40 protein-coding genes and 2 pseudogenes (1 of these 42 only partly in view) are annotated in these 57,671 nt (G+C 72.8%); 18 read left to right on the top strand and 24 right to left on the bottom strand.

Annotation, left to right across the window (positions count from 1 at the left end):
• Both ACGFYY_RS22575 and ACGFYY_RS22570 read left to right on the top strand, forming a co-directional pair.
• Window positions 1-533 carry the 3' end of a sensor histidine kinase gene (locus ACGFYY_RS22575; protein WP_393711747.1) on the top strand. 670 nt of this gene lie to the left of the window's left edge, so only the last 533 of its 1,203 coding nucleotides appear in the window; its start codon lies off the left edge, out of view; its stop codon occupies window positions 531-533.
• Window positions 534-550: 17 nt separating this feature from the next.
• Window positions 551-1,225 carry a response regulator transcription factor gene (locus ACGFYY_RS22570; RefSeq protein WP_365271150.1) on the top strand — a complete coding sequence of 225 codons (675 nt, stop codon included), beginning with the start codon at window positions 551-553 and terminating at the stop codon, window positions 1,223-1,225.
• 63 nt (window positions 1,226-1,288) lie between these two features.
• Here ACGFYY_RS22570 and ACGFYY_RS22565 read toward each other — a convergent pair whose 3' ends face one another.
• Together ACGFYY_RS22565 and ACGFYY_RS22560 are read right to left on the bottom strand one after the other, a co-directional pair.
• On the bottom strand, window positions 1,289-2,722 hold the full coding sequence (locus ACGFYY_RS22565; RefSeq protein WP_393711744.1) for a PH domain-containing protein: 1,434 nt from the start codon (window positions 2,720-2,722) through the stop codon (window positions 1,289-1,291).
• Window positions 2,719-3,210: a PH domain-containing protein gene (locus ACGFYY_RS22560; RefSeq protein ID WP_365271153.1), complete on the bottom strand. Its 492-nt coding sequence runs from the start codon at window positions 3,208-3,210 to the stop codon at window positions 2,719-2,721. Before ACGFYY_RS22560 ends, ACGFYY_RS22565 begins: the two co-directional genes overlap by 4 nt.
• A gap of 31 nt (window positions 3,211-3,241) precedes the next feature.
• Between ACGFYY_RS22560 and ACGFYY_RS22555 the strand changes: the two genes are divergently transcribed.
• From ACGFYY_RS22555 to ACGFYY_RS22530, 6 genes and pseudogenes are all read left to right on the top strand, one after another.
• Window positions 3,242-4,384, top strand: a complete 1,143-nt coding sequence (locus ACGFYY_RS22555; protein WP_030727013.1) for an NADH-quinone oxidoreductase subunit D — start codon at window positions 3,242-3,244, stop codon at window positions 4,382-4,384.
• Between the two features lie 48 nt (window positions 4,385-4,432).
• Window positions 4,433-5,284, top strand: a complete 852-nt coding sequence (locus ACGFYY_RS22550) for an arylamine N-acetyltransferase (protein WP_393711741.1) — start codon at window positions 4,433-4,435, stop codon at window positions 5,282-5,284.
• Between the two features lie 29 nt (window positions 5,285-5,313).
• The gene (locus tag ACGFYY_RS22545) at window positions 5,314-5,529 is read left to right on the top strand and encodes a hypothetical protein (RefSeq protein ID WP_030727007.1); all 216 of its coding nucleotides are present in this window, start codon (window positions 5,314-5,316) and stop codon (window positions 5,527-5,529) included.
• Window positions 5,530-5,627: 98 nt separating this feature from the next.
• Entirely contained in the window at window positions 5,628-5,945 is a 318-nt protein-coding gene (locus ACGFYY_RS22540; RefSeq protein ID WP_393711738.1) for a hypothetical protein, read from the top strand.
• An 87-nt stretch (window positions 5,946-6,032) separates the two neighbouring features.
• A complete protein-coding gene (locus ACGFYY_RS22535) occupies window positions 6,033-7,298 on the top strand; it encodes an alpha/beta hydrolase family protein (RefSeq protein WP_393711736.1) in 1,266 nt (421 codons plus the stop codon).
• A gap of 25 nt (window positions 7,299-7,323) precedes the next feature.
• A pseudogene (locus tag ACGFYY_RS22530) lies at window positions 7,324-7,422 on the top strand (TetR/AcrR family transcriptional regulator); the annotation flags it as partial.
• A gap of 61 nt (window positions 7,423-7,483) precedes the next feature.
• Here ACGFYY_RS22530 and ACGFYY_RS22525 read toward each other — a convergent pair.
• From ACGFYY_RS22525 to ACGFYY_RS22510, 4 genes are all read right to left on the bottom strand, one after another.
• Window positions 7,484-8,482 carry a hypothetical protein gene (locus tag ACGFYY_RS22525; RefSeq protein ID WP_393711734.1) on the bottom strand — a complete coding sequence of 333 codons (999 nt, stop codon included), beginning with the start codon at window positions 8,480-8,482 and terminating at the stop codon, window positions 7,484-7,486.
• 98 nt (window positions 8,483-8,580) lie between these two features.
• Window positions 8,581-9,570, bottom strand: a complete 990-nt coding sequence (locus ACGFYY_RS22520) for an ABC transporter substrate-binding protein (protein ID WP_365271188.1) — start codon at window positions 9,568-9,570, stop codon at window positions 8,581-8,583.
• A 32-nt stretch (window positions 9,571-9,602) separates the two neighbouring features.
• A complete protein-coding gene (locus tag ACGFYY_RS22515) occupies window positions 9,603-10,277 on the bottom strand; it encodes an ABC transporter permease (RefSeq protein ID WP_393711732.1) in 675 nt (224 codons plus the stop codon).
• Window positions 10,278-10,281: 4 nt separating this feature from the next.
• Window positions 10,282-11,055, bottom strand: a complete 774-nt coding sequence (locus ACGFYY_RS22510) for an ABC transporter permease (protein WP_393711730.1) — start codon at window positions 11,053-11,055, stop codon at window positions 10,282-10,284.
• 149 nt (window positions 11,056-11,204) lie between these two features.
• On the opposite strand from ACGFYY_RS22510, the gene ACGFYY_RS22505 reads away from it, so the two are divergent.
• Window positions 11,205-12,167 carry an ABC transporter ATP-binding protein gene (locus ACGFYY_RS22505; protein ID WP_393711728.1) on the top strand — a complete coding sequence of 321 codons (963 nt, stop codon included), beginning with the start codon at window positions 11,205-11,207 and terminating at the stop codon, window positions 12,165-12,167.
• Window positions 12,168-12,260: 93 nt separating this feature from the next.
• Here the strand turns inward: ACGFYY_RS22505 and ACGFYY_RS22500 are convergent, their stop codons facing one another.
• Window positions 12,261-13,370, bottom strand: a complete 1,110-nt coding sequence (locus ACGFYY_RS22500) for an alpha/beta hydrolase-fold protein (RefSeq protein ID WP_365271199.1) — start codon at window positions 13,368-13,370, stop codon at window positions 12,261-12,263.
• Between the two features lie 152 nt (window positions 13,371-13,522).
• Here ACGFYY_RS22500 and ACGFYY_RS22495 point away from each other — a divergent pair, with 152 nt between their 5' ends.
• The 6 genes from ACGFYY_RS22495 (at window position 13,523) to ACGFYY_RS22470 (ending at window position 18,426) form a co-directional block, all read left to right on the top strand.
• Window positions 13,523-15,370 (top strand): phosphatidylglycerol lysyltransferase domain-containing protein, encoded by a 1,848-nt coding sequence (locus ACGFYY_RS22495; protein ID WP_393711725.1) that lies wholly within the window; start codon window positions 13,523-13,525, stop codon window positions 15,368-15,370.
• 85 nt (window positions 15,371-15,455) lie between these two features.
• Window positions 15,456-16,328 (top strand): dihydropteroate synthase, encoded by an 873-nt coding sequence (gene folP, locus ACGFYY_RS22490; protein ID WP_393711723.1) that lies wholly within the window; start codon window positions 15,456-15,458, stop codon window positions 16,326-16,328.
• 25 nt (window positions 16,329-16,353) lie between these two features.
• Window positions 16,354-16,797, top strand: coding sequence for a nuclear transport factor 2 family protein (locus ACGFYY_RS22485; RefSeq protein WP_030756175.1), 444 nt, complete (start codon window positions 16,354-16,356; stop codon window positions 16,795-16,797).
• A gap of 129 nt (window positions 16,798-16,926) precedes the next feature.
• Entirely contained in the window at window positions 16,927-17,286 is a 360-nt protein-coding gene (folB, locus tag ACGFYY_RS22480) for a dihydroneopterin aldolase (protein ID WP_030010912.1), read from the top strand.
• The gene (gene folK, locus ACGFYY_RS22475) at window positions 17,283-17,891 is read left to right on the top strand and encodes a 2-amino-4-hydroxy-6-hydroxymethyldihydropteridine diphosphokinase (protein WP_365271208.1); all 609 of its coding nucleotides are present in this window, start codon (window positions 17,283-17,285) and stop codon (window positions 17,889-17,891) included. The genes folB and folK overlap by 4 nt, the downstream gene beginning before the upstream one ends.
• A 46-nt stretch (window positions 17,892-17,937) precedes the next feature.
• Window positions 17,938-18,426, top strand: a complete 489-nt coding sequence (locus ACGFYY_RS22470) for a DUF3180 domain-containing protein (RefSeq protein ID WP_365271211.1) — start codon at window positions 17,938-17,940, stop codon at window positions 18,424-18,426.
• Between the two features lie 21 nt (window positions 18,427-18,447).
• Here ACGFYY_RS22470 and ACGFYY_RS22465 read toward each other — a convergent pair whose 3' ends face one another.
• From ACGFYY_RS22465 to dacB, 7 genes are all read right to left on the bottom strand, one after another.
• Window positions 18,448-18,825: a hypothetical protein gene (locus ACGFYY_RS22465; RefSeq protein ID WP_393711720.1), complete on the bottom strand. Its 378-nt coding sequence runs from the start codon at window positions 18,823-18,825 to the stop codon at window positions 18,448-18,450.
• 4 nt (window positions 18,826-18,829) lie between these two features.
• Window positions 18,830-19,438: a GTP cyclohydrolase I FolE gene (gene folE, locus ACGFYY_RS22460; protein WP_030756162.1), complete on the bottom strand. Its 609-nt coding sequence runs from the start codon at window positions 19,436-19,438 to the stop codon at window positions 18,830-18,832.
• A gap of 105 nt (window positions 19,439-19,543) precedes the next feature.
• Window positions 19,544-21,568 carry an ATP-dependent zinc metalloprotease FtsH gene (ftsH, locus tag ACGFYY_RS22455; RefSeq protein WP_365271219.1) on the bottom strand — a complete coding sequence of 675 codons (2,025 nt, stop codon included), beginning with the start codon at window positions 21,566-21,568 and terminating at the stop codon, window positions 19,544-19,546.
• Between the two features lie 215 nt (window positions 21,569-21,783).
• Entirely contained in the window at window positions 21,784-22,344 is a 561-nt protein-coding gene (gene hpt, locus ACGFYY_RS22450) for a hypoxanthine phosphoribosyltransferase (RefSeq protein WP_030010907.1), read from the bottom strand.
• 65 nt (window positions 22,345-22,409) lie between these two features.
• On the bottom strand, window positions 22,410-23,456 hold the full coding sequence (gene tilS / locus ACGFYY_RS22445) for a tRNA lysidine(34) synthetase TilS (protein WP_365271224.1): 1,047 nt from the start codon (window positions 23,454-23,456) through the stop codon (window positions 22,410-22,412).
• A gap of 224 nt (window positions 23,457-23,680) precedes the next feature.
• Window positions 23,681-24,820 (bottom strand): zinc-dependent metalloprotease, encoded by a 1,140-nt coding sequence (locus ACGFYY_RS22440; protein WP_393711715.1) that lies wholly within the window; start codon window positions 24,818-24,820, stop codon window positions 23,681-23,683.
• A gap of 38 nt (window positions 24,821-24,858) precedes the next feature.
• Window positions 24,859-26,337 carry a D-alanyl-D-alanine carboxypeptidase/D-alanyl-D-alanine-endopeptidase gene (gene dacB / locus ACGFYY_RS22435; protein ID WP_393711713.1) on the bottom strand — a complete coding sequence of 493 codons (1,479 nt, stop codon included), beginning with the start codon at window positions 26,335-26,337 and terminating at the stop codon, window positions 24,859-24,861.
• A gap of 133 nt (window positions 26,338-26,470) precedes the next feature.
• On the opposite strand from dacB, the gene ACGFYY_RS22430 reads away from it, so the two are divergent.
• Both ACGFYY_RS22430 and ACGFYY_RS22425 read left to right on the top strand, forming a co-directional pair.
• Window positions 26,471-26,965 (top strand): inorganic diphosphatase, encoded by a 495-nt coding sequence (locus ACGFYY_RS22430; RefSeq protein ID WP_030756147.1) that lies wholly within the window; start codon window positions 26,471-26,473, stop codon window positions 26,963-26,965.
• Between the two features lie 231 nt (window positions 26,966-27,196).
• Entirely contained in the window at window positions 27,197-28,837 is a 1,641-nt protein-coding gene (locus ACGFYY_RS22425) for a threonine/serine exporter ThrE family protein (RefSeq protein ID WP_393711711.1), read from the top strand.
• Window positions 28,838-28,986: 149 nt separating this feature from the next.
• Here ACGFYY_RS22425 and ACGFYY_RS22420 read toward each other — a convergent pair.
• The 10 genes and pseudogenes from ACGFYY_RS22420 to ACGFYY_RS22375 form a co-directional block, all read right to left on the bottom strand.
• Window positions 28,987-29,658, bottom strand: a pseudogene (locus ACGFYY_RS22420) (DedA family protein); the annotation flags it as partial.
• A 121-nt stretch (window positions 29,659-29,779) separates the two neighbouring features.
• Window positions 29,780-30,538 (bottom strand): MerR family transcriptional regulator, encoded by a 759-nt coding sequence (locus ACGFYY_RS22415; RefSeq protein WP_393711709.1) that lies wholly within the window; start codon window positions 30,536-30,538, stop codon window positions 29,780-29,782.
• A gap of 76 nt (window positions 30,539-30,614) precedes the next feature.
• Window positions 30,615-31,397: an ABC transporter permease gene (locus ACGFYY_RS22410; RefSeq protein WP_365271238.1), complete on the bottom strand. Its 783-nt coding sequence runs from the start codon at window positions 31,395-31,397 to the stop codon at window positions 30,615-30,617.
• Entirely contained in the window at window positions 31,394-32,320 is a 927-nt protein-coding gene (locus tag ACGFYY_RS22405; RefSeq protein ID WP_365271241.1) for an ATP-binding cassette domain-containing protein, read from the bottom strand. The genes ACGFYY_RS22410 and ACGFYY_RS22405 overlap by 4 nt, the downstream gene beginning before the upstream one ends.
• A gap of 79 nt (window positions 32,321-32,399) precedes the next feature.
• Window positions 32,400-33,029, bottom strand: coding sequence for a PadR family transcriptional regulator (locus tag ACGFYY_RS22400; RefSeq protein WP_393711705.1), 630 nt, complete (start codon window positions 33,027-33,029; stop codon window positions 32,400-32,402).
• Window positions 33,030-33,052: 23 nt separating this feature from the next.
• A complete protein-coding gene (locus ACGFYY_RS22395; protein WP_365271246.1) occupies window positions 33,053-33,565 on the bottom strand; it encodes a DinB family protein in 513 nt (170 codons plus the stop codon).
• An 81-nt stretch (window positions 33,566-33,646) separates the two neighbouring features.
• On the bottom strand, window positions 33,647-40,801 hold the full coding sequence (locus tag ACGFYY_RS22390) for an amino acid adenylation domain-containing protein (RefSeq protein WP_393711702.1): 7,155 nt from the start codon (window positions 40,799-40,801) through the stop codon (window positions 33,647-33,649).
• A gap of 20 nt (window positions 40,802-40,821) precedes the next feature.
• Window positions 40,822-55,113: an amino acid adenylation domain-containing protein gene (locus ACGFYY_RS22385; protein ID WP_393711700.1), complete on the bottom strand. Its 14,292-nt coding sequence runs from the start codon at window positions 55,111-55,113 to the stop codon at window positions 40,822-40,824.
• Window positions 55,114-55,217: 104 nt separating this feature from the next.
• Window positions 55,218-56,543, bottom strand: coding sequence for an enterobactin transporter EntS (gene entS, locus ACGFYY_RS22380; protein WP_393711698.1), 1,326 nt, complete (start codon window positions 56,541-56,543; stop codon window positions 55,218-55,220).
• 39 nt (window positions 56,544-56,582) lie between these two features.
• Window positions 56,583-56,822 (bottom strand): phosphopantetheine-binding protein, encoded by a 240-nt coding sequence (locus ACGFYY_RS22375; RefSeq protein WP_109783686.1) that lies wholly within the window; start codon window positions 56,820-56,822, stop codon window positions 56,583-56,585.
• A 219-nt stretch (window positions 56,823-57,041) separates the two neighbouring features.
• Here ACGFYY_RS22375 and ACGFYY_RS22370 point away from each other — a divergent pair, with 219 nt between their 5' ends.
• Window positions 57,042-57,542: a GNAT family N-acetyltransferase gene (locus ACGFYY_RS22370; protein WP_393711695.1), complete on the top strand. Its 501-nt coding sequence runs from the start codon at window positions 57,042-57,044 to the stop codon at window positions 57,540-57,542.
• Window positions 57,543-57,671: the final 129 nt, after the last annotated feature.

Here is a 57,671-nt window from a genome sequence, read left to right as displayed (position 1 = left end):
CCGAACAGGCCAAGGAAGCCCTCCTGACCATCTCCGGCACCGGCCGCCAGGCGCTGGCCGAGATGCGGCGGCTGCTGGGCGTCCTGCGCACGGGCGAACCCCAGGAGTCCGAGGACTACGTGCCGCAGCCGGATGTCGAGCAGATCGAGGTCCTGGTCGAGCAGGTGCGGGCGGCGGGGCTCGCGGTGGACTTCGAGGTGGAGGGAGCGCCGCGCCGGCTGCCCAGCGGGGTCGAGCTGACGGCGTACCGCATCGTGCAGGAGGCGCTGACCAACACCCGCAAGCACGGCGGCCCCGACGCCAAGGCCAGCGTCCGGCTGGTCTACTTCGACGACGGGCTCGGCCTGCTGGTCGAGGACGACGGTCGGGGCGCCGCCCACGAGCTGTACGAGGACGGCGGCGCGGACGGCGCCGGGCACGGGCTGATCGGCATGCGCGAGCGGATCGGTATGGTCGGCGGAACCCTGGACGCGGGGCCTCGGCCCGGTGGCGGATTCCGGATCAGCGCACTGCTTCCCCTGAAGAAGAGATGACGAGGACGAGGTAACTGATGTCCATCCGCGTGATGCTGGTCGACGACCAGGTGCTGCTGCGCACCGGTTTCCGTATGGTGCTCGCCGCCCAGCCGGACATGGAGGTCGTCGCCGAGGCGGGCGACGGCCTGGAGGCGCTGGAGGTGCTGCGGGCCACGAAGGTGGACGTGGTGCTGATGGACGTCCGCATGCCCAAGCTGGACGGGGTGGAGGCGACGCGGCGGATCTGCGAGCCGGAGGAGCACCCGAAGGTGATCATCCTGACCACCTTCGACCTGGACGAGTACGCCTTCTCGGGGCTGAAGGCGGGCGCGAGCGGATTCATGCTGAAGGACGTCCCGCCGGGCGAGCTGCTGGCGGCCATCCGCTCGGTGCACAGCGGGGACGCGGTGGTGGCCCCGTCCACCACGCGGCGCCTGCTGGACCGCTTCGCGCCGATGCTGCCGACGACCACCGAGGAGCCGCGGAACAAGGAGATCGAGCGGCTGACGGAGCGCGAGCGCGAGGTCATGCTGCTGGTGGCGCAGGGTCTTTCGAACGGCGAGATCGCGGCCCGGCTGGTCCTGTCGGAGGCGACGGTGAAGACCCACGTGGGCCGGATCCTGACCAAGCTGGGGCTGCGCGACCGGGTCCAGGTCGTGGTCCTGGCCTACGAGACGGGCCTGGTCCGCGCGGGCGGCGGGGCCGGCTGAACGGCCTGGCGGTATGCGCCCGCCGGCCCGCGCGCCGCTCGGCCCCGCTGCCGTCGCCGCCCGCTACGCCCCCGGGTCCGGTGCCGTCATCCAGCGGTCCGGGCGGGCCGAGGCCCGCGAGGTGCGGGAGCGGGCGGCCTGGGCGTGCAGCAGGGTCGCGGCCTCCGGCTCCCGGCGGAGCCGGGCCGTGACCGTGCAGTTCGCGCCGGTGTCCACATGGACGTCGGCGACCCCGCGGGCGCGGGCCCAGGGGCCTTGCGTGAGGCGGACGCTCTGCACTTTGGCGTGCGGGACGACGTCCGTACGCAGGCACAGGCGGCCGTGTCGGGCGGCGAACACCTCCGGGGAGAGCGCCAGCGCGTAGCCCTTCCACCACACCGGGACCACCCAGCGGGACCCGGTCCGCGGGGAGCCCGAGTAGGACAGGGCCGCCAGGTCCACGCCGGGCAGCACCCGGGCGATCATGGCGAAGGCAGCGTCCTTGGCGGCCACGGGGATCAGGACCGTGTTGTTCGAGCCCGCCACCTTCAGCTCCACCCGGGCCAGGCCGCGCCGGCGCCACAGCAGCGGCTCCACGATCCGTACGCACTGCACGCGGCCCGGCGGCACGGTCTCGTGGGCCCGGTCCAGCAGTCCGTGGTCCAGGCGCAGCCCGTCCGGGGATTCGGCGACCCGCCAGTCGTACTCGGTGAGGAAGCGGCCGGCGGTGCCCGCCCAGACCGCACCGAGCATCGGGAGCACGGCGACGAGGGCCGCCCACGGGCTGGAGCTGAGCCACCACACGACGACCGGCACGGTCAGCCCGGGGACCAGCAGGGCCCAGACGCCGAGGTTGAGCAGCAGCGACACGACGATCTCGCGCGGGGTCACGCGCAGCAGCTCACGGTCGGGGGCCTCGCCGAGGCTGACGGCCTCCTCGGGGGCGAAGCCGGCCGCGCGGGCGAGCAGCTCGGCGCGCAACGCGACGGCCTCCTTCTCGCCGAGGAAGGCCAGCTGGTCCTTGTCCTCGGTGCCGATGACGTCGAGCCGGAGGCTGGCGACGCCGGTCAGCCGGGCCAGGAGGGGGCGGGTGACGTCCACGGCCTGGAGCCGGTCGAGGCGGATGTGCGCGGTGCGTCGGAAGAAGAGCCCGCTGCGGATGCGCAGTTCGGTGTCGGTGATGGCGTAGTGGGTGAACCACCAGCTCAGGAATCCGTAGGCGCCGAAGACCATGATCAGGCCCGCCACCGCGGCGACCCGCAGGAGGGCGGGCAGGTCGGCCACCCATCTCCCGGCCTGGTCGCCCTGCTGGGCGAGCACGCCGACGGTCGCGGCGATCGGCACCCAGGCGCGGCGCAGCGGGGTGAAGGGGTGCAGCCGACGCTCCACCGGGCCGCCCGCGGGCTCGGGCACGATCTCGGGCGCCGGCTCGGGTGCGGATTCGGGCGCGGTTTCGGGCGCGGTCGGTGCGTCGCGTCCCTCGGGGCGGGGGTCCGAGCCCGCCGGACCGGAGGTCACAGGCCCGCCGACCTTGCCTCGCCGAGGGCGGTGAGCCGGTCCCGCAACCGCTCCGCCTCGGCCGGTACCAGCCCGGGGATCTTGGCGTCGCTGGCCGCAGCGGCCGTGTGCAGTTGTACGGAGGCCAGGCCGAAGCGGCGCTCCAGCGGGCCGGAGGTGACCTCGACCAGTTGCATCCGCCCGTACGGCACCACGGTCTCCTCCCGCCACAGCACGCCCCGGCTGATCAGCAGGTCGTCCGCGCGCTCGGCGTAGCGCCAGGACCGCCAGTTCCGACCGAGGAGCACCCAGCCCCAGGCCAGGACCGCGAGCCAGATCGCACCGAGGGCCGCCCACGCCGGGCCGAGCGTCAGCCCCGGCACGACGGCGGTCACGACGGCGAGCAGCCCGGTCCATATCAGCAGCAGCGTCCGCCGCAGTGTGAGCAGCCCGCCGGGCAGCCCGACCCACGCGGGGCCGTCCGTCTCACCCATTGTCCCCGTTTCCATGCGCCCACCCTAGGGCTGAGACAATGCCCGCATGACGGAGACCACGGTCGGTATCGGCGGAGCGGCGGAGAGCACCGACATGGTGCTCAACATCGGCCCCCAGCACCCTTCCACGCACGGCGTGCTGCGCCTGCGCCTCGTCCTGGACGGCGAGCGGATCGTCAGTGCCGAACCGGTGGTCGGCTACATGCACCGCGGTGCGGAAAAACTCTTCGAGGCCCGCGACTACCGGCAGATCGTGATGCTCGCGAACCGCCACGACTGGCTGTCCGCGTTCTCGAACGAGCTGGGCGTGGTCATGGCCGTCGAGCGGATGCTCGGCATGGAGGTCCCCGAGCGGGCCGTGTGGATGCGGACGCTGCTGGCCGAGTTGAACCGGGTGCTGAACCACCTGATGTTCCTCGGCTCGTACCCCCTCGAACTGGGTGGAATCACCCCGATCTTCCACGCGTTCCGCGAGCGCGAGGAGCTCCAGGCCGTGATGGAGGAGATCTCCGGCGGCCGGATGCACTACATGTTCAACCGGGTCGGCGGCCTCAAGGAGGACCTCCCGGCCGGTTGGCTCGGCCGGGCCCGTGCCGCGATCGCCGACGTCCGGACCCGGATGGACGTCTACGACAAGCTGGTCCACGGGAACGAGATCTTCCGTGCCCGTACGCGCGGGGTCGGCGTCCTGTCCGCCGAGGCGGTGCACGCGTACGGGGTCTCGGGCCCGATCGCCCGCGCCTCCGGCGTCGACTTCGACCTGCGGCGCGACGAGCCGTACCTGGCCTACGGGGAACTCCAGGACGTCCTGAAGGTGGTCACCCGTACCGAGGGCGACTGCCTGGCCCGCTTCGAGTGCCTGCTGGACCAGACCCACAACGCGCTCGACCTGGCCGTGGCCTGCCTGGACCGGATGGACGACCTCCCGCCGGGGCCGATCAACCAGCGGCTGCCCAAGGTCCTGAAGGCGCCGGAGGGGCACACCTACGCCTGGACCGAGAACCCGCTCGGCATCAACGGCTACTACCTCGTCTCCAAGGGCGAGAAGACCCCGTACCGGCTGAAGCTGCGCAGCGCCTCGTACAACAACATCCAGGCGCTGGCGGTGCTGCTGCCGGGGCAGTTGGTCGCCGACATGGTGGCGATCCTGGGCTCGCTCTTCTTCGTGGTCGGAGACATCGACAAGTAGCCCCTCCCCCGACTCCGTGCCGGAAAATGCCGGATCTAGGGTAGATCCATGATCATCTCTGGCACATACGCCGCGTACCTGGGGCGGATCGGCATCACCGAACCCGGATCCCCCTCCGTGGAGGGGCTGTTCGCGCTCACGCGGGCCCATCTGGAGCGGATCCCGTTCGAGAACACCGAGATTCAGCTGGGCCGGCCGCCGGGCATCGACCCCGAGCTGTCCGCGCGCCGCATCGGCGCCGGGCGCGGCGGCTACTGCTTCCACCTCAACGGCGCCTTCGCGGCGCTGCTGGAGCACCTCGGGTACGACGTGACCCGCCACTTCGGGGGCATGTGCGCGGACCGCGACGCGCAGGAGGTGAGCGGCGACCACCTCACCCTGACCGTACGGATCGACGGGGAGAGCTACTTCGTGGACGTCGGCCTGGGCGACGGCCCGCCCGAGCCGCTGCCCCTGCGCGAGGGCCGCTACGAACGCGGTTTCCGGTACGGTCTGCGGCCGCTCGGGAGCGCGGACTCGCCCGACACGGGCTGGACCTTCCTCAACGAGGACTCGCCCTTCCCGGCGATGAACTTCCGCTCGGCCCCCGCGACCATGGCCGACTTCGAGGCCGAGCACCTGAGGCTGTCCACCGCCGAGGACTCCCCCTTCCTGCAGTCCTTCTTCATGCTGCGGCGCAACGCCGGGGTCATGAACCGCCTGCACGGCAGGATCCTGCTGACCCTCGACCCGCGGGGCGGGCGCGACCAGCGGGAACTGACCTCCTCGGAGGAGCTCTTCGAGGTCATGGCCACGGTCTTCGGGCGGGAGCTCGACGACCTGACGCCGGCGGACCGGGCGGCGCTGTGGGACCGGGTGCAGCGGGCGCACGAGGCGTGGCTGGCCTCCCAGCAGAGCTGATGTCGGTGCGGCAGGGCACACTGGGCGGCATGTCCCATTCTCCCCGCCGGGCCTGCCCTTCCTGCGGCCGCGACTGCGCCGTCACCGCCGGACGGATCGCCCGCCACGATCCGCCCTCCGGGCGGGGACGCGGCGACCTGGTGTCCTGCCCCGGATCCCGGGCGCGGGTGGTGTTGGGCGCCTCCGCGCCGACCCTGGACGGGTTCGTACTGTCCGAACACCCCGGGCAACTTCCGCTGTTCTGAGGAACCGGGCGACCGGGCGGGAAACCGAGTACGACGGGCCGCACGGGCTGAGTACCCGCGCGGATCACCGTACGACGGCCGCGCGGCACAGTGGCGGCATGACCTCGACGCCACAGCCCGCCACCGCCTCAGCGTCCCGGATCCGGTGGCACTCGGGGCTCGCCGCCCTGCTGTTCCTGCCCACCCTCCTCGTCGCGAAGATCCTCACGCTCGCCACCGACAAGGGCGGCCGTTGCTTCGTGAACGACACCGACTGCGTGCCGTTCCCGGCCGCCGCCTTCGGGGCGCTGCTCGCCGCCGTGGTGGTGTCCTTCGTCGTCGCGACGGCCGCGCCCGTGCGGGTGGGGCGGGTCGCCCTGGCCGCGCAACTGTCTCTGGAACTGGTGGCCTTCACGCTCGTCCTGGCCTTCCCCTGACCCCCCGGCCGGGCGGGGGTTAACCCCCTCGACCGCCGGGTGCCGCCCGGATGTCGGGCCGCCGCGCACGTCCGTAGCGTTCCCGGCATGACGATCACGCAGCACAGCAAGCAGCGGCGCCGGCAGTGGCTGAGGCGCGGCGCCGCGGCGGTGGCCCTCGCCGCCGTACTGGGTGGGGTCGCCGTCCCGGCGGCGATCGCCGCGCCCGCCGCACAGGCCGCGACGGCCTCCCCCGCCCGGGGCGGACTGCTCTCCGTCGTCCCGCTGGACACCCTCGACCGCGAGCAGGTCGTCGCCGAACTCGGCACCTTGGGCATCGACCCCGCGACCGTCCGGTACGGCGTGCGCGCCTACCGGCTGACCTACGCCACCGTGGACCCCCACGGCCGCCCCACCACCGCCACCGGGCTGCTCGTCCTGCCGCGCGGCGGCCCGCACCGCCTCGACCTGGTCTCCGACACCCACGGCACGGTCGCCACCCGCGACGACGCCCCGTCCGGTGGCCCCGGCTCCAACCGCCTCACCCCCTACCTGCACGCCTCCGCCGGTCGGGCCGTCGCCGCCCCCGACTACCTGGGTCTGGGCGGCGGCCCGGGCAGCCACCCGTACATGGACACCCGGTCCGCGGTCACGGCCTCGGTCGACATGCTGAAGGCCGCCCGCACCGCCGCCGACCGGCTGGGGCGCCCGGTCAGCGGGGACGTGTACGCCACCGGCTTCTCCCAAGGCGGTCAGGTGGCGATGGCCCTGGGCCGCGAGCTCTCCCGCGGGCGGGACGGCCTGCGGCTGCGGGCGCTGGCCCCGATGGCCGGGCCGCACGACCTGCTCGGCACCGAGTTCCCCGGGCTCACCGACGGCCGGGTCGATCCGCGCGTCGGTGTCTTCTACCTCTCGTACTTCCTGACGGCCCAGAACCGGCTCCACCCGCTGTACAAGGACCCCGCCGAGGTGTTCCGCGCGCCCTACGCACAGGCTGTGGAAGGCCTGTTCGACGGGAGCCACCCGGTGGAGGACATCGTGACCGCGCTCCCGGCGACGCCGCAGGAGCTGCTGACCCCGCAGTGGGCCGAGAACATCCGGAGCCCGCACGGCGCCCTGCTGGAGGCCGTCCGGGAGAACGACGGGGTCTGCGACTGGAAGCCCGCCGCCCCGGTACGCCTCTACGCGGGCGCGGGCGACACCGACGTCCCGATCGCCAACTCCCGCGCCTGCGCCGCCGACCTGGCCCGCAACGGGGTGCGGGCGAAGGTCGTGGACCAGGGCCCGGACGCCGACCACACGGCGACCGCGGTCCGCTCGGCACCGCAGGTGGTCCGCTGGTTCGACGCGATCCGCCAGGGCCGGACCGGCTAGGCGGTTCCAGGGCAGGGCCGCCGACCGGCGGGACGGCTGCCCGGTGACGGCCACGGCCCTGGAGACGGTCGGCCGCCTGCCGGAGCTCCGGGCGGCCTGCGCCCAGGCCTTCGCCGACCGGTAGCACCTCGGCGGGCCGGCACCTGGCCCGGCTGGTGGCCTCGTACCGGGACCGACCCCGTGGGCTAGGAGATGGCGGTGCGGAGCCGGACCACGTCGATCGGCTCGGTCTCGTCGTGGGCCGTCAGGTCGATGACCTGGCCCACCGCCCGGGTCTCGTCGGTCGCCGGCTTGAACTCCGGCTCGACCACGGCCTGGGCCGACTCGGCCTTGTGCACCGCGAGGGCCTCCGCGCCGACCACGTCGGCCAGGTCCTCGTTCTGCACCGCCTCGATCACCGCCCGGGCCTGCGCCGCGTTCTTGGTACCGAAGAAGTCGAAGCCGCCCTCGACGCGCGAGGCCGAACGCCGCTGGGCCGCGTACGGGGCCACCGCGGCCGCGGGGCGACGCGCGGGGAGCGCGGCGGCCGCGGGGGCGGGAGCGTGGCCACGACCGGGGCCGGACTCCGGGGACGACGGCCCCGCGGGCAGCGCCCGCGCCGCCTGGCGCCTGCGGGCCAGTGCCTCCAGGGCCGAGTGGGCCCGGGCGTAGCCGACCGCGGTGGGCGCGCCCGCCGAGGTGCGCTCCTCGGTGACGGCCGGAAGTTCCTTCGGCGCGGCCGGCGCCGCGGAGGCCTCGATGGCCAGCAGACGGCGGCCCTCCAGGGCGCTCGCCCGCTCGGTCTCGGCGGTCGCGTACCGCCGCAGCAGCGCCGCGTGCTCGCCGCGCAGGCCCGCCAGTTCGACCCGCTTGGCGCGCAGCTTGGCGTCGAGCCTGGCCCGCAGCACCCGGGCCTCTTCGAGGTCGGATTCGAGCTCGGCTATCCGCTCGTCGGTCCGCCACTCGTCCTTGACCCGCTCGCGCGCGAGTTCGGCGACGCGGCGGCCCGCCGAGCGGTCCCAGGCGCGCATGACGAGGGCGCCGGCGACCCCGGCGGCCGCCGTGACGGCCACGAGGAGCCGCAGCGCCATCGGTTCCGCCAGGAGCCAGGCCGCGCCGGCGCCGACGGCGGATACACCGGCCACGGTCGTCGGCGTGAGCAGCCGGTGCAGGGGTTCGGGATTGCGGTGGCGTCCACGGGGCATGGCCCGAAATTTACAGTGCATGGAGGTCGAGTGGGATACCCGCCCGGCAAACTCTTCCCGGGCAGTTGAGCACTTTTTTCCGTCGACCTCCGTGCGCGCTACTTCTTCAGCAGGCCCTTGGACTCCAGGTAGGCCTTCGCGACGTCGGCCGGCTTGGCGCGCTCGGCGTCCACCTTGCGGTTCAGATCGACCAGATCCGCCGTCGTGAGCGCCTTGGTCAGCTTGTCGAGCGCGGCCGCGACCTCCGGGGTTCCGGCGTCCTTGGTGTTGACCACCGGCAGGACGTTGTCGGCGTTCTGTAGCTTCTTGTCGTCCTCCAGCAGGACCAGGCCGAAGCTGTCGAGGGTGGCGTCGGTGGTCGTGGTGAGCACGAGCTGGTCGACGCCGTCCTTGACCGCCTGCTTGGCCTGCGGGGTGCCGACGCCCTTCGGGTCGATTCCGGAAACTTTAATTCCGTACGTCTTTGTCAACCCCGGTGCGCAGAAGGGCCGGACGTCGCATTCGTCGCCCGCCGCGATCTTGACCTCGAGACCGGACTTACCAAGATCGGAAAGCGTCTTCAGGTTGTTCTTCCGGGCGAATTCCTCGGTCACGGCGAATGCGTTCTGGTCGACCGCCTCGCCCGCGGCGAGCGCCTTCAGACCGAGCGGGGCCGCGAGCTTCTCCAGGCCCGCCACCGTCGCCGCGACGTCGCTGGAGGCGACCGGCTTCTCCTCGGGCGCCTTCGGCCCGTTGACCTTGGCGTTGAGGAACTCCGCGAGGGTGGCCGCGTACTCCGGGACGACGTCGATCTCGCCCTTCTCCAGCGAGGGCTCGTACAGCTCGCGATTGTTGACCGTCTTGACCGAGGTGTTGTAGCCGGCGTCCTTGAGGACCTGCGCGTACAGCTCGGCGAGCACGTTCGACTCGGTGAACCCGGCCGCGCCGATCACCAGGGCACCCTTGCCGCCGCCCGCGGCCGCGCCGGAGTCGGCGGCCGAGCCGCCGTCCTTGCTCTTCTCCAGGCTGTCGCCGCCGCACGCAGCCAGCGACACCGTCAGGGCCAGGGCGCCCAGGGACGCGCCGAGGACGCGCGTGGTCTTGGTCATGGAGGGACTCCGTTCGAGGCGAGGGACAGGAATCAGCGGGACGCCGCCGCCCGCGGCAGCAGCAGCCGGTCGACCGCCACCAGCGCGCCCTCCACCAGCAGGGCGAGTGCGGCCACCAGCAGGGCGCCCGCGACGACCTGCGGGGTGTTGTACGTGTTGAAGCCGGCGGTGATGATCCGGCCGAGCCCGCCCTGGCCGACCATGGCGGCGATCGTGGCCGTGGCGACGACCTGGACGGCGCCGGAGCGCAGCCCGGTCATCACCATGCCGCGCGCGAGCGGGAGTTCGACGCGCAGGAAGAGCTGGATCCCGGACATGCCCATGCCGCGGGCGGCCTCGACGACCGAGCGGTCCACCTCGCGCATGCCGACGTAGGCGTTGGTCAGCAGTGGCGGGACGGCGAAGAGCACGAGCGCGGCGATGGTGGGCACGTAGCCGGTGTTGCGCAGCGGGGAGACCATGAACAGCGCGAGCACGGCGAAGACGGGGACGGCCCGGCCGATGTTGGAGATGTTGATCGCGCGGGTGCCGCCCTTGCCGAGGTGCCCGAGGAAGAGGCCGATCGGCAGCGCCACCGCGCAGGCGATCGCGAGCGCGACCGCGCTGACGTACACGTGCTCGCCGAGCCGGTGCACGACACCGCTCTCCCCCGACCAGTTGGCGCCGTTCGCCAGCCAGTCCCAGGCCCCTCCGATGACGCCTCCCACGGTCTCAGGCCTCCTTCGCCGGAGCGGAAGCCGCGGCGGCCGAAGCGGCGCCCGACGCCTGAGTCGGAGCCGACGCCTGAGCCGACGCCGAAAACGCGGTCCGGCCCCCGGTACCTGCCCGGGTCCACGGGGTGAGCAGCCGCTGCACGCCGAGCAGCAGCAGGTCGGCCACGAGCGCCAGCAGCACGCACAGCACCGAGGCGGTGAGCACCTGGGCCTTGAAGGAGCTGTTCACGGCCGGGGCGATGAGGTTGCCGAGGCCGCCCTTGCCCACGATGGAGCCGACCGTCGTCAGCGCGACCGTCGAGACGGTGGCGATCCGTACGCCGGCGAGCAGCGCGGGCAGCGCGAGCGGCAGTTCGACCTGCCACAGCAGGCGCCCGGGGCCGTACCCCATGCCGCGCGCGGCTTCCCGTACGTCCTCGGGCACGGCCTCCAGGCCGGCCAGGACGTTGCGGACCAGGATCGTCAGCGAATACAGCACCAGCCCGGTCACCACCAGGGCGGCCGAGAGTCCGAAGACGGGCAGCAACAGGGAGAACATGGCGAGCGAGGGGATCGTGTAGAGGAGGGTGGTCAGGCCCAGGACGGGCGCCGCCCAGTGGCGGCCGCGCCGGGCCAGCAGCGCCAGCGGCACCGACACGGCGATGCCGATCAGGACCGACACGCCCGTGAGCCAGATGTGTTCGACCGTGGCGTCGGTCAGTTCCTGGGAGCGGGAGGTGACGTAGTCCCAGCAGATCCAGTCGTTCGCCACCAGGCAGTTCGGTGCCGCCATACCCCTCACCCCCCATCATTCGAACGTACGTCTTCACACTCACCCGTTACAGCGACCCTAACCCCCATCACCCTCAAGGGACGGAATCCTTCGCACCGAGGCAACACGCCCTTCACACATCGGCGGCCGGCGTGCGGAAAGATGGGCTTGTGATCCGATTCGAGCACGTGACCAAGCGCTACCCCGACGGGACGACAGCCGTCGAGGACCTGTCCTTCGAGGTGGCGGAGGGTGAGCTGGTCACGCTCGTGGGACCGTCGGGCTGCGGCAAGACGACCACGATGAAGATGGTCAACCGGCTCATCGACCCGACCTCCGGTCGGATCCTGCTGAACGGCGAGGACATCGCGGCCGCCGATCCGGTCGAGCTGCGCCGCCGGATCGGGTACGTCATCCAGCAGGTCGGGCTGTTCCCGCACAAGACGGTGCTGGAGAACACGGCGACCGTGCCGCAGCTGATCGGCACCCCCAGGGCCGAGGCCCGCGCCCGGGCGGCCGAGCTGCTCGAACTGGTCGGCCTGGACCCGTCCGTGTACGGGGGCCGGTACCCGGAGCAGCTGTCCGGCGGGCAGCGCCAGCGCGTCGGCGTGGCCCGCGCGCTCGCCGCCGATCCGCCGGTGCTGCTGATGGACGAGCCCTTCGGCGCGGTGGACCCCGTGGTGCGCGAACGCCTCCAGAACGAGTTCCTGGCCCTGCAGAAGACGGTGCGCAAGACCATCCTGCTGGTCACCCACGACCTGGAGGAGGCGATCCGGCTCGGCGACCGCATCGCGGTCTACGGCACGGGCACCATCGAGCAGTTCGCCCACCCGGCGGCGGTCCTCGGGGCGCCCGCCACCGAGTACGTGGCCTCCTTCGTCGGCGCCGACCGGGGGCTCAAGCGGCTCGCGGTCACCGCGGTCGAGGCGACCGATCTGGCGGAGGCGGAGGGGACGGCCCCGGCCGTGTCGGTGGAGCTGGGCGCGACGCTGCGCGACGCCCTCGCCGCCCTGCTGCAGGAGGACTCGGGGCGGATCGGGGTCACGGACCCGCGATCCGGCGCGCTGGTCGGCGTACTGACCCCGGAGGGCGTCCACCGGGCACTGCGCCGGGCCCAACTGCAGGAGGCCTGACCCCACGAACGACGGTGACCGGCCCCGTAGGGCCGGTCACAGGTACGTACGTCGGCGCCGGTCACCGGCGGGCGGCTGCCGGCGGGCGGTGCCTCAGGCCTCGATGCGGCCGCTCATCCACATCAGCATCGGCGGGATCTCACGTCGCCACGTGTTGAAGTTGTGGCCACCGCTGTCGAGGATGATGGAGGAGACCCGGTCCGGGCCCTGCACCTTCTTGATGAACTTCCTGGTGTCGGCGAGGTTCGGCTCGCCCTTCTCGCTGCTGGTCACGAGGAAGGACGTGCCGGTCGGCTTCTTGTGCTCGATGCTGTGCAGGACGTCCGCGCGCTTCTTCAGCTTCTCGTCCCCGTGGAACAGGTCACCGGTCGTCGGGTCGTCGGGAGCCTCGTAGTACGCGGACAGACCCGCGGCGGCACCGAAGGTCTGCGGGTAGTGCGCGGCGATCTTCAGAGCGCAGTAACCGCCCGTGGAATTACCGATGAAGCCCATGTTCTCGGGCTTCTTGCCGACCCGGAAGGTGTCCTGGATGGCCTGCGGGAGGTCCACGCCGAAGAAGGTCTCGGTCTGCGGGCCGCCGGGTATGTCCACGCACTCGGTGTCACGGGGCGGCGCCACGGTCGGGCGCAGCATGACCAGGATCATCGGCTTCATCTTGCCCGACTTGGACAGGCTGAAGGCCTTCATCGGGTAGTCGAGCCCTTTGATGAGGTTCTCCGCGGTGCCCGGGTACCCCGTCAGGACGATGGACGCGGGGAAGTTCTGGTCCTTGTGCTGGGGCTGGAAGTACTCCGGCGGGAGCCAGACGTAGCCGGGGCTCGTAATCTTCGACTTCTGCCCGGATATGGCAACCTTCAGGATCTGACCACCGACCTGGGGCTTGGCGCCACCGGGTACGTCCAGCTTCTGCTTGTCGACGACCTTGATGTCCTTGCTGCTCATCGAGTGGTCGACGACCTTGCCCATGGACGTCTCCTGACCGAGCAGGTCGGCCCAGGAACCGTAGAAGAGGAACGACTTGTTGGCCGCCAGCCCCACAGCCGAGAACAGCGCCAGCTGGGTCGCGAGCAGCAGCCCGATACGGCCGGCGAACGCGCGCCAGGTGCGGTTCGAGAGCTTCGGCCAGAACCACACCGTGGCCGCGAAGAGCAGCACACCGGCGACGATGGCCAGCGCCAGAACCGTATTACTGGTGAGACCCATGAGCAGTCAGTCGACTTTCTGGTGGCAGGACTGTTTTTTTCCGACGAAAGAGTGAACCCGCTCCTCGTCGATGTCGTCCTAAGGGACGCACCACACACCGGAGGCTGTCGCGGCCTTCGGCCACATGATCTCTCGCGGAGCAACGGGAAGCGATGTCTAGCAGGATAGATGGCGATAAGTCGGGACAGGTTCCGAGCAGGGTCCGCCGAATCCTCCGAGGTCCACAGCCGGAGTCGGTGCCCGGCCTGGTAGGTACGGCCGTCATGATCGTCGGCCTTCTGGACATCGCGGCAGGGGTGTTCCCGCGATTCCGACACAGCCGGATCCACGCGGTGGCCGAGGTGCTGCCGGTGTTCGGCCCCTTCGCAGCGGCCCTCGCCATCAGCGCGGGCGTCCTGCTCCTGCTGCTCGCGCACGGCCTCAAGCGCCGCAAGCGCCGGGCCTGGCGGGCGGCGGTCGTCCTGCTCCCGGCCGGTGCCGTGGCGCAGTTCCTCTACCGGCACTCGATCGTCGGCGTGATCATCGCTGCGGCGCTCTTCGCGCTGCTGCTGCGCCACCAGAACGAGTTCAAGGCGCTGCCCGACCCCCGCAGCCGCTGGAAGGCCCTCGCCAACTTCGTACTGATGAGCGCCGGCTCCATCGGGCTCGGCCTGCTCATCGTCAACGTCCACCCGAACCGGGTCGTCGGCAATCCGGGCCTGTACGAGCAGATCACGCACGTCGTCTACGGCCTCTTCGGCTTCGAGGGCCCCGTCGACTACGCCGGTCAGGTGTCCTGGACCGTCGGGTACTCCCTCGGCGCCCTCGGCATGCTGACCGCCCTCACCACGATCTACCTGGCCTTCCGCCCCGAGCACCCGGCCGCCCGGCTCACCGCCGACGACGAGGGCAAGCTGCGCGAGCTGCTCGCCAAGCACGGCGGTCGCGACTCGCTCGGCCACTTCGCGCTCCGCCGCGACAAGGCCGTCGTCTTCTCCCCCAGCGGCAAGGCCGCCGTCACCTACCGCGTCGTCTCCGGCGTGATGCTCGCCTCCGGCGACCCCATCGGCGACGTCGAGGCCTGGCCCGGAGCGATCGAGCGGTTCATGGAGGAGGCCAAGGCCCACTCCTGGACCCCGGCCGTCGTGGGCTGCAGCGAGACCGGTGGCGAGGTCTGGACCCGCGAGACCGGTCTGGACGCCCTGGAGCTGGGTGACGAGGCGATTGTCGATGTCAAAGACTTCTCCCTCGCGGGCCGACCCATGCGCAATGTCCGCCAGATGGTGAAGCGCATCGAACGCAACGGCTACACCACCCAGGTCCGCCGGGTCAGCGAGCTGACCGAGGAGGAGCTGGAGCGGGTCCGCGGCGCGGCCGAGGCCTGGCGCGGCACCGACACCGAGCGCGGCTTCTCGATGGCCCTGGGCCGGGTGGGCGAGGAAGGCGACGGCGACTGCTTCATCGCCACCGCGCACCGCGTGGAGGAGGGCGACACCAGCCCCTTCGGCGACCTGAAGGCCGTCCTGCACTTCGTCCCGTGGGGCAAGGACGGCATGTCCCTGGAGCTGATGCGCCGCGACCGCGCCGCCGACCCCGGCATGAACGAGCTGCTGATCGTCGCCTCCCTGCAGGCCGCTCCCGCCCTGAAGATCGAGAAGGTCTCGCTGAACTTCGCGATGTTCCGCGCGGCCCTGGCCCGTGGCGAGAAGATCGGCGCCGGTCCGGTCCTGCGGATGTGGCGCAACCTGCTGGTCTTCCTCTCCCGCTGGTTCCAGATCGAGTCGCTCTACAAGTTCAACGAGAAGTTCCGCCCCCGCTGGGAGCCGCGCTTCATGGTCTACCGCAACAGCCGCGACCTGCCCCGCATCGGCTTCGCCGTGATGCAGGCCGAGGGCTTCGTCACGGTGGCCCTGCCCCGCCTCTTCGCCAGCCGCCGGCGGCCCAAGCCGGTGCGCACCTGCACGCACACCCACATGACGTCCGTGCCCAAGCAGCAGGAGCGCGAGGTCCAGGCGGCGTAACCGCCGCGCACGCCCGTCCAGGGGCCCCGGTGGTCACGAGCCGCCGGGGCCCTGTCGTATCCAGGTCAGCCCTACCCTTGGACCTATGAACACGAAGCGCGGAGCCACCGGCAGGGGCCGGGTCGCAGGTCTGCCGGACTGGGACCGCTGCGCGGTCATGGGCGTCGTCAACGTCACCCCCGACTCCTTCTCCGACGGCGGTCGCTGGTTCGACACCACCGCCGCGGTCAAGCGCGGCCTCGACCTCGTCGAGCACGGCGCCGACCTCGTGGACGTCGGCGGCGAGTCCACCCGCCCCGGTGCCTCCCGCGTCGACGAGGAGGAGGAGCTGCGCCGGGTCGTCCCCGTGGTCCGGGGCCTGGCCTCCGAGGGCGTCTCCGTCTCCGTCGACACCATGCGCGCGGCCGTCGCCGCCCGGGCCGTGGAAGCCGGCGCGGCCCTGGTCAACGACGTCAGCGGCGGGCTGGCCGACCCCGGGATGATCCCGGCCGTCGCCGCCGCCGAGGTGCCGTTCGTGGTGATGCACTGGCGCGGCTTCAGCGCCGGCATGAACAGCCTCGCCGTCTACGAGGACGTGCTCGCCGAGGTCACCGCCGAACTGCGGGACCGGATCGACGCGGTCGTGGCCGGCGGGATCGCCCCCGAGCGGATCGTCGTCGACCCCGGACTGGGCTTCGCCAAGAACGCCGAGCACGACCTGGCCCTCGTGGCCCACCTGCCCGAGCTGCGCGCGCTCGGCTTCCCGCTGCTGGTCGCCGCGTCGAGGAAGCGTTTCCTCGGCCGGGTCCTGGCCGGCGGCGCCGACACCACCCCGCCGCCCGCCCGCGAACGGGACGCCGCCACGGCCGCCGTCTCCGCGATCGCCGCCCACCAGGGCGCCTGGGCCGTGCGGGTGCACGAGGTACGGGCGACCGCGGACGCCGTACGGGTGGCCCGCGCCGTCGAAGGGGCACTCTGATCCTCACCCACCGACAAGGAGCACCGTGAGCAGAACCGACATCGAGGCGGTCGAAGAGGTCAACACGGCCTTCTACGAGGCAATGGAGCGGGGGGACTTCGACTCACTGTCGGCGCTCTGGCTGGAGGACGAGATCTCCTGCGTCCACCCCGGCTGGCCGGTGCTCTCGGGCCGCGGCGAGGTCCTGCGCTCGTACGCGCTGATCATGTCGCACACCGACTACATCCAGTTCTTCCTCACCGACACCAAAGTGGCCGTCATAGGCGATACCGCCCTGGTGACGTGTACGGAGAACATCCTCAGCGGCGGCCCCGCCGAGGACGGCGGGGAACTCGGCCCGCTCGTCGGTCAGCTCGTCGTCGCGACGAATGTGTTCCGACGCACATCCGAGGGCTGGCGGCTCTGGTCCCACCACGGTTCTCCCGTCCTCACGGAGTCCGACGAGGACGAGGAGGAGGACCCCTCCTGACCCCTCCGGCGGGAGCCGGACTGTTTCGCAGGTAAATTCGAAGACGGACGACGCCGACCGCACTCGGCGCAGCCATGGCCCTGGGGAGCCCCGGGACCGGAAGCACCTACGAAAGCAGGAGTGATTCGCGTGGATCGTGTCGCGCTGCGCGGCCTCAAGGCTCGCGGGCACCACGGCGTCTTCCCCCGGGAACGCGAAGAAGGCCAGACCTTCATCGTCGACCTCGTGCTGCACCTCGACACCCGCCCCGCGGCGGCCGGAGACGACCTGGCTAAGACCGTGCATTACGGGGTAGTCGCGGAAGAAGTCGTCGACGTGGTCCAGGGTGAGCCCGTCGACCTCATCGAAACCCTGGCCGAGCGGATCGCCCAGCAGTGCCTCAAGCACGAAGCGGTGGCACAGGTGGAGGTCGTCGTCCACAAGCCGGATGCGCCCATCACCGTCCCCTTCGACGACGTGACCATCACGATCACCCGGAGCCGCGCATGAACAACGCACTGAACGCTCAGAGCGACCCCACCGTCCAGCCGGTACCCGCCTCCGTCGTCGAGACGGTCGACGCGGCGGACGTCACCCTGTCCAACCCCAAATGGGCCGTCATCGCGCTCGGTGCGAACCTCGGTAACCGGCTGGAGACCCTGCAGGGTGCCATCGACGCCCTCGGCGACACCCCCGGCATGCGGGTCAAGGCCGTCTCCCCCGTCTACGAGACCGAGCCGTGGGGCGTCGAGCCCGGCTCGCAGCCCGCCTACCTCAACGCGGTGGTCGCCGTGAAGACCACCCTGCCGCCGTCCTCGCTCCTGGAGCGCGCGCACGCCGTCGAGGAGGCGTTCGACCGCGTCCGCGAGGAACGCTGGGGGCCCCGCACGATCGACGTGGACATCGTCGCGTACGCCGACCGTGTCTCCGACGACCCGGTCCTCACCCTCCCGCACCCGCGCGCCCACCAGCGTGCCTTCGTGCTGGCGCCCTGGCACGACATCGACCCGGAGGCCCAGATCCCGGGCCGCGGCGCGGTCACCGCGCTGCTGGCCGAAATCGGCCTGGTCGGCGTCACGCCGCGCCCGGACCTGGAACTCCACCTCCCCGAGTAGTCGTTAGCCTGTTCACGGCTACTCGCTGAAAGTGGGGAACGGGCAAGTGAAGCAACTGAGGCCGGCGGTCCTGGCGGGCATCTTCTTGGTCGCCGGGATCCTGTCCTGGGCGGGCGCGCGCCTGTGGAACGCCTACGGCACCCTGCCGGGCGTTCCGCTGGCCGCGCCGATCGTCCTGGGCGTCATCGCGGCGGTGCTGCTGGCTACGGCCCTGTCCCTGCGCGCCCGCCTCAAGGCCCAGCGCGAGCGCCGCCCGGGCGCCAAGGGCGTGGAGCCGCTGATGGCGGCCCGCGCGGTGGTCTTCGGCCAGGCCAGCGCCCTGGTGGCGGCGCTGGTGGCGGGCATGTACGGCGGTGTGGGCGTCTTCCTGCTGACCGACGCCCTCGACGTCCCCGCCCGCCGCGACCAGGCCTGGTACGCCGGCTTCTCGGTCCTGGCGGGTGTGGCGGTCATCGCCGCGGCCCTCTTCCTGGAGCACGTCCTGAAGCTCCCGGAGGACGAGGACCCGACGGCCAAGGCCCCGGCCAAGGCCTAGGCCTAGGCCGGGCCGGGGCGCCTACAGGGGGTGGACGTGCCCCAGCCACTCCCACAGCCTGCGGCCGCCCGGCCCTTTGCCCTCCCAGTCGCAGAACTGAAGGTCCGCGAGAGCACCGTCGATCGCGAAGAGGTTCACCTCGCCGTCGTAGCCTCCGTCGGCGTCGGTGAGGGAAGCCGCCGCGACCACGTCCATGCGTTTCTCCATCGGCACCGCCGGCACGGTGTCCGTGTCCACACGCAGGTACACGCACGGACAGGCGCAGTCGCTCGCGTGCATCCGGGTGTGCGCGATCTGGTCCCCGAAGCGCCGGCCGGCGTCCGGCTCCTCGGCCGGCAGCAGCTCCAGGGTCCGCCGGACGTCCTCGCTCAGCGGCTCCCAGCCGTCCGCCTCGGGCACCGACTCAGCGGGCCATGATCAGGCTCATGGCCTCGTTACGGGTGGCGGGGTCGCGGAGCTGGCCGCGGACCGCCGACGTGATGGTCTTCGCGCCGGGCTTGCGGACCCCACGCATGGTCATGCACATGTGCTCGCACTCGATGACCACGATGACCCCGCGCGGGTCCAGTATCTCCATCAGGGAGTCCGCGATCTGCGTGGTCAGGCGCTCCTGTACCTGGGGTCGGCGGGCGAACACGTCCACGAGGCGAGCCAGCTTCGACAGGCCGGTGATCTTGCCGTCCGTGGACGGGATGTAACCGACGTGGGCGACGCCGTGGAACGGGACCAAATGATGTTCACACGAACTCATGACCTCGATGTCCTTCACCAGGACCATCTCGTCGTGGCCCAGGTCGAACGTCGTCGTCAGGACCTCTTCGGGCTTCTGGTACAGCCCGGCGAATATCTCCCGGTACGACCGCGCCACGCGCGCCGGGGTCTCCAGCAGGCCCTCTCGGTCCGGGTCCTCGCCGACCGCGATCAGAAGCTCACGGACCGCCGCCTCGGCGCGCTTCTCGTCGAACACGCCGATCGTGCCCTCGTCACCGGTCAGGGTCACTGGGTCGGTCATCTCATCCTCGTTCCTGTCCGCACACGCGGTCGTACAAATGTGCCGCGCCCCCCAGGCTAGAACCTGGGGGGCGCGGCTTCCATTCCGGGTGGGTCGGGCCGCCCTCTACTCGGGACGGTCCTCGGGAGCCACCTCGATGCCCTTCTCCGTGGAGACCGGCGCGACGGCCGACGTGCCGTTCGCCGAGTTCGTCAGCTGGAGCTCCTTGGGAGAGAGCACCGGCGGACGGGTGGAGGGGGTGCGGCGGGAGGAGCCGGTCCACGCGGGGCGGGCCGGACGCTTCACGATCGTCGAGAAGATCTCTGCGATCTGCTCCTTGTTCAGCGTCTCCTTCTCCAGCAGCGCGAGGACCAGGTTGTCGAGGACGTCGCGGTTCTCGACCAGGATCTCCCAGGCCTCGTTGTGCGCGGTCTCGATGAGCTTCTTGACCTCTTCGTCGACCAGCGCCGCGACCTCTTCCGAGTAGTCCCGCGGGTGCGACATCTCGCGACCCAGGAACGGCTCGGTGTTGTCGCCGCCGAACTTGATCGCACCGAGACGCTCGGTCATGCCGTACTGCGTGACCATGGCCCGCGCCGTGGCGGTGGCCTTCTCGATGTCGTTCGCCGCGCCGGTGGTCGGGTCGTGGAAGACCAGTTCCTCCGCCGCGCGCCCGCCCAGCATGTACGCCAGCTGGTCGAGCATCTCGTTGCGCGTGGTCGAGTACTTGTCCTCGTCGGGCAGGACCATGGTGTAACCCAGGGCCCGACCGCGGGACAGGATCGTGATCTTGTGGACCGGGTCGGAGTTCGGGGAGGCCGCCGCGACCAGGGCGTGTCCGCCCTCGTGGTACGCGGTGATCTTCTTCTCCCGGTCCGACATGATCCGGGTCCGCTTCTGCGGGCCCGCCACGACACGGTCGATCGCCTCGTCCAGCGAGTGGTTGTCGATCAGCTTCTTGTCCGAGCGCGCCGTGAGCAGCGCGGCCTCGTTCAGGACGTTGGAGAGATCGGCACCGGTGAAGCCGGGCGTGCGACGGGCGACGGCGCCCAGGTCGACGTCCGGGGCGACCGGCTTGCCCTTCTGGTGGACCTTGAGGATCTCCAGACGGCCCTGCATGTCCGGACGGTCGACCGCGATCTGCCGGTCGAAGCGGCCCGGGCGCAGCAGCGCCGGGTCGAGGATGTCCGGGCGGTTCGTGGCGGCGATCAGGATGACGCCGCCCTTCACGTCGAAGCCGTCCATCTCGACCAGCAGCTGGTTGAGGGTCTGCTCGCGCTCGTCGTGACCGCCGCCGAGACCCGCACCGCGGTGCCGGCCGACGGCGTCGATCTCGTCGACGAAGACGATCGCCGGAGCGTTGGCCTTGGCCTGTTCGAACAGGTCACGGACACGCGAGGCACCGACACCGACGAACATCTCGACGAAGTCGGATCCGGAGATCGAGTAGAAGGGGACACCGGCCTCGCCCGCGACGGCACGCGCCAGCAGGGTCTTGCCGGTGCCGGGCGGACCGTACAGCAGCACGCCCTTGGGGATCTTGGCGCCGACGGCCTGGAACTTCGCCGGCTCCTGGAGGAACTCCTTGATCTCGTGAAGTTCCTCGACGGCCTCGTCCGAGCCCGCGACATCGGCGAACGTGGTCTTCGGGGTGTCCTTGGTGATGAGCTTGGCCTTGGACTTCCCGAAGTTCATGACTCGGGAGCCGCCGCCCTGCATCTGGTTCATCAGGAACAGGAAGACAACGACGATGAGCACGAAGGGCAGGAGCGAGAGCAGCACGCTCAGGAACGGGCTGGTCTTGTCCGGCGTGACGGAGTATCCGTCCGGGATCTGACCGGCGTCGTACTTGGTCTGGAGGCTCTGGGCGAGCTGGACGCCCTGATCCCCGATGTAGTTGGCCTGGAACTTGGTGCCGTCGTGCTTGCCGAGCTTCTCGCCTTGCTTGAGCTCGATCTTGATCATCTGGCTGTCGCCGGTGGTCAGCTTGGCTGTCTCCACCTGGCCAGTGTTGATCGCCTTGATGACCTCGCTGGTGTCCACCGACTTGTAGCCGCCGCCGGAGCCGACGACATTCATCAACACGACCACGGCGAGGACGGCCAGCACGATCCACATGACCGGCCCACGGAAGTATCGCTTCACGTCCATCCATACGGGACGCCAGGCGTCCCGTCCCTCCTGCCCGTAGGTAAATGCTGCTGTGAGTAAAGACTGTTCTTCGGAATGTACCCCTGAATTGTCACCCGCGGCCCTGTGGGACGGCTGACAGACCCGCCTTCCCCTGCTTCAACGGCGGGAATCGCCCCCAGGTTCCCCGCAGGCTCGGCGGGGTTCCCGGGGGACGGGGCGCGGGCGGGAGTGGATCAGCCGCCGTAGACGTGCGGGGCGAGCGTGCCGACGAACGGCAGGTTGCGGTACTTCTCCGCGTAGTCCAGGCCGTAGCCCACGACGAACTCGTTGGGGATGTCGAAGCCGACCCACTTCACGTCGATCGCGACCTTCGCGGCCTCCGGCTTGCGCAGCAGCGTGACGACCTCCAGGGAGGCCGGCTGGCGGGAGCCCAGGTTCGACAGCAGCCAGGACAGCGTCAGGCCCGAGTCGATGATGTCCTCGACGATCAGGACGTGCTTGTCCTTGATGTCGGTGTCCAGGTCCTTGAGGATCCGCACCACACCGGAGGACTGGGTCCCGGCGCCGTACGAGGACACCGCCATCCAGTCCATGGTGAGCGGGGTGGACAAGGCACGCGCCAGGTCCGCCATCACCATCACGGCGCCCTTGAGCACACCGACGATGAGCAGGTCCTTGCCCGCGTACTCCGCGTCGATCTTCGCGGCCAGCTCGGCCAGCTTCGCGTCGATCTCTTCCTTGGTGATGAGCACCGACTGGAGGTCGTTGCCCATGTCCTTCTCGTCCACCCGCATCACTTTCGTTGTCGGCCGGGGCTCCGGGGGCGACCCCGGAGGACTCAGCCGTGTTTCAGCACCAATCAGCCCTGCCGGATGACAAGTCTGCCACCCTGCCGCTGGGCCTCGACCCGGCCGGGCAGGTTGATGGCGCCCTGACCCCGCCATCCGGTGATGAGGCGGTCGACTTCTTCGATGTGGCGGGCGAAGAGCGAGCCCGCGGGGGACCCCGCCGCGACGACGGCCCTGCGCAGCACGCGGCGGCGGACGGCCGGGGGCAGGGCGTAGAGCTTGGCGCACTCCAGGCGGCCGTCCGCGTCGCGTACGCCGGTCTCCGCGTCGGCGGCCCAGGCGTCCAGCGCGTCGGCGTCGTCGCGGGAGAGTTGCGCGGTGCGGGCGAGCGCCTCGACGACCCCCTTGCCGAGTGCCTTCTCGAGGGCGGGCAGTCCCTCGTGGCGCAGCCGGGAGCGGGTGTAGGCGGGGTCGATGTTGTGCGGGTCGTCCCAGACGGGGAGGGACTGGACCATGCAGGCCTTGCGGGCGGTCTGCCGGTCGACCTGGAGGAAGGGTCGGCGGTAGCGGTTCGTACGGCCTGCGGACCCGCCGGAGACCTCGGGCATGCCGGAGAGCGAACGGATGCCGGAGCCGCGGGCCAGGCCCAGCAGGACGGTTTCGGCTTGATCGTCCCGGGTGTGGCCGAGCAGCACGGCGGCGGCGCCGAGACGGTCCGCGGCCTCGTCCAGGGCCCCGTAGCGGGCGTCGCGGGCGGCGGCCTCGGGTCCGCCGTCGCGGCCGACGCGCACGGCGACGGACTCCACCGGGTCGAGGCGGAGTGCGGTCATGCGGGTGACGACCTCGGCGGCGCGGAGGTCGGAACCGGGTTGCAGTCCGTGGTCGACGGTGATGCCGCCGGCCCGGATGCCGAGCTTGGGGGCCTCGAAGGCGAGGGCGGAGGCGAGCGCCATGGAGTCGGCGCCGCCGGAGCACGCGACGAGGACGAGCGGCAGGGGGCCCCCGGCGCGGCGGGGGGCGGCGGGACTGCCTGTGTGGTCGGTGAGGTCGGTGAGGACGTCGTGGAGTACGCGGCGGACCGCCAGGCGTATCGCCGCGACCGCAGGATGGGGACCCATGTCCGGTGCCCTTCGATGGAGTTCGGATGCCTCGGAGGCGTTGGGGTGGTGTGCTGGGGTGCTGCTGCCCGGCTGCCCCCGCGGAACGGGAGGATGTCACTCAGAGTGCGTCGATGGTGACAGAGCCGAGCCGTTCCCCGAGCATCGCACGCCCTTCCACGGCCCACGGTCCCTCGGACGGGTGACGCTGCTTCCCCCAGTGAGACATGTTTACGCCCCTTGTGTCACTCCGCTTCGCTCGGTTCGCTCCCCTTGCGGTGCACGCGTGCCACCCAGTCGGCGGGGCCGGCGATCTCCGCCTTGGTCGGCAGTGTGTTCGGGGAGGTCCACACCCGGTTGAAGCCGTCCATGCCGACCTGGCCGACGACGGCGCGCACGAAGCGCTCGCCGTCGCGGTACTGGCGCAGCTTGGCGTCGAGGCCCAGCAGTTTGCGCAGGGCGGCGTCGAGGCGGCCCGCGCCGCTGGCCCGGCGCTGCTGGAACTTCTCGCGGATCTCGGCGACGGAGGGCACCACCTGGGGGCCGACCCCGTCCATGACGAAGTCGGCGTGGCCTTCCAGCAGGGACATGACGGCGGTCAGCCGGCCCAGGATCTCGCGCTGCTCGGGGGTCTGTACGAGTTCCACGAGGGAGCGCCCTTCGTCGGCGCTCTCGGCGTCGGGGCGGGCGCCCGCGAAGGACTGGGCGGCCTCGCGGATGCGTTCCAGGACGGTGGACGGGTCGACCTCGGTGGCGCCGAGAAACGTCTGGATCTCGCCTTCGAGGTGCTCGCGCAGCCACGGGACCGCCGTGAACTGTGTACGGTGCGTCTCCTCGTGCAGGCAGACCCAGAGCCGGAAGTCGTGGGGGTGCACCTCCAGCTCGCGCTCGACGTGCACGATGTTGGGCGCGACGAGCAGCAGTCGGCCGCCGCCGGCGCCGGGCAGGTCCCGGGTGACCGGCGCGAAGGTCTCGTACTGGCCCAGGACCCGGGAGGCCAGGAAGCTCAGCAGCATGCCCAGCTCGACGCCGGTGACCTTGCCGCCGACGGCTCCGAGGACGGCTCCGCCCGGGGCGCCCGCGCGGCGGTCCTGCATCTTGCCGAGGAGCGGCTGGAGCAGTTCGCGGAATCCGGCGACGTTGGCCTTGACCCAGCCGGCCCGGTCGACGACCAGGACGGGTGTGTCGGGGACGGCCGACCCCTCGGGGATCATCCGGGTGAACTCACGCACGTGCCGTTCCGAGGTCCTGGCGTGCCGCCGCAGCTCCGCGACGACGGCCCGCGCCTCGTCCCGGGTGACCTCCGGGCCGGGTCGTACCAGTCGGGTCGCGGTCGCCACCGCGAGGTTCCAGTCGACCATCTCCGCACCACCGATGCTCGTCATGCGTCAACCGTACGTGGACCGGCCCTCCTGCGGACCCCCTACGAAGCGGTCGCGACGGCCGCGGCCAGCTTGTCGAGGGCCTTCTCCGCGCCCTCGGGGCCGGGGCTGTTGGCCGTGAGGAAGGCGAAGGCGAGGAGTCGGCCGGAGGGGTCGACGACCGTCCCGGACAGCGAGTTCACCCCGGTCAGGGTGCCGGTCTTGGCGCGGAGCAGGCCGGCGGCCGGGGAGGTGCCGGAGTTGCGGGCCTTCAGGGTTCCGGTGAATCCGGCGACGGGCAGTCCGGTGAGGACCGGGCGCAGCTCGGGACGCTTGGGGTCGGCGGCCTTGGCGAGGAGTCCGGTCAGCAGGCCGGCGCTGACCTTGTCGGCGCGGTTCAGGCCGCTGCCGTCGGCGAAGCGGGAGCCGGCGGTGTCGATGCCGAGGGCGGTGAGCCGGTCGGTGACGGCCTGCTCGGCGCCCTCGAAGCTCGCGGGTCGGCCGGAGGCGAGGGCGGTCTGTCGGGCGAGGGCCTCGGCGATGTCGTTGTCGCTGTTGGTCAGCATCCGCTCGACGAGCCCGCCGATCGGGGTGGAGAGGGTGACGGCCAGCGGCTGGACGCCTGCGGCGGCCTTGGCCTTCGCCGGTTCGCCGGTGACCTTGATGCCGCGGTCGGCCAGCAGGGTCCGGAAGGCCCGGGCGGCGTCGCGGGAGGGGTCCTCGGCGCGGTCCACGGGCCCGGAGGTGGAGTCGTCGGGGCGGCCCTCGTCGGCCGTCAGGGAGGTCACCGGAGCGATGTTGGGGTTGCCGCCGATCGGGTGGCGGACGGGGCCCGCGTAGAGGCTGTCGTCGTATCCGAGGGTCACGGTGTCGGTGCCGGCGGCCTTGAGGGCCTGCGCGGTGTCGGCGGCGAGGGCGACGAGGCTGCCGCCGGATCCGGCGGGGCTCTTCTTCTTCGCGGTGAGCGAGGGGTCGCCGCCGCCGACCAGGACGATCTGCCCGGGGGCGGCGCCGGGCGTGACGGTGGTCCTGATCCGGTGCTCGGGCCCGAGGGCGGCCAGCACGGCAGTGGCGGTGACGATCTTGACGGTGGAGGCGGGGGTCATCGCGTCCCGGGCCCCGGCCTCGTAGAGGATCTGCCCGGTGGCGGTGTCGACGACGGACGCGGTACGGACGGTGCCGAGCGCGGGGTCGGCGAGCAGCGGCTTCAGCGTGGCGGCCAGGCCTCCGGCGGAGGCGGGCTCGGCGGGGGCGCTCTGCGCGCGGGGGACGCCGGGGCCGATCGCGCCGAGCACTCCGGGGGCGCTGGGCGCGGCTTCGGGCAGGGTGCCGGAAGCCGCTCCTCCATCGTGATCTGCGCCACCCGTACGGCCCCAGGAGGCGGCTCTGTCCCGCTCGGCCTTACGCTGGCCGGAGTCCCAAGGACCGGCCGCGGCCACCGCTGCCACCGACAGGGCGAGGCCGGCGACGGCCGACCCTGCGATGAGCTGCCAGGTCTTGACCAATGGCACCTCGGACCAGCCCCTTTCGCGATCACACATATGCGTGAGGGACACTTAACCACTGCGTCTTGCCGCGAGCATGGCACCCCACCCGGCAGGGCTGGGACGGACGCGCACGCAGATGAATCGACGCAGTCCCGAAGCAATGCAGCTGATCATGGAGGAGCAGGACGTGGAGTTCGACGTCACCATCGAGATCCCCAAGGGTTCGCGGAACAAGTACGAGGTGGACCACGAGACCGGCCGGATCCGTCTGGACCGTCGCCTCTTCACCTCGACCAGCTACCCGGCCGACTACGGCTTCGTCGAGAACACCCTCGGCGAGGACGGCGACCCGCTGGACGCGCTGGTCATCCTTGACGAGCCGACCTTCCCGGGCTGCCTGATCAAGTGCCGCGCCATCGGCATGTTCAACATGACGGACGAGGCGGGCGGCGACGCCAAGCTGCTCTGCGTGCCGGCCTCCGACCCGCGTGTCGAGCACCTGCGCGACATCCACCACGTCTCCGAGTTCGACCGCCTGGAGATCCAGCACTTCTTCGAGGTCTACAAGGACCTGGAGCCGGGCAAGTCCGTCGAGGGCGCGAACTGGGTCGGCCGCACCGAGGCCGAGGCCGAGATCGAGGCCTCGTTCAAGCGCCTGGAGGCGCAGGGCGGCCACCACTGAGCTCGCGCTCGGCGGTGACGGGCCGGGGCACTCCCCCGCGCCCCTCGTGACATGGCGGGCGGTATCCCTTCCGGGATGCCGCCCGCTGTCGCGTTCCCGGACCGCTGCGACGGGCGTCACCGGGTAGGCGGTGGGTGCGCGGCGGCCGTACGGCGGGTGCGCGCTGGGTGTGCGGCGGGAGGAAACGATTCCGCATACTGATACCCCGGGTGATCACGGACTGGAGGACGCGTGGCGGAGGCCGACGGGGCAGAGGACAGGAAGCCCCAGTCCGACGAGGCGCACAGCGCCTTCACGCCGCCGCCCGGCATGGAGCCGGACGCGTTCGAGGAGGACCAGCCCACCTCGGAATTCGCCCGTCCGGCGGGCGCCGAACCGGTGGAGCCCGAGCCCGAGGGATCGGCCTTCGCCGCCCCGGCCACCTACCGGGCCGCGCAGTCCCCGCCCGCCTACACCCCCGGCCAGGGCTTCCCCGTCGCGCGGATGAAGGAATCGCCCTGGCAGGACCGCATGCGCACGATGCTGCGCATGCCGGTCGACGTACGCCCCGTACCGGAGCTCGTGCAGCGCCACAGCGAGACCGGGCCCGCCGTGGGCCGCGTGCTCGACCTGACCCTGCGCATCGGCGAGCTGCTGCTCGCGGGCGGTGAGGGCGCCGAGGACGTCGAGGCCGCGATGTTCGCGGTGGCCCGCTCGTACGGACTGGACCGCTGCGAGCCGACCGTCACCTTCACCATGCTGTCCATCACCCACCACCCCTCGCTCGTGGGCGACCCGGTCACGGCCAGCCGGACCGTGCGCCGCCGCGGCACGGACTACAACCGGCTCGCGGCCGTGTTCCGGCTCGTGGACGACATCAGCGCCCACGAGATCGACGTGACGCTGGAGGAGGCCTACCGGCGCCTCGCCGAGATCCGCCGCAATCGGCACCCGTACCCCGGCTGGATGCTCACGGCCTCCGCCGGACTGCTCGCCGGGGCCGCCTCCACCCTCGTCGGCGGCGGGGTCCTCGTCTTCATCGCCGCGGCTCTCGGCGCGATCCTCGGCGACCGCCTGGCCTGGCTGTGCGCCGGGCGCGGGCTGCCCGAGTTCTACCAGTTCGTGGTCGCCGCGATGCCGCCCGCCGCCATCGGCGTGGCGCTCAACATGACCGCGATCGACGTCAAGGCCTCCGCCGTGATCACCGGTGGGCTGTTCGCGCTGCTGCCGGGACGGGCCGTGGTCGCGGCCGTGCAGGACGGCCTGACCGGCTACTACATCACCGCCTCCGCCCGGCTGCTGGAGGTCATGTACCTCTTCATCGGCATCATCATGGGCGTGCTGGTGGTGCTCTACGTCGGGCTGCAGTTCGACGCCTCGCCGCGCCCGGAGGAGGTCCTCCAGATCCAGCAGCGGCCGCTGATCCAGATCGCCGCCTCGATGGTGCTGGTGTTCACCTTCGCGATCCTGCTCCAGCAGGAGCGCTCCAGCGTGTGGATCGTGACGCTGAACGGCGCCGTCGCCTGGGTCACCTTCGGGGCCCTGCACTACGCGGGCGGCATCCCGCCCGTGCCGTCCACGGCCGTCGCGGCCGGGCTCGTGGGCCTCTTCGGGCAGCTCTTCTCCCGCTACCGCTTCGCCTCCGCCCTGCCGTACGTGACGGCCGCCATCGGCCCGCTGCTGCCCGGCTCGGCGGTGTACTACGGGCTGCTGCTGATCGCCGAGAACCGGCTGAACGAGGGCCTGGGCTCGCTGGTGAACGCCGCGGCCATCGCGCTGGCCATCGCCATCGGGGTCAACCTCGGGTCGGAGGCCTCGCGGCTGTTCATGCGCATCCCGGGGGCCGCCAGCGCCGCCAAGCGCCGCGCCGCCAAGCGGACCCGCGGCTTCTGAGTCCCGGCGCGCCGCGCGGGTGTGCCCGTACGCGGCCTCGTACGGGCACACGTACGCCCCGGGGCCTCAGGTTGGGCTCTCCGGGGCGGTACGGGCGTACGGGGTGCTGTGAGCGGGCCTCAGCGCTTGGCGTGGCGGCCGCGCGCGCCCGGGGCCTGCGGGGCGGAGCCGTCGGCCACGGCCTCGGCCGACTCGGCGGCCGCCTTGCCCTCCTTGCGGGCCTTCAGCACCTCGAAGATCACCGGGATGACCGAGATCAGGACGATGCCCACCAGGATCGGCTCGACGTTCGTCTTGATGAACTCGATCTGCCCGAGCCAGTAGCCGGCGATCGTGACGCCCGCGCCCCAGCCGATGCCGCCGATGACGTTGTAGGTCAGGAAGGTGCGGTACTTCATCGTGCCGGCGCCCGCGACCATCGGGGCGAAGGTACGGATGATCGGCACGAAGCGGGCGAGCACGATGGCCTTGGGGCCGTGCTTGTCCATGAACTCGTGCGCCTTGTCCAGGTTCTCCCGCTTGAAGAGCTTGGACTTCGGCCGGTTGAAGAGCTTCGGCCCGAAGAACTTGCCGATCATGTATCCGACCTGGTCACCGATGATGGCGGCGGCCACGATCAGGGTGCAGACCAGCCACAGCGGCTGCTTGATGTACTGCCCGTCCGCGACCAGCAGACCCGCCGTGAAGAGCAGGGAGTCGCCGGGAAGGAAGGCGAAGAGTCCCGATTCGGCGAAGACGATGACCAGGATGCCGATCAGACCGAAGTGCGAGATCAGGTAGTCCGGGGACAGCCACTCTGGGCCGAGCGCAAGCGTATACACGGGTTCCGGGCTCTCCTGGAATCGGGGGGCGTAAGGCGGAAGGAGCGGTTTCAATTATCAACGCACACGACCCCCGCCCGGTTCCAGGGACCGGAGGGGGTCGCGCGGGTGATCATCCGGGCTACAGCTTGCGCACCGCGTTCGCCAGGATCGCGTCCCGGAGGTGCTCGGCCATGCCCGGCCGCACCGCGTCGTAGAACGCCGTGAACCGCTCGTCCGCCACGTACATCTCACCGAGGCAGGTGTGCATCTCGTACGGGCAGTCGTAGAACCACTTGGCGATGTGCAGACGGTGTTCCTCGGCCAGGTCCGTCGCGAGCTCGCCGTCGGCGGGCTCGCCCGCCTCCATGGCCGCCGCGTACCGACGGCCCCAGTCGGCGGACTCGTCCTGCATGCGCTGCCAGTCGTCCTTCGTGTACGAGGCCGCGCGGCGTTGGGACTCCGCGTACGCCGTGGTATCGCCCCAGCGCTCCTCGACCTCCTGCGCGTACTGCTCCGGGTCTTCGTCCCCGAAGACCTCGAACTTCTCCTCGGGCGTGAGGTTGATGCCCATCTTCTTCGCCTCCATGGCGTGCTCGACGGCCTTGGCCATCTGCTGGAGCCGGTCGATCCGGTCGGTCAGCAGGGCGTGCTGCCGGCGCAGATGCTCCCGCTGATCGGTCTCCGGGTCGTCCAGCAGGACCGCGACCTCGTCGAGGGGGAAGCCGAGCTCCCGGTAGAACAGGATCCGCTGCAGCCGGTCCAGGTCGGCGTCGTCGTACCGCCGGTGTCCCGCGTGGCTGCGCCCGCTCGGGGAGAGCAGCCCGATCTCGTCGTAGTGGTGCAGGGTGCGCACCGTGACTCCGGCGAAACCGGCGACCTGGCCCACGGAGTAGCTCATCTCTTCCGCCCTCTGGTTGGGTACGCCCTTCACTGTGCTTCCTCACGTGGCGTGAGGTGCAAGTCCGTTCCGGCGGCTACCTGCTCAGGCCGCGGAACCTGGCCACCGCCAGGGGGAAGAAGAGCGCCAGCAGCAGGACCGGCCAGCCGACGGCGAGCAGCGTCGCGTGGTCACCGGCCCACGAGGTGCCGGCCGCGGCGGGGTTGTCGAACAGGTCGCGGACCGCGGTCGCCGTCGCCGACATCGGGTTCCATTCCACCACCGCTCCCAACCAGCCCGGCATGGCCTCCGGCGTGGCGAAGGCGTTGGAGAGGAAGCCCACCGGCCACACCAGGATCTGCACCGCCTGCACCATCTCCGGGCGGCCCGCGACCATGCCGAGGAAGATGCCGATCCACAGCATCGCGAAGCGCAGCAGCAGGAGCAGCGCGAAGGCCGCCAGGGTGGCCGCGGGCGAGCCGTGCGGGCGCCAGCCCAGCAGCAGGCCGACGCCCGCGAGGACGACCAGGCCCACCGCCGACTGGAGCATGTCCGCGACGCTGCGGCCGACCAGGACCGCCGCGGAGGACATCGGCATGGCGCGGAACCGGTCGATCACCCCCTTGCCGAGGTCCTGGGTGACGGCGGTCATCGTCGCCTCCAGGCCGAAGGCCATGGTCAGCGCGAGCATCCCGGGCACCAGGAACTCCACGTACTCGCCGTCGATCCCGCGCCCGCCGCCGATGAGGAAGCCGAACATCAGCAGCAGCATCACCGGGAAGACCAGTCCGACGACCACCTGGACCGGCCTGCGGCCCCAGTGCGCGAGCTCGCGCCGGGTCATCGTCCAGGAGTCCGAGACCACCCATGCCGCGCTCATGCGGCCACCTCCTCGCGGTCGGTCAGGCGCAGGAAGACCTCGTCGAGCGTGGGGCGGCGGACCGCGAGGTCGAGCGCCTCGATACCGGCCTCCTCCAGGGCGCGCAGGGTCAGGGTCAGACCCGCCATCCGGTCCGCCACCGGGAAGCTCAGGGTCAGGGAGTCCGGATCCACGGTCGGGTCCGGCAGCAGCCGCGCCGCCTCCGCCAGCCGTGCCGCGTCCCGCAGGACGACGACGATCCGGTCCGCCCCGAGCAGGGACTTCAGCTCGTCGGCCGTGCCCTCGGCCGCCCTCCGGCCCGCGTCGATCAGCGTGATGCGGTCGGCCAGCTGGTCGGCCTCCTCCAGGTACTGCGTGGTCAGCAGGACGGTGGTGCCGCCGCCCACCAGGGAGCGGACCGCGCTCCACACCTCGGTGCGGCCGCGCGGGTCGAGCCCGGTGGTCGGTTCGTCGAGGAAGAGCACCTCCGGGTCGGTGATCAGGGACGCCGCGAGGTCGAGCCGGCGGCGCATGCCGCCGCTGTACTGCTTCACCGCCTTGCGGCCGGTGTCCGCGAGGCCGAAGCGGTCCAGCAGTTCGTCGGCCCGCAGCCCCGCCCGCCGGGCGCCGAGGTGGTGGAGGCGGCCGAACATCTCCAGGTTCTGCCGTCCGGCCAGGTCCTCGTCGAGCGCCGCGTGCTGGCCGAGCAGCCCGATCCGGGCGCGGACGGCCGGCGCCTGGGTGCGTACGTCGTGGCCGGCGACCCGGACCACGCCCTCGTCGTGCCGCAGCAGGGTGCTCATGATGCGCACGGCCGTGGTCTTTCCGGCTCCGTTGGGGCCGAGGACGGCGTGCACCGTGCCGGGCTTCACCTCCAGGTCGAGCCCCGCCAGCGCGGGCTTGTCGCCGTACCGCTTGTGGACACCTTCGACGAAGATCGCCAAAACCGCTCCTCCGGTAATCAAATTTGAATAGCTGGGCGTGCCACAAGGTAGTGCCCACTCTCAGGCTAGTCAAACTTGATTACGCATCCTGGTGCGAGGTGTACGCGTTCTCCTGGCCGTCCGCGAGGACCCCCACGAACGGGACGCCGCCCTCACCGGCGAAGGAGTACGCGCCCCCCTCGATCCGGGCCACCAGCCCGCGCGTCCACTCCGCCTCGGCATCCGCGGAGTGGACCCACATGTGCATGATCTCGCCGATGTGGCCCAGCGCCTCCGGGCCGCCCTCCGGCGTGTAGTAGTCCGTCACCGACGACCGCCACAGCGCCAGCTTCGCCATCCGCTCCCCGAGCAGCGCGAGCACCTCCGCCCGCGGCAGGTCGACCATGAAGCCGATCGCCGCGGACAGCACGTCCGTCTTCTGGTCGTACGCCGCGAGGGCCTCGCGCAGCAGCCGGAAGTACTCCGCGCGGCCGGCGTCCGTCACCTCGTACTCGGTGCGCGGCGGCCCGCCCGCCGCGCTCGGCGCCACCTCGTGCGCGTGCAGGACGCCTTGCTTCGCCATCTGCTTGAGCGCGTGGTAGATCGATCCGGGCTTGGTGTTCGACCACTCGTGGGCGCCCCAGTACTCCAGGTCGTTGCGTACCTGGTACCCGTGGGCCCGCCCGTGCTGGCGGACCGCACCGAGGACAAGAAGCCGGATCGCTGACATGGGGCCAGGCTACTCACCCACGCTCACCCCATGGCGCGGGTGCCGTCCAGGGACTCCCGGACGATGTCCGCGTGACCCGCGTGCCGGGCGAACTCCTCCACCAGGTGCAGCAGCATCCAGCGCATCGAGACCTTGGTGTCCTTGGGGAACCAGGGCGCCGGCGGCAGCGGGAAGGTGTCGTCCAGGCTCGGGACGGTGGCGACGAAGGCCGCCGTCTGCTCGGCGACCTCGTCCCAGAAGGCGAGGACCGACGGGATGGACTCGCCGTCGACCAGGCGGAAGGCCTCACCCCAGGTCTCCTGGGTGCGCGCCCGCTCGTTGGGCGCCTGCTGGGCGAGGCGCAGCCAGTTCAGCTCGACCTCGGCCACGTGCTTGACCAGACCGGACAGGGTGAGCTCGCTGGCGCTGGGGCGGCTCGCGGCCTGTTCCTCGCTCAGCCCGAGCAGCGATTCGCGGATCGCCGTGCGCTGGGCTTCGACGAAGGCGAGGAGAGTGCCGCGCTCGTCGCCGAGGACTTCGGTGGAGATCTGAGCCATGACCGACCGCCTTATGGGTGGGGTGGGGGGGGGGGGGGGGGGGGGGGCCCCCCCCCCCCCCCCCCCCCCCCCCGCGGGGCGTCAGTCCCGGGCGGTCGGCCCGGCAGGCGCCAGCGCACGCGCCAGCACCGGGCCGATCTCCGCCAGGACCGCGGGGGACAGCAGGTCGTCGTGCGAGCAGTCGAGGACGTGCTCCTCGATCCGGCCGTCCAGGTACGCGGGCCAGACCAGCCCCGGGGCCTCGTCCGCGGGGGTGGACCGGGACGCGGTGAAGAACAGCACGTCACCGCGGTAGCGGAGGGTGCGGCTGCGTGACAGCAGCCGGACGCAGTGCACGTTCGTGTCGACGATCGCCCCCAGCAGCGCCTCGTCGAAGCCGGCCAACAGGCCCTGGCTGTCGCGGATCGCGCCGACCGCCTCCGCCCGGTCCACCGGAGCATCGCCCTCCGGCGGGTTCAGCCCGGCCACCGAGAGCAGGAAGCCGCTCTCCTCCCGTGCGAGGCGCTCGCGCAGGTCCGGGGCGTCGATGTACGACCAGTCCTCGATCTCCGGCGGGTACGCGTCCAGCAGCCCCAGGAAGGCGACCTCCTCGCCGCGCTCCTGAAGCAGTGCGGCCAGCGTCTGCGCCACGGTCCCGCCGAAGGAGTAGCCGAGGAAGTGGTACGGGCCCTCGGGCTGCACCGTACGGATCTCCGCCAGGTACAGCTCCGCCAGCGCGGCCACGTCGGCCACGTCGGGCTGTTCGCCCGACAGCCCCGGCGACTGGAGCCCGTACACCGGCCGATCCGGGTCCAGGAACCGCAGCAGGCCCGTGTACTGCCAGGCGAAGCCGGACGCCGGGTGGAAGCAGAACAGCGGCGCCGCCGTGCCCTGTTCCCGCAGCGGCATCAGCACCCGCAGCGCGTCCCGGCGGGCGTCCGACCCGATCCGGGAGGCCAGGTCCGCCACCGTCGGCGCGGCCATCACGGCCCCGACCTGGACCGGGGTGCCCAGTTCGGCGCGGATCCGGCCGACGAGGCGCATCGCCAGCAGCGAATGGCCGCCGAGCTCGAAGAAGTTGTCCTCGGCCCCGACGCGCTCCAGCCCCAGCACCTCCGCGAAGATCCCGCAGAGCAGCTCCTCGCGCGCGTCCTTCGGCGCCCGTCCGCCGCCCGCGTCTCCGAAGTCGGGCGCGGGCAGCGCCGCCCGGTCCACCTTTCCGTTCACCGTCAGCGGCAGTGCCGACAGCTCCACGAAGGCCGACGGAACCATGTACTCGGGCAGCGAGGCCGACAGCCGGGCCCGGAGGGCGGCCGGTTCGGGAGCGTCCGACGCCGACGCCACCGTGTAGGCGACCAGCCGCTTGAGGCCGGTCGGTCCGGTGTGGACGATCACGGCCGCCGCCGCGATGCCCGGCTCGGCCGCGACGGCCGACTCGATCTCGCCGAGCTCGATGCGGAACCCACGGATCTTGACCTGGTCGTCGGCGCGCCCGAGGTAGTCGATCTGCGCGTCCCCGCGCCACCGCACCAGGTCACCCGTCCGGTACATCAGCGTGCCCGGCTCGCCGAACGGGTCTGCGACGAACCGCTCCGCGGTCAGCGCAGGCCGCCCGAAGTAGCCGCGGGCCAGGCCCGCCCCCGCCAGGTACAGCTCACCTGCCACACCCGCGGGGACCGGCCGCAGCGCGCTGTCCAGCACGTAGGCCCGGGTGTTGAAGATCGGCCGACCGACGCACGAGCCGGCGCTGTCGTCCACGTCGGCGCCCAGCGCGTTGATCGTGTACTCCGTCGGGCCGTACAGGTTGTAGCCCATGGTGCCCTCGGTGCGCTTCAGCAGCTCCCACAGGCCGTCCGGTACCGCCTCACCGCCCAGCAGGAACAGCGTCGGCCGGTGCCGGTCCGCGTCCAGCAGACCCGCCTCGACCAACTGCAGCCCGTACGAGGGCGTCACGTTGACCACGTCGATGCCCACGCGGTCGTAGTGCGCTGTCAGGGCCGCCGGGTCCAGCCGCAGCTCCTCACCGATGACGTGCACCTCGTGCCCGTCGACCAGCCAGAAGAACTCCTCCCACGACATGTCGAAGGCGAAGGACACGGTGTGGGCCACCTTCATCCGGCGACCCCCCGCCAGGGCCACCGCCGGAGCGAAGATCCGCTCGCGGTGGTTGAGCAGCATGTTGGTCAGACCCGAGTAGGGCACCACGACGCCCTTGGGCCGCCCGGTGGATCCGGAGGTGTAGATGATGTACGCGGGGTTCCGGCCGTCCCGTACGCCCGTCAGCTCCGACTCCGCGAGCGGGCCCGCCGGCAGCGCCGCCAGTTCGGCCAGCACCGCGGGGTCGTCGAGCAGCAGTGCCGGTACGCCCCCCACCACCGGCACCCGGTCCGTCACCGGGGCCGTCGTGACCAGGCACAGCGGAGCCGCGTCGGCCACCATCGCGCCGAGCCGGTCCACGGGGTGGTCCAGGTCCAGCGGCAGATAGGCCGCGCCGGTCTTCAGTACGGCGAACAGCGCGACCACGAAGTCCGCCGACCGGGGCAGCCCGAGGGCCACCACGGCCTCCGGCCCCGCGCCCCGCGCCACCAGGGCCCGGGCCAGCCGGTCGGCGCGCGCGTCGAGCTCCGCGTAGCTGAGCCGCTGGTCCTCGAAGACCAGCGCGGTCTCCCCGGGGGTCCGGGCGGCCTGCTCGGCGAACAGGTCGATCACCGTGGTGTCCGGGATCGCGTGGCCCATGTCGTCGCCGGTCGCCAGCAGTTCGGCCCGCTCCGCCGCGTCCAGGGTGAGCAGTCGGCCCACCGGGAGCGCCCCGCCGTCGGCGAGCTGCTCCACCAGCAGCGCGAGCCGGCCCGCCAGGTGCCGGGCGGTCTCCTCGTCGTACAGGTCGGGCCGGTAGCCGAGACTCAGCTCCAGCGCCGGACCGGGGGTGACGGCCAGGGTCAGCGGGTAGTGGGTGCCGTCGACGCTGTGCGTCCAGCCGATCGCGTGGGCCGCCACCGCCTCCTCGCGGGCGGCGTCGTTCAGCGGCGTGTTGCGGAACACGTACAGGGTGTCGAAGAGCCGGCCGAGGCCGGTCAGCTGCTGGATCGGGCCGAGCCCCACGTAGTGGTGCGGCAGCAGGGCCGCGTGCTCGCCCTGGATCCGCACCAGCAGCTCGCGCAGCGGCTCGTCGGGGCGCAGGGAGACCCGGAACGGCAGCGTGTTCATGAACATGCCGATCATCCGGTCGACCCCGACGAGGTCCGCCGGACGACCCGAGACAGTGGCGCCGAACACCACGTCGTCGCGGCCCGTCATCCCGGCCAGGGTCATCGCCCAGGCCGTGCTGAGCACGGTGTTCAGGGTGACCCCGCAGCCCCGAGCGAAGGACCGCAGCCGGTCGCTCGTGGCCTCGTCCAGGGACAGGTCCACCACCTCGGCGGTCACCGGCCGCCGGTCCGGATCCGCCCGGGCCACGAGCGTGGCCTGGTCCAGCCCGGACAGATGGGTGCGCCAGGCCCGCTCGGCGGCCTCCCGATCCACGGCCGACAGCCGGCGCAGGTAGTCCCGGTACGGGGTGACGGGCGGCAGCACGTCCGCGGAGCCGCCGTGCCCGTACAGGGCGAACAGCTCCTCGAAGAAGAGCGACTCCGACCAGCCGTCGGTCAGGATGTGGTGCTGCGTCACGCACAACATCCACCGCTCCGCCGAGAACCGGATCAGGGCCACCCGCAGCAGCGGCGGTGCCGCCAGGTCGAACCGCGTCGCCGCGTCGGCGAGCGAGAACTCCCGCAACGCCTCGTCCTGCGCCGCCCGGTCGAGATGGCTGAGGTCGATCTCCCGCCAGGGCAGCTCCCACTCGCCCGGCACCACCTGCACCGGGCCGTCCAGACCCTCGTGCCAGAAACCGGACCGCAGGTTCGGGTGGCGGCGCAGCAGGGTGTCGAAGGCGGAGCGCAGGGCGGGCCCGTCGACGGCGTGCAGCAGCTCGACGAAGTTCTGCATCAGATAGACGTCGAGGGCCCGGTCGTCGTAGACCGCGTGGAAGTACAGGCCCTCCTGCAGCGGCGCGAGCGGCAGCACCTCCGCCACCCGCGGGAACACCGCGGCCAGCGTCGCCTCCTGCCCGGCGTCGAGCGTGACGAGCGGTCCGGCCGACGGCAGGGGACCGCCGTCCTGCTCCGAGACCTCGCGGGCCACCGCCGCCATCCGCTCCACGGTCCGCTGCTCGAAGACGTCGCGCGGGGTCAGGACCAGGCCGGCCTTACGCGCCCGCGTCACCAGCTGGATGGAGACGATGCTGTCCCCGCCCAGCGCGAAGAAGTCGTCGTCGATCCCGGCCGAGGCGAGCCCCAGCACCTGCGCGAAGACGGCGCACAACGCCTCCTCGCGGGCGTCCCGCGGCGGCCGCGACAGCTCCGCGCCGCCCAGCTCGGGCGCGGGCAGCGCGCCCCGGTCCAGCTTGCCGCTGACGTTGGTCGGGAGGACCTCCAGGACCACCACGGCCGCCGGGACCATGTAGTCGGGCAGCACGGCGGCCAGCGCCTCCCGCAGGGCCGCCGGTTCGACCGTGCCGGTCACGTAGCCGACGAGCCGCTTGACCCCGGGCGTGTCCTCGCGGACGACCACGGCCGCCGAGCCCACACCGGGCTGCGCGGACAGCGCGGATTCCACCTCGCCGAGCTCGATCCGGTAGCCGCGGATCTTCACCTGGTCGTCGGCCCGCCCCAGGAACTCCAACTGCCCGTCGGCGCGCAGCCGTACGAGGTCGCCCGTACGGTACATCCGCGAGCCGGCCGGACCGTACGGGTCGGCCACGAACCGCTCGGCGGTCAGCGCGAACCGGCCCAGGTACCCGCGGGCCAGGCCGTGGCCCGCCAGGTACAGCTCACCGGCGGTGCCGGCCGGCGCGGGCCGCAGGGCGGAGTCCAGCACGCGGGCGCGGGTGTTGCCGATGGGCCGGCCGACGATCGGGGTGGCCGACTCGGCGAGGTCGGCGCCGAGGGCATCCACCGTGTACTCGGTGGGCCCGTACAGGTTCACCGACATGACCCCGGGTGCCGCGCGGACCTCGGTCCACAGCGCCTCGGGAACGGCCTCGCCGCCCAGGAGCAGCAGCCCCGGCCGGTGGTGCGCACCGCTCAGCAGCCCCCACTCCAGCAGGGCGCCGGCGTAGGTCGGCGTCACGTCCATGGCGTCGATCCGGTGCTCGCGGACGTAGCCGACGGTGAACTCGGCATCCCGGCGGCCGATCTCGTCCAGGACGTGCAGCTCGTGCCCCGAGACCAGCCAGAACAGCTGCTCCCACGAGGTGTCGAAGCTGAACGAGGCGGTGTGCAGGGCGCGCAGCCGTCGCCCGCCCGCAGCCGCTGCGGCCGGGGCGAAGACGTCCGCGATGTGGTTGGCGTACAGATTGGACAGACCGCCGTGGGTCAGCACCACGCCCTTGGGGCGGCCCGTGGAACCGGAGGTGTAGATCACGTACGCCGGGTGCCCGGACTCCGTACGCGGCGCCGGGAATCCGTCGCCCCGCGCGGCGAGTTCGACGGTCGTCCCCGCCGAGTCCAGGACGATCCGCTCCGGTCCGCCCACCGACCCGGCGGGCAGCAGCGGGAGCGCCGCCTCCGTGGTCAGCACGCACACCGGGGCCGCGTCGTCCAGCATCAGGGCGATCCGGTCGGCCGGGTAGTCCAGGTCCAACGGCAGATAGGCGGCGCCCGACTTCAGGACGGCCAGGATGGCCACCACCGACGCGGCCGAGCGCGGCACGGCCAGCGCCACGACCGCCTCGGGTCCGGCGCCGCGCGAGGCCAGCAGCCCGGCCAACCGGGCGGCCCGGTCGTCGAGTTCCGCGAAGGTCAGCCGGTCGGGACCCGAGACCACGGCGACGGCGTCCGGCGTCGCGGCGGCCCGCTCGGCGAACCGGTCGGCGACCGTACCGTCGGCCACATCGCGGGCGGTTCCCGCTTCCGCGCCACACAGCTCCGCGCGGTCGGCGGCGGTCAGCGGATCCAGGGTGCCCACCGGCCGGCCCGGATCGCCCGCGACCTGGTCCAGCAGGGCGGTGAACCGCTCGGCGACGCGGGCGGCGGTCCGGGGGTCGAACAGGTCCGGCCGGTACTCCAGGGCCAGTTCGGCCCGTTCGTCCAGGGACACGGACAGGGTGAGGGGGAAGTGCGTGCCGTCCCGGGCCTCGACGGCCGTCACCCGGACCCCGTCGGCCAGTGGCGCCCGGGCGGACGGGTCCACCGGGTAGTTCTCGATGACCACGAGGGTGTCGAACAGCTCGCCGCCACCCGCCTGCTTCTGGATCAGCCGCAGGCCCAGGTGGTGGTGGGCGAGCAGCGCGTTCTGCTCGTCCCGGAACCGTCTCAGCAGGTCCGCGGCGCTCTCCCACGGCCGGGCCGTGAGCCGCACCGGCACGGTGGTGATGAACAGCCCGACCATCGACTCCACGCCGGGGAGCTCCTCGGGCCGGCCCGCGACCGTCAGCCCGAACACCACGTCCCGGCGGCCCGTCAGACTGCCGAGCAGCAGTCCCCAGACCGCCTGGATCACCGTACTGGGCGTGGTGCCCAGCGACCGGGCCGCCGCCGTCAGCCGGGCGGTGGCCGCCTCCGACAGCTGCACCCGGTGCACACCGGGCCGCACCGCGGTACGGGACGGGTCGGCCGGGGCCACCAGCACGGCCTCGTCCAGCCCCGCCAGCGCGGTGCGCCAGGCACCCTCGGCGGCCGGGACGTCCTGCGCCTTCAGCCACTTGAGGTAGTCGCGGTAGGGGCGTACGGGCTGCTGACCCGAGGTGTCGCCGTCGCTCTCGTACAGCGCGAGGAGGTCCCCGACGAGCAGCGGCATCGACCAGCCGTCGACCAGGATGTGGTGCACGGTGACCACGAGGAGGTGGTCGTCCGGGCCCCGGCGCACCAGCAGCAGCCGCAACAGCGGCGGCCGGTGCAGCTCGAACCGGCGGTCGAGCTCGGCCCGCTCCACCCGACGCACGGCGGCCGGCGAGGGGTCGGCCGACAGGTCCGCCCGGCCGAGCGCGAAGGTCACCTCGGCCGGTACGAACTGCACCGGCTGCGGCACTCCCTCGTGCCAGAAGCCGGCCCGCAGGTTGGGGTGGCGGCGCAGCAGGGCCGCGCCCGCCCGCTCCAGTCGGTCCGCGTCCACGGGGCCGGCCAGCGACACGGAGACCTGCACCGTGTACACGTCCGGCGCGCCCGCGTCGTAGACGGAATGGAACAGCATGCCCTGCTGCAAGGGGGACAGCGGAAGCATGTCCTCTATTCGAGCCTGCGTCACTGCTGGGCCCTCCACATTTCTTCGAGCATGGTGATCTGGTCCTGGTCGAGATCGACGAGGTCGAGGTCCGAGGGGGTGTACCCCGCGGACGTGCCGCCGTCGGCCCAGGCGGCGAGGGCGTCCACGGCGGCCGTCCAGCCGTCCGCGAGCTGCCCCACGGTCTCCTGGGAGAGCGCCTCGCCCGCCCAGATGAAGTGGGCGGTGAGTTCCGGCCCGCCGTCCCCGTCGGTGATCTCCGCGGTGATCTCCAGTACGTGGGAGAGCGGCATCGCCGGGTCGGGGCGGGCGGACAGGGCGTCCCCCTCCGGGGCCGGGCCCCAGGCGGAATCGACCCGGCCGGTCTGTCGGCCCAGGTAGTTCCAGAGGATCTCGGCGCGAGCGGACGGGTCGAACAGCCGCGCCGTGGCCGGGTTGTTGTAGCGGAGCAGCCCGGCGCCGAGCCCGCCGTCGGGCACCGCCCGCAGCAGCTCCTTGACCTCCTTGAGCAGCGCCCCCGCGTCCGTGCGCCCGGCGGCGACCGCCGCCGGGTCGTACGCTCCCATCGGCAGGCGCAGCGGGTGGATGCTGGTCAACCAGCCCACCGTGCGGGTGAGGTCGGCGCCCGGCAGCAGCTCCTGCTCCCGGCCGTGACCCTCCAGGTCCACGGTGAACCCGTCCGGCCGGGGCTGCCCCGAGCGGGTCACCCGGTCACCGACCGCCAGGACCAGCGCGCTCAGCAGGGTGTCCCCGACGGTGCCGTGGAAGGCGGCCGGCACGGCCTGCAGCAGCGGAGCCGTGCGCTCGGCGGAGATCCGTACGGACAGTCGGCGCGCGGTGGCGGCCGTGTCGGTGGCCGGGTCGAGCGGACGCCCGGCGAGCAGCGGCCCGCCGGGCGCGGCGGCCAGCCAGCGGTCCAGCTCGGCGGTGCGGCGCGGGCTCTGCGCCTCGGCCAGCAGGTGTGTGGTCCAAGCCCGCAGCGGGGTGCCGACCGCTTCCAGGGCCGGCGTCCGGCCCGCGGCGGCTGCCTCGTGTGCCGCCTCGAGGTCGGGCAGCAGGATCTGCCAGGACACCTCGTCCACCGCGAGGTGGTGGACGACGAGCAGCAGCCGGCCGGGCTCGGCCGGGCCCCGGTCGAGGTGCACGGCGCGTACGAGGGCCCCCGCCTCGGGATCGAGCAGGCGCCACACCCGCTCGGACTCGGCGGCGACCAGCTCGCGCAGTGCGGCGTCCGACAGGCCGGCCGCGTCCACACCCTCCAGGACGGCGGAGGCGTCCACCGCGCCCGTGGGGCGGATCTCCGCGCTCCACACCCCGGGGCGGGTCACGGTCAGCTGCTGGCGCAGCCCCTCGTGGTGGTCCAGTACGGCCTGCAGCGCGGCCGTGAGGTGCGGGCGCCGGGCCCCGGCGGGCAGCCGGACCAGCCGGGCCTGCGCGAACGAGGCGAACGGGCCGCCCCGTTCGGCCAGCCAGGACGCCACGGGCGGCAGCGGCAACGGGCCCGGACCCGCGTCGGCCGTACGGGCGGCGGGCGCGGGGGCGCCCTCGGGCACGGTGGCGACCGAGGCCAGCGCGGCCGGGGTCGGGTGCGTGAAGATCTGCCGGGCGGAGACGGTCAGCCCGGCCTTGCGGGCCAACCCCACCAGCCGGATGGAGACGATGCTGTCGCCGCCGAGCTCGAAGAAGTTGGCGTCGGGGCCGACTCCGGGCAGGCCCAGCACCTCGCCCATGAGGGTGCTCAGGATCTGCTCGGGCGTCCCGGCGGGCACCCGGCCGGCCGGGGCGGCGGGCGCGTCCGGTACGGCGATCACCGGCGCGGGCAGCGCCCGCCGGTCCAGCTTGCCGTTGGCCGACAGCGGCAGCCGCTCCAACCGGGTGAACACGGCCGGGACCATGTACTCGGGCAGGCGGGCGGCAGTCAGGGCGCGCAGGGCGGCCCGGTCGAGCGCGGCGCCGGGCACGGGGACCGCGTAGGCCACCAGGCGCCGTACGCCGGGCTGGTCCTCGCGGACGACGACGGCGGCCTGAGCCACCTCGGGCGCGCTTGTCAGGACGGCCTCGATCTCGCCGAGTTCGATGCGGAAGCCGCGCAGCTTGACCTGGTCGTCCGTGCGGCCGAGGTAGTCGACGCGGCCGTCGGCCAGGCGCCGTACGAGGTCACCCGTGCGGTACATCCGGGTCCCGGGAGCCCCGTACGGGTCGGCGACGAAGCGCTCGCCCGTCAGGGCCGGGCGGCCGAGGTAGCCGCGGGCCAGCTGGACGCCGGCCAGGTACAGCTCGCCCGGGACCCCGACGGGCACCGGCCGCAGCCGGGCGTCGAGCACGTACAGGCGGGTGTTCCAGACCGGCAGCCCGATGGAGGCCGAGGCCCGCGCCTCGGCCGCGGTGAAGGTGGTGCAGGAGCCCGAGGTGACGTCGACGGCCGCCTCGGTGGGGCCGTAGAGGTTCTCCAGCTCCACCGGCGCGCCGGCGGCCGAGGCATGGAACCGGCCGACGAGCTCGGTGGGCAGGGCCTCGCCGCTGCACACGACCAGCCGCAGGCTCGGGCAGTGGGCGATGTCGGTCTCGCCGAGGAAGGCGGCGAGCATGGACGGGACGAAGTGCACGACGGAGACGCGCTGTTCGCGGATCAGCTCGGCGAGGTACAGCGGGTCCTTGTGCCCGTCGGGGCGGGCGATGACCAGCGGCACGCCCTCGGCGAGCGGCCAGAAGAACTCCCAGACGGAGACGTCGAAGCTCGCCGGGGTCTTCTGGAGCACCCGGTCGCCCGGCCGCAGGCGGTAGGCGTCCTGCATCCAGCTCAGCCGGTTGACGATCGCCTCGTGCTCGACCAGGACGCCCTTGGGCATTCCGGTGGAGCCGGAGGTGAAGATCACGTAGGCGGGGTGGTGGGGCAGCAGGGGCTCGCGCCGCTCCGACTCGGCCAGCTCCGAGCCGTCCAGCGCGGTCAGCCGGGACCGGACGGTGGGGGAGTCCAACAGGACCCGCTCCCGGCCCACTTCGGGGGAGAGCAAGGTTTCCGACAAAGTGTCGGTAAGTATCAGCACGGGCTCCGCGGTCCGCGTCATGGAGGCCAGGCGCTCGGTCGGCAGGCCGAGGTCCAGCGGCAGGTACGCGCCGCCGGCCCGGACCACCGCGTGCAGGGCGACGACCAGGTCGAAGGAGCGCGGCAGGGCCACGGCCACCACCGACTCCGGGCCGACCCCACGGTCGATCAGCAGCCGCGCCAGCCGGTTCACCCGCTCCTCGAAGTCGGCCCGCGAGAGCTCGTCACCCTCGAAGACCAGCGCGGGGCCGGTCTCCTCCTTCGCGCCCGCCGCCACGAGGGCGGCCAGCGTCCGCGCCCCGCCCACCGGGTGGCCGGTGTCGTTCCAGCCGTGCAGTGCGAGCCCGCGCTCCGCCGGGTCCATCACCTCGATCGCCGAGACCGGCCGCTCGGGCGCCTCCACGACGGCGTCCAGCAGCAACAGCAGCCGCCCGGCCAGCAGTTCGACGGTCGTGCGGTCGAAGAGGTCGGACGCGAAGCGGATACCGCCCGCGATCGCCCCATGCTCCTCGGAGGCCCCGAAGGCGATCTCCAGATCGAACTTTGCCCCACCGGTCTCCACGGTGACCTCCCGCGCCGGCAGCCCGAACAGCTCCGGCACCGCGCTGCCCACGGAGTGGTAGGTCACCATCGTCTGGAACAGCGGATTGCGGGAACGGGAGCGCTCCGGATCCACCGCCTCGACGACCGCCTCCAGCGGCAGATCGGCATGCGCGAAGGCCGCAAGCCCCGTGTCGCGCACCCGCGCCACCAGCTCGGCGAAGCTCGGGTCCCCGGACAGGTCCGCGCGCAGCACCAACGTGTTCAGGAAGAAGCCGACGAGCCCGTCGAGTTCCTCGCCCTCCCGGGCCGAGACGGGGCTGCCCAGCGGGATGTCCTCACCCGCGCCCAGCCGGTGCAGCAGCGCGGCGACGGCCGCGTGCGCCACCATGAACAGCGTCGCGCCGCCCTCACGGGCGATCCGCGCGAGCCCCGCTCCGGTCCGCGCCGGGACCTCGAAGGTCACCACGTCCCCCTCGTACGAGGGGACCGCCGGCCGCGGCCGGTCGGCGGGCAGGGTCAGCTCGGCCGGGGCGCCGGCCAGCGCCTGCCGCCAGTACGCGGCCTGCCGGGCCGCCACCGAGTCCGGGTCGCCCGCGTCACCGAGCAACTCCCGCTGCCAGAGGGCGAAGTCGGCGTACTGCACGGACAGCGGGGCGAAATCAGGCTCCGCGCCCGCCGACCGGGCGGCGTACGCCCGGTCCAGGTCCGCCAACAGCGGGCCGGCCGACCCCTCGTCCGTCGCGATGTGGTGCACCAGCACCACCAGCAGATGGTCCTCGGGCGCGGCCCGCAGCAGCGTGACCCGTACCGGCGGCTCGGCCGCCAGGTCGAAGACGTGCCCGCCGACGAGGACCGCCTCCTCCTCCAGTCGGTTCGCCGCCACCTCGCGCACCGTCAGCGCCACACCGGCCCGCTCGGCCGGCAGGACCACCTGGTACGGCTCGTCCTCGTGCGCACGGAACACGGTCCGCAGGCTCTCGTGCCGGGTGACCAGGTCCTGGACCGCCGCCGCCAGGGCCACGGTGTCCACCGGCCCGCTCAGCCGCACCGCGAGCGGCACGTTGTAGGTGGTGCTCGGACCGCGCACGCTGTCCAGCAGCCACAACCGGCGCTGCGCGAAGGACAGCGGCAGCCGCTCGGGCCGCGGCGCGCCCGCCGTGAGGCGCGGACGCCCCGCGCCGGAGCGCTCGGCGAGGACGGCGGCCAGCGAGGCCACCGTCCGCGCCTCGAAGAGGTCGCGGACGGCGCAGTCCACGTCCAGCGCGGCCCGGAAGCGACCCACCGCACGGGCGGCGAGCAGGGAGTGACCGCCGAGGGCGAAGAAGTCGTCCTCCACACCGACCGACTCCAGGCCGAGTACGTCGGCCAGGATCCCCGCGAGGATCTCCTCGCGGGCGTCACGCGGTGCCCTCGAGGTACCGGCGACCGGCGCCGCCGGCGCGGGCAGCGCCCGCCGGTCCAGCTTGCCGTTGGCGGAGAGCGGGAGCTCCCCCAGCTCGGCGAACACGGCCGGGACCATGTACGCGGGCAGGCGGGCGGCGGCCAAGGTGCGCAGGGCGGCCTGGTCCAGGGTCGCGCCGGCTGCGGCGACCGCGTAGGCCACCAGGCGCTGCACGCCGGGCTGGTCCTCGCGGACGACGACGGCGGCCTGCGCCACCTCGGGCGCGCTCGTCAGGACGGCCTCGATCTCGCCGAGTTCGATGCGGAAGCCGCGCAGCTTGACCTGGTCGTCGGTGCGGCCCAGGTACTCCAGCCGCCCGTCCCGGCTCCGGCGCACCAGGTCGCCGGTGCGGTACATGCGGGTGCCCGCGGCGCCGTGCGGGTCGGCGACGAAGCGCTCGCCCGTCAGGGCCGGGCGGCCGAGGTAGCCGCGGGCCAGCTGGACGCCGGCCAGGTACAGCTCGCCGGGGACGCCGACGGGCACCGGCCGCAGCCGGGCGTCCAGGACGTAGACGCGGGTGTTCCACACCGGGCCGCCGATGGAGGCGGAGGCAGCGGCGGACGCGGGGCCCGCCCCGGCTGCCGGGCAGTCCGCGGCGGTGACGTCGACGGCCGCCTCGGTGGGGCCGTACAGGTTCACCAGCCGGGTCGAGCCGCCCGGAGCGGACGCGTGGAAGCGGGTGACGAGCCCGCTCGGCAGGGCCTCGCCGCTGCCCACGACCAGGCGCAGCGACGGGCAGTGGGCGATGTCGGTCTCGCCGAGGAAGGCGGCGAGCATGGACGGGACGAAGTGCAGCACGGAGACGCGCTGTTCGCGGATCAGCTCGGCGAGGTAGCGCGGGTCCTTGTGGCCCTCGGGGCGGGCGATGACCAGCGGCACGCCCTCGGCGAGCGGCCAGAAGAACTCCCACACCGACACGTCGAAGCTCGCCGGGGTCTTCTGCAGCACCCGATCGGTGGAGTCGAGACCGTACGCGTCCTGCATCCAGCGCAGCCGGTTGACGATCGCCTCGTGCTCGACCAGCACGCCCTTGGGCATCCCCGTGGAACCGGAGGTGAAGATCACGTAGGCGGGGTGGCTGGGGAGCAGCGGCGCGCGCCGCTCCGCGTCCACGACCGGATCACCCGGCAGCGCGGCCAGCTCGGCCGCCCGCTCCGGCGCGTCCAGGACGAGGATCTCGGTGTCGGGCAGCTCCGGCAGCGCCCCCAGCGAGGGCAGGTCCGTCAGCAGGCAGACCGGCGCGGCCGTCTCCGCCATGTACGCCAGGCGCTCGGTCGGCAGACCGAGGTCGAGCGGCAGATACGCGCCGCCGGCCCGGACCACCGCGTGCAGGGCCACCACCAGGTCGAAGGAGCGCGGCAGGGCCACCGCCACCACCGACTCCGGGCCGACCCCGTAGCCGATCAGCAGCCGCGCCAGCCGGTTCACCCGCTCCTCGAAATCGGCGCGCGACAGCTCGACCCCCTCGAAGACGAGGGCCGTCGCCAACGGATCGCGCCGGGAACCGGCCGCGGCCAGCGAGTCCAGGGTCTGCGGCGCCACCGGCCGGACGGTGTCGTTCCACCCCTCCAGCAGCTGGGCGCGCTCGGCGGGGTCGAGCAGCTCCAGCTCGGCGAGCGGGACCTCCGGGGCCGCCGCGGCCGCGCCGAGCAGCCGCAGCAGCCGGGTCAGCAACGACCGTATGGTCTCCGCGTCGAAGAGGTCCGTCGCGTACCGCACTCCGCAGATCATCGCGGGGGGCGAGTCATCGGTGCCCGGGGTGCGGCGGAAGAGGATCTCCAGGTCGAACTTGGCGTCCCCGGCCTGGACCGGGAATTCCTCGGCCGGCAGGGGGCCGAGGGCGCGCAGCGGCTCGGCGCCGCCGTCCTCGTAGGCCACCATCGTCTGGAACAGCGGGTGCCGCGCGAGCGAGCGCTCCGGATTGACGGTCTCGACGACCGCGTCGAAGGGCAGGTCGGCCTGCGCGAGGGCGGCCGCTCCGAAGGCGGCCGTTCGGCGCAGCAGTTCGGCGAACGACGGCTCGCCCGCCAGGTCGGCCCGGATGACCAGGGTGTTCACGAAGAACCCGACCAGTGCGTCCAGGGCCTCCTCGCCGCGCCCCGCCACCGGGCTGCCCAGCGGGATGTCCTCGCCCGCGCCGAGCCGGTGCAGCAGCGCCGCCACGGCGGCGGTCACCACCGTGTACATCGTCGTGCCGCGGTCCCGGGCGAGTGCCTCCAGGTCTCGCACCAAGTCCTGGGGCAGGGGCAGGGACACGGTCCGGCCCTCGTGCGTGGGGCGCACCGGACGCGGGCGGTCGAGCGGCAGGGTCAGTTCCTGGGGCAGCCCGGCCAGGGCCTCGCGCCAGAAGCCGGCCTGGTCGTACGCGACCGATCCGGGTACCGCCGCGTCGCCCAGCAGTTCGCGTTGCCAGAGCGCGTAGTCCGCGTACTGGACGGCGGGCGGCGCGGTCCGCAGGACCCCGCCCGCGCACCGGGCCGCGTAGGCGGCGGCCAGGTCGGCCAGCAGCGGTCCGGCCGACCACTCGTCACCGGCGATGTGGTGCAGCAGCAGGAGCAGCACCTGGTCGTCGGCGGCGGTGCGCAGCACGCTCACCCGCAGCGGCGTCTCGGTCCCCAGGTCGAAGGCGTGACCGGCCGCCGTGTCGATGCTCCGGCCCAGATCGGCCGGCTCCACGTCGGCCACGACGAAGGGCACGGCCACGTCCGACGGAGCGAGCACCCGCTGGTACGGGCCCTCGGCGTCCTCCGCGAACACGGTACGCAGCGCCTCGTGCCGGGCCGTCACCTCGTGCACGGCCGCCTCCAGGGCGGCCAGGTCCAGTTCTCCGCGCAGCCGCAGGGCCAGCGGGATGTTGTACGTGGCGTTCGGGCCCTCCATCCGGTGCAGGAACCACAGCCGTGCCTGGGCGTACGACAGCGGGAGCCGCTCCGGTCGCGGACGGGCGGTCAGCGCGGGGCGGACCACCGACCGACGGCCGGCCACCCGCTCCGCGAGGGCCGCGACCGTACGCAGCTCGAACACGTCCCGCACCGTGCAGTCGGCGGCCGACGCCGTCCGGATGCGGGCCACCAGGCGGGTGGCGAGCAGGGAGTGCCCGCCGAGTCGGAAGAAGTCCTCGTCGGCGCCGACCGAGGGAACGCCCAGCACCTGGGCGAAGGCCTCGGCGATCCGCTCCTCGGCGGCCCCGCTCGGCGCCCGTCCGCCGGCCTCGGCCGGCGCGACCGGAACCGGCAGCGCGGCCTTGTCCAGCTTGCCGTTCACGTTCGTCGGCAGCACCGGCAGCACCATCACGGCGGCCGGGACCAGGTGCTCGGGCAGCCGATCGGCCAGCGCGGCCCGCAGCCGGACCGGATCGGCCGTACCCGTGACGTAGCCGACGAGCCGCGGCAGACCCGGGACGTCCTCGCGGACCACCACGGCGGCCGAGGTCACCCCGTCCAGGGCGGCGAGTTCGGCCTCGACCTCGGCGGGCTCCACCCGGAAGCCGCGGATCTTGACCTGGTCGTCCACCCGGCCGAGGAACTCCAGCAGGCCGTCGGCCCGCCACCGTCCGAGGTCGCCCGTGCGGTACATCCGGGAGCCCGGAGAACCGAACGGATCGGCGACGAAACGTTCCGCCGTGAGGGCGAACCGGCCCAGGTAGCCACGGGCGTTCTGCTCGCCCGCCAGGTACAGCTCACCCGGCACCCCCACGGGCACCGGCCGCAGCCGCCCGTCCAGCACGTGCGCCCGGCTGTTGTCCAGCGGCCGGCCCACCACCGGCGAGACGCAGTCGCCCACCCGCGCGACCAGGGCGTCCACCGTGAACTCGGTCGGCCCGTAGTAGTTGACGACCTCCACCCCGGGGACGGCGCGCAGCTCCTCCCACAGCGCTGGCGGCACCGCCTCGCCACCCAGGAGGAACAGCGGCGGCCGCCACTCGCCCGTCAGCAGACCGGCGTCGACCAACTGCCGTCCGTACGAGGGGGTGACGTCGAGCGTGTCGATCCGCTCCGCCCGCACGTAGGCCACGACGGCGTCCGCGTCCCGGCGCCCGTACTCGTCGAGGACGTGCAGCTCGTGCCCGGCGACCAGCCACAGCAGCTGCTCCCACGAGGAGTCGAAGGAGAAGGAGGCGGTGTGCAGCGCCCGCACCCGGCGTCCGAGCCGCTCGGCGACGGGCACGTACAGCTCCCGTTCGTGGTCGCGGAAGAGCCGGGTCAGACCGGCGTGCCGGAGCACGACCCCCTTGGGCCGGCCGGTGGAGCCGGAGGTGTAGATGACGTACGCGGCGTGCTCGGGGTCCACGGGCACATCGGCCCCGGGCACGGCGGCCGCCAGTGCCTCCACCGTCTCCGGGTCGTCCAGCACCACCAGGTCCACGCCCGGCAGCCGGTCCGCGACCGCCCGCGTGGTCACCGCGCACACGGGCGCCGCGTCCCCGAGCATGTACGCGATCCGCTCGGCCGGGTGATCCAGGTCCAGCGGCAGATAGGTACCGCCCGCCTTCAGGACGGCGAGCGTGGCCACCACGGTCCCGGCGGAACGCGGCACGGCCAGCGCCACCACGGTGTCCGGGCCGACGCCGCGTCCCGCCAGCAGGGCCGCCAGCCGGCCCGCGCGGTCCTCCAGTTCGGCGAAGGTGAGGCGCTCGTCCCCGGCGACCACGGCCACCGCGTCGGGAGCCGCCGCCGCACGGGCGGCGAACACCTCGGTCACCGCACCCGGCTCCACCGGCCGGTCCGTATCGTTCCAGCGGGTCAGCCGGGCCCGTTCGGCCTCGTCCCGCAGCTCCCACCAGGACACCGGGTCCGCCGGGGCCGCCACCGCCGCGGCGAGCGCGCGCAGCAGCCGCCGGACGAAGGTGTCCACGGTCGGACGGTCGAACAGCGCGGTCGCGTAGAACACCTCCAGTTCGAGGTCCTCGCTGTGCGCCGCGTCCGAGAAGGTGATGTCCAGGTCGAACTTGGTGACACCGGGATCCACCCGGTCCACCCGGGCCGGGTATCCGAAGAGGTTCGCCACGTCCTGGGTCACCGTGCTGTGCGAGACCATCGTCTGGAACAGCGGGTGGCGGGAGAGCGAGCGCTGCGGATTGACCTCCTCCACCACCGAGTCGAAGGGCAGGTCGGCGTGGTCGAGCGCGGCCAGGTCGGTCGTCCGGACCCGGTCCAGCAGCTCGGTGAAGGACGGGTCGCCGGACAGGTCGGTGCGCAGCACCACCGTGTTGACGAAGAAGCCGACGAGTTCGTCGAGCGCGCTGTCGCTGCGGCCGGCCACAGGGCTGCCGAGCACGATGTCCTCGCCCGCGCCGAGTCGGTGCAGCAGCGCGGCGACGGCCGCGTGCACCACCATGAACACGCTGGTGCCGGTCTCGCGGGCAAGCGAGCGCACCGCGGCCGCCAGTTCGCGCGGCACCGTCTTGAAGACCATGGCTCCGGCCGGGTCGGCCACGGCCGGGCGCGGCCGATCGGCCGGCAGCCCGGCCTCCGGCGGCAGTTCCGCCAGGGCCTCGCGCCAGTACGCCGCCTGGGTTGCGGCGAGCGATCCGGGGGTCCGCGCCGAGCCCAGCAGCTCCCGCTGCCAGAGCGCGAAGTCGGCGTACTGCACTGCCGGCACACCGAGTTCCGGGTCCTCGCCCGCGCAACGGGCGGCGTACGCCCGCTCCAGGTCGCGCAGGAACGGCCCCATCGACCATTCGTCGCTCGCGATGTGGTGCAGCAGGACCACCAGGGCGTGTTCCCTGCCCGCGGCGTCACGTACCAGCGTCACCCGCAGGGGGGCCTCCCCGGACAAGCCGAAGAGGTGTCCCAGGGCCGCCCGGACCGCCGCCTCGAACCCGTCCGCGGCCACGTCGTGGACGTGCAGCCGTACTCCGGCCTCCGCCACCTCCAGCACCCGCTGGTACGGCTCACCGTCCCGCTCCCCGAAGACCGTGCGCAGGGTCTCGTGGCGCCCCGCCACGTCCCGCAGGGCCGCGTCCAGGGCGCCCGCGTCCGGAGCCGTGTCGAAGCGCACCACGAACGGGATGTTGTAGGTGGCGCTCGCACCCTCCACCTGGTGCACGAACCACAGGCGCTGCTGCGCGTACGAGAGCGGCAGCGGGTCGGGGCGCGGACCCGCGACGGGCGCCGGACGGGCGGCCGCCGTGCGCCCGGCCAGCAGCGCGGCGAGCGCGGCCACGGTCCGCGCCTCGAAGACGTCCCGGATCCCGCACTCGGTGTCCAGGGCCGTCCGCACCCGGGCGATCACGCGTGCGGCCAGCAGCGAGTGGCCGCCGAGGGTGAAGAAGTCGTCGTCGGGGCCCACGGATTCCAGGCCCAGCACATCGGCGAAGATCCCGCAGAGGATCTCCTCACGGGCGCCGCGCGGCGCCCGCGCCCCGGTGCCCGCCAGGGCGGCCAGGTCGGGCGCGGGCAGGGAACGACGGTCGATCTTGCCGTTGGCGGTCAGCGGGAAGGCGTCGAGCACGACGACGGCGGACGGGACCATGTACTCGGGCAGCCGCTCGCCCAGGGCCCGGCGCAGGCCCGCCGGGTCGGGGGCGGGCCCCTGGGCGGCGGGGGTGACGTATCCGACGAGGTGCGGGAAGCCCGGCAGGTCCTCGCGGACCAGGGCCACGGCCCGGTCCACGCCCTCACCGGCCGTCAGCGCGCTCTCGATCTCGCCCAGTTCGATGCGGAAGCCGCGCAGCTTGACCTGGTCGTCGACGCGGCCGAGGAAGGCGATCCGGCCGTCCGCGTGGCGGCGTACGAGGTCGCCCGTGCGGTACATCCGGCTGCCGGCGGGCCCGTACGGGTCCGCGACGAAACGTTCCGCCGTCAGGGCGTGGCGGCCGAGGTAGCCGCGGGCCAGCTGGTCCCCGGCGAGGTACAGCTCACCGGGGCGGTCGACGCCGACCGGGCGCAGGGCCCCGTCCAGGACATGGGCGCGGGTGTTCCAGAACGGCACCCCGATGTCCGGGACCCCGGTGTGCCCGGGGTCCAGCAGGCGGGAGGTCGCCCAGACGGTGACCTCGGTCGGGCCGTACACATTGGTGACGGAGCGCGCGGTGCGCGCGAGGCGTTCGGCCAGGGCGGCGGGCAGGGCCTCACCGCCGACGAGCACCCGGGTGTCGTCGAGGGAGGCCGGGCGGCCGTCCTCCAGCAGGGCGTGCCACAGCGACGGCGTGGCCTGCATGACCGAGGGACGGTGCGCGTCGACGAGGGTGGCGAGCGCGGCCGGGTCCCGTACGGTGTCGCGGTCCGCCAGGACCACGGTGGCGCCGCTGATCAGCGGGGTGTGGATCTCCAGGGCGGCGATGTCGAAGGAGATGGTGGTGACCGCGACGAGCCGCTGACCGGGCGCCAGTTCGAGCTCGTGGGCCTGCATGCGCAGGAAGTTGGCCAGGGCCGCGTGCGGGACGACGACCCCCTTGGGGCGGCCCGTGGACCCGGAGGTGTAGATCACGTACGCGGGGTGGCCGCCGGCCAGGGGCAAAGTGCGGTCGGCGTCCGTGGGGGCGTCGGCGGCGGTGTCGGCGAGCTCGGCGAGCGTGTCGGGGGCGTCGAGCACGACGGTCTCCACCCCGTCCACGACCGGGGCGCCGGCCGCGCTGTCCAGGGTGGTCAGGACGCACAGCGGGCGGGCGTCCTCGACCATGAACTCCAGCCGGTCGGCGGGGTAGTCGAGGTCGAGCGGCAGGTAGGCGGCGCCTGCCTTCAAGACGGCGAGCAGGGCCACCACGAGGTCGGTGGTACGGGGCAGTGCGAGGCCGACGATGCTCTCCGGGCCGGCGCCGCGGCCCATCAGCAGGCGGGCGAGCCGGTTGGCGCGCTCCTCCAGTGCGGCGTAGTCGAGGGTGTCGGCGCCCGCGATCACGGCGGGCACCTCGGGGTGCAGCCGGGCGGCGTGTTCGAAGGCGTCGACGACGGTGCCGGGCGGGACCGGGTGGTCGGTGTCGTTCCGGTCGAGCAGCAGGGCGTCGCGGGCGGCCGGCGCGAGCAGGTCCGGGCGCCCGACGGGGGCCTGTGGCCCAGCCGCGGCGGCCTCACGGAGGAAGTGCGCGAACTCGGCGCGGCGCGCGGCCAGCGTCCCGGCGTCGTAGGCCTGCGGGTTCGCGTCGAGCTCGAAGCGGATCCGCCCCTCGGCGGCGTCGTGGTACACGCCGAGGGTGAGGTCGTCCACGGGGCCGGCGGCGACGTTGTGCACGGAGCCGGCCGCTCCGGCGAAGTCGAGGGAGTTGTCGAAGGCCTTGATGTTGACCATGGGCCCCAGCAGGCCCTGCTCGCGGCCGGACAGGCCGAGGTCGCGGCGGATGTCCTCGGCGCGGTAGCGCTGGTGGCGGCGCAGGTCACGGACGTCGGCCGCGACGGCGGCGACCAGTTCGGCCAGCGGGGTCTGCGGGCGTACGGTCACGCGCAACGGCAGCACGTTGACGACCATGGACGGCACCTTGAGGGCCGCCGAGCCCAGCCGGGCCATGGCGGGCAGGGACAACAGCACGTCCCGGCTGCCGGTGGCCCGGTGCAGGTAGGCGGCGAAGGCGGCGGTCATCACATCGGCCCAACTGGCCTTCGCCGCGCGGGCGATCGCCAGCAGACCGGCCGTCTCCTGCTGCGTCAGCGTGGCGCCGTCACGCAGGAACGCGTGGGCCGCGGGGTATCGGGCACCGCTCAGCGGCTCCGGCTCGGGGTGGTCCGCGAGCCGCTCCAGCCAGTAGGCGCGGTCCTCGGTGAAGCGCGGCGAGGACCGGTAGGCGCGTTCCTCGGCGAGGATCACCTCCAGCCCGCCGAACGGGTCGGGCGTCGGCTCCTCGCCGCCGGCGAGGGCCGTGTAGATCTCGGCGGTGCGGCGGGAGACCAGGGAGAACCCGAAGGCGTCGAGCACGAGGTGATGGGCGCGCTGGTACCAGAGGGTGCGGTCCGGGGCGACCTTGTGCAGCGTGAAGACGTACAGGGAGTCCCGGACCGGGTCCAGGGGGCGGGCCATGTCGGCGTGCATGAGGGACAGGGCGGTGCCGTACGGGTCGTCCTGGCCGGTGTGGTCGAGTACGGCGACCAGCGGACCGGCGGCCGGCCCGCTCCACGTGACCTGGTACGGCTCGCCGTCGGGGCCCTCCGCGAAGCGCGCCGTCAGGGCCTCGCTCTCGGCGACCGTCCGCCGGAGCGCCGTCACGAACAGCCCGGCGTCCAGCGGGCCGTCGATCTCGACGTATTGGCCGACGTTGTAGACCGGGGAGTCGGGATCGAGCCGCTGGCCGTACCAGACACCGGTCTGGGCCCCGGTGAGGGGGAGGCGCTGGGAGGGACGCTCGGTCATGGACATCGTGCTCCAGATTCGCTGCGGGTCCCCGGCCGGTGGCGGGACCGGCCGGGGGAGGTCGACGGGGTGCGGGGGCCTGCGGGCAGGTGGGGGAAGGTCCCCTAGGCCGCGGGGGCGGCGGGCTTCAGGCCGGCGGTGTCGGGGCTCGGCCCGGCGTCGGGCCGAGCCGCGTCGTCGTCCTCCTCGCGGGGGAGAGTGGCCCTGCGCAGGCCGGGTACGGCGATCGCCACGACGACGGCGGCCACGGCGCAGATCGCACCGTTGACGACGGCCGCCCCACCGGGGCTGAACCAGCGCGCGAGGGCGGCCACCTCGACATCGCCGACGACGCCTCCGGTGGTGCCCTGCGTGGTGATGACGCTGACGATGCGGCCGCGCAGCCGGTCCGGGGTGCTGTGCTGGACGAGGGCGTACTCGAGGATCTCGTAGACCGTTCCGGCGGCCCCGCCCACGGCGAGCAGTGCGAAGGCGACCCAGATGTTGCCGCTGAGGCCGAAGCCGACGGCGGACAGACCGCCGGTGACGGCCGAGTAGATCAGGAGCCGGCCGGGCCGGGCGGCCCGGGTCAGCCAGCCGCTGGTGGCGGAGACGGCGACCGCGCCGACGGCGGGGGCGGTGTAGAGGAGGCCGAGCATGACCTCGCCGCCGTGGAACTGCCGGTCGACCATCTCGGGGAAGAGCACGACCGGGAGGTTGAACAGGGCCATCACGCCGCCGAGCACGAGCAGTCCGCCCACGACGCGGTTGCGCACGGCGTACTTGAAGGCGACCAGTAGCGATCCGGTGTCGGCGCCGGACTGCTCGTCCTCCTCGTCGTCCTCGACCGGCGGCAGGGGCCGGATCCGGGAGATCAGGAGGGTGGTGACGGCCGTGGTGACGGCGGTGAAGGCGAAGACCGGGCCGGGTCCCCACAGGGCGAGGAGCACACCGCCCAGGAACGGCGCGCTGATGGAGCCGATCTCACCGGTCAGCGAGATCAGGGCGCCCGCGGCCGGGAGTTGGTCGGGGCGCACGAGCGTCGGGGCGACGGCCATCAGGGCCGTGACGCTGACGCCCGTGGCCAGCCCGTCCCAGGCGACGCACACGTAGATGCCCCACAGGGTGGGGTCCGGCAGCATCGCGTTCACGGCGAGGCCGGCGAAGGCGAGGGCGGCGGCGCCGCGGGCGCACACGATCAGCCGGCGGCGGTCGGTCCGGTCGGCCATGACGCCGCCCCAGAGCGAGCCGAGCAGCACCGTGATGCTCATGATCATGCTGGCGACGGCGACGTCGAAGGTCGAGCGCGTCAGTCCGTACACCTGGGCGGACAGGGCCACCGTCGCCATGCCGAGGCCGAACAGGGACACCACGCGGGCGATGAAGATGGCGCGGAAGTCCCTGCTGGTGCGCAGGGGTTCGATGTCTATGACGAAGTCACGCAGAGGCACGGAAGGCTCCGGGGCGGGCAGGTGCGGGGGAGGGTGGGATCAGGGGGCGGCGGTGAGCAGCTCGGCCCACTGGCGCAGGGTGGGTCGTTCGGCGAGGTCCACGAAGCTGATGCGGGCGCCTTCGGCCCGCCATTTCTCGACGAGGGACATGAGCCGGATCGAGTCGAGGCCCTGGTCCAACAGGTCCTCTTCCAGGGAGACGTCGGAGGGCTCCGTGTAGAGCACGTCGGCGACGTCGCGGACCAGCCGGTCGAGCGTGAAGGGCGGGGAAGCGGACATGAGGGGGTTCTCTCTCCTCGAGGATCGGCGGAACGGTGCGAGCGCGACGACGCGTCAGCATTCTATTAGGTAAGGCTTACCTAACTAAAGGTGAAGCTGCACGTCAAGCCGGGTGTGGTGAACGCGTGACTGCCGCTTTGATGAACTGGCCTCTGGGTGTGATGCGTTGGGCCGGGAGGCGGAATTGCGGCTCAATTTAGGGAAGGCTAACCTAAGTTTGTGATTACTGTCGCCACCCTCCGTCCCTCGCCGCACGGCACGGACGGCCTCCCGCCCCTGGTCCGTCGGGCCCGTCCGCACGACGCCCCCGCGCTGCACGCCCTCTCGCTGGCCTTCATCCGCTCCGGCGCCCTGCGGCCCCGCGGCATCGACCACTACCTGGCGCATGCCGGGGAGTTTCTCCTCGCGACCGGTCGAGGCCGTACACCGGCCCTGGGCTGCCTCGCCCTGAGTGACGAGGGGGAAGGGGCCGCCGTGCTCTACAACTTCTGCGTCGCCCGGGGGAACCAAGGCCGAGGGCTGGGCGCCGCGCTGCTGCGCGCCGCGCTCGCCGATGCCCGGCACCGCCTCGTAAGCGAGGTCTTCACGGCCACGACGGGCGGCGCCGCCTTCTTCCGGCGGCACGGCTTCGTGCCGCCCGTCCCGGGACGGGCACCCGCCGCCTGGACGGCGGCGCTGGACCCCGCCCGCGGCTCGGAGGTGCTCTCCAGGAGGCTCTGAGCCGTACGGTCCGCACACGACCGGGGCCGGGCCGGGGGCCCGGGGGCCGGGCGGCCCCGCCGGGGGGGCGGCGGGGCCGGGCGGCCCCCCGGCGCCGCCCCCGGCGCCCCCGCGCGCGGGGCGCCAGGA

The sequence above is a fragment of the Streptomyces sp. NPDC048331 genome, assembly GCF_043201215.1.
Classification (GTDB): Bacteria; Actinomycetota; Actinomycetes; order Streptomycetales; family Streptomycetaceae; genus Streptomyces.
Note: the sequence above shows the minus strand (reverse complement) of the source record. Positions and strands in the feature narration are given on the sequence as shown.

Coding starts and splice junctions, on each gene's coding strand:
- ACGFYY_RS22440 (WP_393711715.1), bottom strand. CDS start 24,820: ATGACGAGCATCGGTGGTGCGGAGATGGTCGACTGGAACCTCGCGGTG.
- ACGFYY_RS22560 (WP_365271153.1), bottom strand. CDS start 3,210: ATGGAAACGGGGACAATGGGTGAGACGGACGGCCCCGCGTGGGTCGGG.
- ACGFYY_RS22410 (WP_365271238.1), bottom strand. CDS start 31,397: ATGAGCGCGGCATGGGTGGTCTCGGACTCCTGGACGATGACCCGGCGC.
- dacB (WP_393711713.1), bottom strand. CDS start 26,337: ATGTGTGATCGCGAAAGGGGCTGGTCCGAGGTGCCATTGGTCAAGACC.
- ACGFYY_RS22500 (WP_365271199.1), bottom strand. CDS start 13,370: ATGGGTCTCACCAGTAATACGGTTCTGGCGCTGGCCATCGTCGCCGGT.
- ACGFYY_RS22540 (WP_393711738.1), top strand. CDS start 5,628: ATGACCTCGACGCCACAGCCCGCCACCGCCTCAGCGTCCCGGATCCGG.
- folE (WP_030756162.1), bottom strand. CDS start 19,438: ATGACCGACCCAGTGACCCTGACCGGTGACGAGGGCACGATCGGCGTG.
- ACGFYY_RS22570 (WP_365271150.1), top strand. CDS start 551: ATGTCCATCCGCGTGATGCTGGTCGACGACCAGGTGCTGCTGCGCACC.
- folK (WP_365271208.1), top strand. CDS start 17,283: ATGAACAACGCACTGAACGCTCAGAGCGACCCCACCGTCCAGCCGGTA.
- ACGFYY_RS22395 (WP_365271246.1), bottom strand. CDS start 33,565: ATGGCTCAGATCTCCACCGAAGTCCTCGGCGACGAGCGCGGCACTCTC.
- ACGFYY_RS22545 (WP_030727007.1), top strand. CDS start 5,314: ATGTCCCATTCTCCCCGCCGGGCCTGCCCTTCCTGCGGCCGCGACTGC.
- ftsH (WP_365271219.1), bottom strand. CDS start 21,568: ATGGACGTGAAGCGATACTTCCGTGGGCCGGTCATGTGGATCGTGCTG.
- folP (WP_393711723.1), top strand. CDS start 15,456: ATGAACACGAAGCGCGGAGCCACCGGCAGGGGCCGGGTCGCAGGTCTG.
- ACGFYY_RS22535 (WP_393711736.1), top strand. CDS start 6,033: ATGACGATCACGCAGCACAGCAAGCAGCGGCGCCGGCAGTGGCTGAGG.
- ACGFYY_RS22375 (WP_109783686.1), bottom strand. CDS start 56,822: ATGTCCGCTTCCCCGCCCTTCACGCTCGACCGGCTGGTCCGCGACGTC.
- ACGFYY_RS22495 (WP_393711725.1), top strand. CDS start 13,523: ATGTCTAGCAGGATAGATGGCGATAAGTCGGGACAGGTTCCGAGCAGG.
- ACGFYY_RS22555 (WP_030727013.1), top strand. CDS start 3,242: ATGACGGAGACCACGGTCGGTATCGGCGGAGCGGCGGAGAGCACCGAC.
- ACGFYY_RS22550 (WP_393711741.1), top strand. CDS start 4,433: ATGATCATCTCTGGCACATACGCCGCGTACCTGGGGCGGATCGGCATC.
- ACGFYY_RS22510 (WP_393711730.1), bottom strand. CDS start 11,055: ATGGCGGCACCGAACTGCCTGGTGGCGAACGACTGGATCTGCTGGGAC.
- ACGFYY_RS22385 (WP_393711700.1), bottom strand. CDS start 55,113: ATGACCGAGCGTCCCTCCCAGCGCCTCCCCCTCACCGGGGCCCAGACC.
- ACGFYY_RS22400 (WP_393711705.1), bottom strand. CDS start 33,029: ATGTCAGCGATCCGGCTTCTTGTCCTCGGTGCGGTCCGCCAGCACGGG.
- ACGFYY_RS22415 (WP_393711709.1), bottom strand. CDS start 30,538: ATGAGCTACTCCGTGGGCCAGGTCGCCGGTTTCGCCGGAGTCACGGTG.
- ACGFYY_RS22390 (WP_393711702.1), bottom strand. CDS start 40,801: ATGCTTCCGCTGTCCCCCTTGCAGCAGGGCATGCTGTTCCATTCCGTC.
- ACGFYY_RS22520 (WP_365271188.1), bottom strand. CDS start 9,570: ATGACCAAGACCACGCGCGTCCTCGGCGCGTCCCTGGGCGCCCTGGCC.
- hpt (WP_030010907.1), bottom strand. CDS start 22,344: ATGCGGGTGGACGAGAAGGACATGGGCAACGACCTCCAGTCGGTGCTC.
- tilS (WP_365271224.1), bottom strand. CDS start 23,456: ATGGGTCCCCATCCTGCGGTCGCGGCGATACGCCTGGCGGTCCGCCGC.
- ACGFYY_RS22525 (WP_393711734.1), bottom strand. CDS start 8,482: ATGCCCCGTGGACGCCACCGCAATCCCGAACCCCTGCACCGGCTGCTC.